Below are 57,671 nucleotides of genomic sequence, written 5' to 3'. Positions count from 1 at the left end.
GCCGTATCTTGCAGCTCATAGATCAGCGTAATACCACCACTCAGATCGGGGCCGTATTTGATCTCTCCTTCATAAATCACCACAGCTGCCGCAAGCAAGGAACCGATGGCCAGCGAAAACTTCCACCCGTAATCTGGCATTCGCAATCGCTTAGCCAGATAACCACCAAGAAACATCGGAACGACAAACAAAGCGATCACAATTGCCAACAGCACAAATCCTGTAAGAGGTGATTGGGAATCAGGCTCTACGGGGGCAGCAGGTGGCACCGCCAAAGTTCCAGTCGTCGTCTCTGCTGTAGCAGACTGCTCAGCGGAAGAACCGTCTTGAGCTGATAAATGGGTAGCCGACAATCCGACCAATAAGGTCGCCGTCAGAAATGCAAGGCAGGGCCGGTGGTATTTTTTCACTTTGCTGTTAGTTTCAGCGATTGTCATCTTTGTTTTATCCGTATTTGCTATTTCAGATCAGGAGGGCGGGAAGTGGCAATTCGTTTGCCAAGCGTACTCTACGAGCCCTCAGACTTATTTTCATCGGTTACGACCCGAGCGATCGCTGAAAGACCGACTTTCAGCTTGGCACCAGTAGATTCGTCAACGCGGATGGTCACTTCTTCTCGATCACGTTGAACATTGGTAACGACCCCGTGGATACCGCCAATCGTGACCACACGATCCTTTTCTTTGAGATTGCTGACCAACTCCTGCATAGCCTTTTCTTTATTCTTTTGCGGACGCAAAATCAAAAAGTAAAAGAACACCATGATGGCGATCAGTCCAGGCAACATGCTCCCGAGACCAGGGGCCTCAGGCTGGGCATCTTGAGCCCATATCAGACCACTTACTGCCAACAAACCAGCATTCTCAATTTCGAAGAAGACCATGAAATCCAACGATTTGTCATCTGACTAAAAAAAACGGCACATTCCTTCGTGAGCTAAGGGTCAGCTACCAATCGAAATGCCGATTGGCCATGCCGCCCAATGCAAACGGGGACAACCCCTATGCCCATATCTGGCAGGGGCTTAGAGCCGGAGAACGAATTATCATAAATCGTAGTGCTATAAGGAACAAGGGCGTCCCAAGATTGCTCGTGGGCTAGGCTTCCAGCCTGTCATGATAGCCAGGATGGCTGCCCATGGGGGGAGACTCAAATGGAACCTTACGCCTCCCACCCGGCGAGTTTGGCCCGGCGAAACTCATCAAATGCATCCGACTCAATTGCAAGACGTGCTTCCGCCATGAGCCTTTGGTAGTAAGTAATGTTGTGAATTGAGGTGAGAATGGGTCCCAACATCTCTTTGGCTTGGAATAAGTGCCTGAGATAACCACGGCTATGTTGGCAAGCAGGGCAAGGGCAGTCAGCCTCCAACGGGCTAGAGTCCCTTTCATGCTGAGCGTTTCTTAGCCTGATTGTGCCTCGATCGGTGAACGCCAAGGCATTGCGCCCATTGCGGGTAGGCATCACACAGTCGAACATGTCGACACCACGAGCCATCGATTCCACCAAATCCTCTGGTCGGCCTACTCCCATCAAATAGCGAGGGCGATCGGCCGGCAGGGCTGGTATTGTCGCCTCAAGCGTGGCATACATCTCCGGAGGTGGCTCGCCCACGCTAAGCCCTCCGATAGCGTAGCCCTGGAAGTCCAATGCAACCAAGGCCTTAGCGCAATCCTGCCGTAATCGTGGATCGAGTCCCCCTTGGACGATTCCTAGCAGCATTTGATCATTACGCTGGGCAGCCTGACGACAGCGCTCGGCCCAACGAACACTCCTCCAAGTGGCGTCGGCTATTACCTCGCGCTTGTTAGGGAGCGCGACGACATGGTCAAAAGCCATCGCAAAATCGCTGCCCAGCAGTTCCTGAATGGCAATCGAACGCTCGGGAGTGATCTCGAGCGGCGAACCGTCGATGTGAGAGCGAAACGAGACGCCAGATTCAGTCACCTTGACACGGTCAGCTAGGCTGAAAACCTGGAATCCCCCGCTATCGGTTAGAATAGGCCCCGACCACCCCATGAATTCATGTAGTCCGCCGAGGGAGGCGACGACATCTGCCCCTGGTCTCAGGGCCAAATGATAGGTGTTGCCCAGTACAATTTGAGATCCGGTACTGCGCAACCTATCTACATCGACTCCCTTGACCGTCCCCAGGGTACCCACCGGCATGAAAGTCGGTAGCTCTACCGAACCCCTCGGAGTATGCAATCGTCCCCGCCGCGCATTGCTGCCGGTGTCGGTATGCATCAATTCGAAGCGGAACCCGGAGGAAGCCATCAATGCTCCCTGCTCAGTCTCCACGCAACTTCAGATTGGCCTGAGTGAGTTTCTCGCGGACTTCATTCAGGCTCGTAACACCGAAGTTTTTGCATTCGAGCAGATCGTCCCCTGTACGGCGGACCAACTCGCCAATCGTAGAGAGCCCCAATCGGACCATACATTTGCGCGCCCGTACTGACAGATTCAAGTCGGCAATCGGCCGATCCAGAAGTGCACGCTCGTCGTCACTGAGGACTTCAGGATCGTAAGTTGGCTCTTCTTCCCGCCAGGTGGTAGCGAATTGACCGAGTTCGAGGCCCTTGGAAGAAAGCATCTCGCGGATTTCTACAAGCGAAGTCTCGCCAAAATTCTTGCTAGCCAACAAATCCTGCTCGGAGGTTTCACACAGGTCGCCCAGTGTCATGATCCCCATTTTTTGCAGGCAATTGCGGCTGCGCACCGAGAGTTCGAAGTCGCTTACCGGCACGCTAAGCATTTGGGCCATGCGATCCTGTCGGCGACGTGCTTCCTCGTCGTAGTACATATCCCGGGAAGCGTCGGCATCTTTAAAATAGAGCCGGGCCCTTGGGTGGTCAGGATAGACATCCAAAATCCGTTGATAACATTGCTTCGAACGTTCGAAGTGTTCGATGTCTTCGTAAAGCAATCCCAGATTGAGCAAAGTTCCAATATGTGTGGGAAACTGGGCCGCTGCTCTTTCATAAAGTTGGCGAGCGTAATCATCGTTCCCGTGACGATCATTCTCCATCGCCAGGCCAAACAGGGCACCCGAGTGGGTATTGTCTGATTCAACGGCACGTTCCAGCAGAGCCACAACCTCGCTAGGATTGCCACCTAACGCAGAGACAGTCGCAGAGCGCTGGTAAAGATACTCAGCCGTTTGCTCAACGGCTCCCGACAGATTGTCCAATATCAAGAGGGCATCTTGGGCCTTGCCGCAATAGCGGAGTGCCTCGGCCTTGGCGAGTGCTACCTCGTCGCGATTGTAGCCAGCTCGTTCTGACGACTCAAACGCAGTGTAGGCTTCCTCATAGTTATCGAGGGCCATTAAAGCCTTGCCCAAGTAGAAGTGAGTCAGAGCACCTCCATCGGCGCTCCGTAGCGTCTGCACAGCATTCGTGTAGCGACCAAGCAAGTGCTGACATACCCCCAGTCGCACCGATGCAGCTGGTGTGCGCGTTTCCTGCTGTTGCATTTCGCCCACGGCATCGCGCAGGAGTCGGAAGTTGTTGTAATCGGAGGAGATCGCTTTTACGATCTCCCTTATTTCGTTGGGTCCGAAGGTACTATTTGAAAGAACGATTTCTTTGAGATCGATATCGAGGGTCTGTGACATGTTTAGGGTCCCGCTCCTGCAAAAAATGACTTCTGAAAATGTATTTGGTGAGCTAGGTGAGTAAGTAAGTAGGTAACGAGGCTATGGAGGGCATCCAAGTTTTTACCAACACTCAATTATTCACTTACTCCCCGTATTCACTAACCTGTCTAACCTTATAGCCGCTTCCCACAGAGCGGCCCATTCTAAAGAGCCAGCGGTGGGAGTCGAACCCACAACCCCCGCATTACGAATGCGGTGCTCTGCCAATTGAAGCTACGCTGGCAAGTTGCCGAAACTCGCCAAAATACAGCATATGACCCCCGTAGGCAATGGGCGACCATGGGTGTGTGTGCCCCTGCTAGACCCTCTCTGCTGCCAATTTGTGATACAGGGCCAGAGTCTGTTCAGCCATGAAAGACACGTGATGCCGACCAGTAATCCCGCTCTTGCCTTGCTGGCCAAGATCCGCTGCTAGGCTGGGATTCGAGAGAATCTCAAATAACTTCTCAGCCAAGTCTGCGGTATCGAGGGGTTCAAAGAGTAGCCCGCCACCGGTCGCTTCTATCATCTCAGGAAAAGATCCGTGCCGAGGGAGCACAACAGGAACTCCGTTCGCTTGGGCTTCTAGTGCGGGAAGGCCTTTGCTTTCTCGATAGACCGTAGGAGTGCTGAAAACATCCAACGATTGGAGAAGCTGGATCTTCTGCTCGCGGTTTAATTCTCCGTGATAGTGGAAGCGTTTGGCCAGTGGGCCGGCAGCTACCCTACGCTCAATTCCGCTTAGGTAATCTCGGTCTCCTTTTCCGAGATATCCGGCGGCATGCAAATCAAACTCGGGACAATCCGGTCGTCCTGCGAGTTGCTCGCAGGCTTCGATCAACAGATGCAATCCCTTGTCTTCACAAATTCGTGCTAAGTAACCAACAAGCTGAGGCTTGCCATCTTGCTGACCAACCCGCTCGCCATGCCCCGTCAGATCGAGGCCATGCGGGATAACGTGGACGCGCTCACGCGGAACGTCCAGGTAATCGCTCATCTCATCGGCGTAATAATTATTGAGTGCCACGAAGGCATCGACGTCGGCAGAGCGTTCGCGTAGCAACTGGCGAGCCTGTGAATAATACGGTTCGACAAGTTTCTCCAGGAAAATATCTTCGCCCGAAAGCGAGCACACGACCGGCGGACCACACCGCTCGGCTATCATGCGTGCCAGCCCCAGCATCATCGAGTTGGACAGATGCACCACTTCAGGCTGCACTTCGTCGAGCAGCCAATCCACGAGTTTTTCCAGCTCCTTGCGTTGGTTGCCCTGCTCCCCATGGAGCATTGAGACGGTCAAGTCACCTAGTTGCGAGGGGTCAACGCTGCCGGAGAGTTGACTGATCGCTCCCAGCAGGGCAGGGTGGTCCAATAGCTTGTCAAACCAGCGCGGCGAACTGCGAAACCACGACCACTTCTGCTGCAAGTAAACATTGATCCCGCCAAAGAAAACTCTGGATTGACTCACATTCACCTCGTCGGTGCGTAGCGGCGTATAGATCGGCACGAGCACCAAATCTTCCCCCATCCGCAACAACTCCGCCGCCAGGGTGTTGTCGTGCAGACAACTCCCGCAATACATTCCCGCAGCACCGGCAGCTAGGTAGGCGATTTTCAAAGAGTGAGTTTCCGGTGCAAAGATTCAGGCCCTAGTTGCCGCCTGTGTCAACTTCCTTTCAAGCCACGGGTCAAGATCATCAAATATCTTACCTGGTCGACCGTCGAAGACGCGACCGATCAACAAATCCACCAACTCTGCCTGGTGTTCTGGATACTCTTGCACGAATTGGCCAACGCGAAATTCGCCTGAATAAAAGGCATGTACCAGTTTGCGGATAAGATTCGTTTGACGGGAAAAGTCTGCGACCCAACGGCCTAGCATAGTCGCCGAGAGGTCGTTCGTGCGTAGTCCGTCAAGGATCGCATCGGCAGCCAGCTCTCCGGATTTAAGCGCAAAATAGACTCCTGAGGAATAAATGGGATCGATGAAACCCCAGGCGTCTCCTACAAGTACCCAGCCGTCTCCCGCCGAGCGATCCGTGGAGTAGGAAAACTCCTTCACGACGCGGAGTTCATCGGCTGGTTCTGCTGATGCGAGCCATTCGCCAAGCGTTGCACAGTTGGCAAGTTCTTCGTCGAAGACCTCTCTAGGTGTGCCACGTCCACGGAGTAGGTAGTCGTTATCACCCACTAGCCCAACGCTGACCAGATTGTCGGCTTGCGGGATGTACCAGAACCAACTCCGATTCTCTGTTGTTTGCAGGATGACGGTTTTAACGCCACCCCCTTCGGTATCGACTTTGCCTCCGCGAAAATGACCCCATATGGACGTCTTTCGCAAATTGGGATTCATTTGCTTCAGGCCTAGCTTGGCGGCCAACAAGCTCTGTTGTCCAGTCGCGTCCACCACGACTCTTGCCTCAACCTGTCGAATTTCACCCTCGGGATTCTGAAGCCGAACGCCAACAGCCCGATCACCCTCCATGATCACATCCAGAGCACGAGTCTGATCTCGACACTCCGCCCCGTGCTGGGCGGCGTTCTCAAACATGAGTTGGTCGAAGTCGGCCCGATTCACGTGCCACGTCTCACTGCAGTCTCGGTCATCATGTGAACGAAAATAGAATGGGGCTGATTCTCTTCCAGTACTGTTGACGAATTGGACCCCGACCTTTCGTGCGTAGACGTCGCGCTGAAGCTGTGGCAAGATACCCAGCCGCTCGAATATCCAATACGTTTCCGGCATCAACGACTCGCCGACATGCGGGCGAGGCATCGCGGCCCGCTCGACAAGCAAGGTTCGATGTCCTGCTGCCGCTACTAAGGTGGCTACGGTAGAGCCCGCAGGACCAGCACCCAATACCACACAATCGTACGAGGATTCAATTTCACGCATATTCTTGCAACGGCCTTCAGAGTATAACGATTTCGAGCAGTTCCACGGCTGGCTTCTTGTCAACGAGTATTCGTGCCGTGCGACCAAAACAGTTGGTCTCACGTTCCAGCTTCAGATACTTGCGAAGCGCCGGCCCTGCAGTGACTCGCCACAATTGATCAAGTTCCACATCGCGCATTAGATGATGGCGAATCATGATTCGTCCCAAAGGAAGTGCCTGGGACTCGATCTCCATGCGGACGATTTTCGGGAGTCCGTTCAGATCGATTCGCATGATCCCGAATTGGACTGGTGCGCCGTCGCGTTGGAGAGAAAGCACGATGTGACGTGAGTAGTAATCCATGTCGTGACGCTCTCCGAGTACACTCAGGGTCACGAGACTATTGTGCCAGGCTTCGACTGTTACCGTCATGTGGTCATCATGGGCCAGCAATGCCTTGAACTGCTCAGGGAGATCACCAGCGGTTACTTCCTCGAACTGACCGACATCAGCAGTCGTTGAGTAAAATAATTCGCAAAGTTCCGCGATCATAGGGAGTGCTTCGTTTCTCATCAAATTGTAAACTTCGAAGGATGAGTGATTGGCGAAAGAGCGAATGAAAGTGCAACCTTAGTCATCACCCGACTCATGCATGGGCTGCATTCTTCAAACCAGTGGAATTCGCTTGGCTCAATCGTCTATTTTACCTCTCGTAAGAATTCTTTGAAACTGAATCTCCGAAGGTAGAAGCCCCAAAAAGTACTGTGTCTACCAAATAATGTAACAGTCGATTAAGACACTCCGGTTCGATCTCGTCGGCAATGGATAGTGCATGCGACTGATGATCGGCAATCAATTTATCCGCCTGCGTGAAGACATGAGCTTGCGTGTACAGCTCGCGAACTCTTGTAACTCTCTCGGCGCTGGGTAGTGACGAATCGACGAGTTGCAGTAGTTCCTGACGCCTAGTTTCTGGGAGTCCTGCGATAGCCAACGCCCACAGTACGGTGGGACGTCCACCGAGGGTATCCAGCCCGGCATGCAACTTGTTGTTTTGATCCCCTTGCCAATCCTTCAAATCATTCAGGATTTGAAAGGCAATGCCCAAATGCCTGCAGAACTCTTTAAGCCGGGATTGAGATTCTCCCAAAGGTCCAGCACATCGAAGACCGCTTAGCAAGGCGGCCTCAAAGGCAGGTGAAGTTTTGAGTGCGTAGATTTCCAGGGCGTCTTGAGTCGAGAGGAGCTTGTTGCGAGCGTCACGCCACAAGAGCTCTGCCCCTTGGCCTTCACTCAACCGTAGATGCGCATCCGCCAAGATATCGACTATGTCTCCAACGACGTCCGCGCCGAGCGTAGACGACTCGCGACTGACCAGACTGTAGCCTAAGCCTATTAGGTAGTCGCCCACATTGATCGCGGTTGGCAATCCATGTGCCCTGTGAAGCGTAGGACGGCCGTAGCGAAACTCATCGGCATCCTCAATGTCGTCATGCACGAGCGAGGCTTTGTGAAAGATTTCGATCGATAAAGCAACTCGGCGAACCGCATCAGGAATTTGTGGTTGACCCCTGAAGGACGACGTCCCTGGTATCGTATCTCCGTTCATAGCCTGAAAGGCAGCAAGTGTGATGAATGGTCGGGCATACTTACCACCCAATGCCAAAAAGTCATGGGCGATGGCCTCCGTCGCAGCAATCGGTTCTAAGGCAGATGCGCCAGCTCCATTTACTTCTGCGAGGCTTGGGCCTTTCCGCAGCCGCGGGACAAGCCGAATCAATTCAGCAGGTTCAAACATGGCGCGTGCAGACCGCAAGAGTGCCGCATACTCTGGTTCGTGCTGGTGGCGATTCGATGGAATCACATTCAAGAGTTCCTCCACCCACTCAGAGTCGAATTGGGTCGCATCGTTTTTGCTCAAAAGTGGTACAGCCAAAGCGGGTATTCCCGCTAGCAAGATCATCTCGAGGGCTTTCTCCAACACATCGAGACTTGCCACTCCAACGATCGCTTCGATTGAATTGTCGAACAAGAGTTGCATCAATTCTGGAGAGGACTCGGCAGCAAGCACCTTCATTCCTAAGGACTCTGCTTGAATTTGAACATCTGCGAACCCACTTTGACGCCCCTGGCCGTTAGTCGACACTTCTGGCAACAATAAGAGTCGACGTGTAAGAGGTATAGAGATTACTCGCTCTCGCCAGAATTCGTTGGACAGCACAACCATTGTCCAGCCGACATAGCATTCGGGTAGCTGGAATTCGACCAAGACTTGACGGGCAGCGGTTTCCAGCTCTCTCCGGGAGAGAGGTTGGGAGAGATCGAAAATCTCGGCATGAAGGCGGCATGCGTGGCGGAGAACATTTCGCAATTCAAGGCTTTCGGGAACCTGCATTCGATGGATTGCCGGAGAAGCCATCCGAGCGGAAGGCTTGGCGATCAGCTCCTCCATCTGGAAATCGGTAGAGTTTCCTGCCACAGTTGTTCCTTTTTCCCTTGAAATTCTATTCGATCCGATTCCAGAAAGCCCTAATTCAAGATTCACCGAAGTACGCCCAAAAAGATGATGCGACTTTAGCCGATCGAGCTTCCCTACTAAGCACTAACCGCATCAACCTCGGTTGACTTAACCCTACTAGCTTGGCATGCAACAGCCAAAGCCCTGACAGCCAAGCATCTATTTAGGAGGGGATCATAATACCATACTTTAGGGGGATAGAAAGCGACAAGGGCGGGGTCCAAAGCAGGCACCGCAGAGATTGCGCCGACTAGCCAATAGAGGCCGTCCTCAACGCTTTTTTGGGCACTAAGACTCCTCGAGGAAAATGGGAGGAGCGCTTCGATTGCCAGGGAAGTTTCTTCGACACTGCCAGTGAGATGTTCTTCGCTGTCTTCGGCTTTACTCTGGGGTGGTCGCTTCCTCTCTGGTACACATACGGCACCCCAGCCACCAGCGGGATACTGCACGTCAGACAGCCACCGGACAGCCAGTTGGGCCGTAGTCGTCTGCCAGACTTGCATCTCGTTGAATACTCGCAGAACTTGAGTGGTACCAACAACAGGATTGGCTCTTTGCGGGTGAAGTTCGTTACCACTCCAGCGGGGCCACCAACATCCATCGGGACGCTGATTAGAATTTAGATAGGCAAGTCCTTTGAGCAATCCTCGCTCGATGGCGCGGATTAGCGGATGGCTGGCGGCTGTCTGGCGAAGAATCTTTTTCCAGGCGTTGAGGGCCAACATCGATTGAGATGTAACATCGGTCGAGCTGCTTTCCCATGCAGACTTACCAGACCCTCGGAAAGCGAGAGCCCATCCGCCATCACGGTTCTGTCTTTTGAGCAACCAGCGAATGCCATCCAGTGCCGCACCCGTAACCTGAGCTGTTCGGCTACGTGGCCAATGTCCGCGCCAGTCTGCCAAGTTCAAGAGTGCCCCTGCTGTGTCGAAAGAATTAGGCATCGCTCCCGGACTATTAGAAGATGGCCAACCCCCTTCACCGCTGAGTGAGGAATGGTTGTCGGACAATTGCGCCGAAAGCAACCAGCTAAGAGTCGCCTCGGAAGCGGGAGTGGGATTACCGTCACGGCTACCGAGGCTTTCGTTAAAATCCCAATCCAGAGCCTGAATAGCCAGCACAGTGTTCGAGACATCCCTATCAGGACACACGGCCCAACTTCCATGGGATCGCATTGAGCCCAACAGGAAATTGATTCCTCGACGTACGATAGGAGTATCCGCTTGTTCCTGGCTTGCAAGGCACGCAATCACAAAACTCGTATAGAGCATAGAGGCCGAGAAACTCCCGTCACACGATTGCACCCGAGCCAGTGCATTGTGGCTTGAGCTCTCAGCTTGGTGGCGAATCCATTTGGCTACAGGATTCCTGGAGGGAGAATTGTGGTGCTTCGCCTGCCCCACCGAGATGATTAAAGGCAGAGAATAACGAAATCCCCTGATCGCTCGTAATCGATAGCAGGAGTTAGGTAGGCAAGCCCATTCAAACGGGAGTGATGGAACTTTCCGCCAAGAGATATTGCCCGCCATCGCACAGACCGACAGGATCGCAGCCACGAATGGTTTGTCGTCCGCAAATTGTTTCTTTAGGCCTGCGATCCCCCCCTGTGCTTCAATGTAGCCGTCTGCGCTGTGCAGTAGGTCTGCATACTTAGCGGGGACCCCTGTTAGATGAAAGGCCGCCTTAACCATGATGGTCGCAGCCAAAGTCGATTGGCCGAAGTCGGCATCACCCCAGCCACCGTCTTCGTTTTGCTTTTGAGCAAGCCAGCGCAGACTATTAGAAAGCAACTCCGACAACTCGCTGCGAACTAGCATTCCAGAGTGCCAGCTATTTTTCAAAAGGGACCCATCCTCAGGCGTGTCATCGACATGGCGTTCTGCCAGAACGAGCGCACTGACAGCCGCAGCCGTACACAAAGGCGAACTGGCAAGTTGACCTGTCCAGTGATCGTAATTGCGCAGAGCCAGAAGTTGCTGACGTGCGGTGGAGTGAGCATCTGCAAGTTGCTCACGTTCGACATGCATGGTCATACGAGCCGATCGGCTCCGGGGGTTGGCGGGATTGCCGGTGCTGCCCACCGGTATGTACTCTATTTTAGGCAAGGCACGCGGACCTGTCGAGCAGGCCCAATTGGCTGTTTTCACGCAGATTTCAGGTGATTCGGTAGGCCTGTATCTATCCAGCCGATTAGTATTTCTCCTATTATGAGAGAGATTCGTCAAGAACTTTCGGTGCTTTGCTCTACTCCTGAAGGAAATTGGAAATGCAACAACTAACTGTAAGTCGATCCTTTTGCCTTGTTATTTTCCTTGCCATCTTTGCAGTACTATCTCCATGTGCGTTTGCTTCGGACTGGCCTCGCTTTCGGGGGCCCAATGGTTCAGGCGTGAATCCTGATTCCGAGCCAACACCCACTACTTGGACCGACTCCGAAAACGTCAAGTGGGACATCGATTTGCCGGGCCCCGGTTCCTCTTGTCCGATTGTTGTTGGAGACAAAGTGTTTGTCACTTGCTGGAGCGGTTACGGACTCGACCGGAATGAGCCGGGCGATCAGGCCGCCCTCAAGCGTCATCTGGTGTGTGTCAATCGTCAGAATGGTGAAGTGTTGTGGGATCAAGCGGTTGATCCTTACCTGCCCGAAGATGAATACGGCGGAATGTTTGCCGAGCACGGCTATGCGTCGCACACACCGGTCTCTGATGGTGAATACGTCTTCGCATTTTTTGGCAAGACGGGTGTGGTAGCTTTTGATATGGATGGCAAGAAACTTTGGCAAACCAGCGTTGGCACAGAATCGGGGATTCAAAACTGGGGCACGGCATCAAGCCCATTGCTCTACAAGGAACTAGTGATTGTTCCTGCCACAGCCGAGAACCACGCTCTTGTTGCGCTCGATAAGCATACCGGTAGCGAAGTGTGGAAGCAGGAAGCCGAAGGCTTTGAAGGAACTTGGGGTTCTCCGATTTTAGTGAACTTGCCTGGCGGTGATCAGGAAATCGTCCTGGGAGTTCCTGGCGAGATATGGGCCTTCCATCCTGACAACGGGAAACTCAAGTGGTACTCGAAGGGACCTGGGGCTAATTCCAACACGTCGAGTGTGGTTGCAGCTGATGCTGTAGTCTATGCCCTCGGGGGACGCGACGGCGATACCGTCGCTGTTAAAGCGGGTGGCAAAGGGGATGTTTCCGAATCAAATATTCTATGGTCCAGCGGCGAACGTGGCGGAATCGGTTCTCCGTTAGTGCATGATGGCTTGATCTATTGGGTCAGCCGCGACATTGCTACCTGCATCAATGTCGAAAAGGGAGAGCAAGTCTACCAAAAGCGACTCGAAGCACCGACTGCAACCGAGCAACCCGCAGAAGATTCCGGTGGTCGTCGCGGCGGCGGTTTCATGAATCAGAGTTACTCTTCCTTGGTCGCCGCTGATGGTAAGTTGTACTTCATGACCCGAGCAGGGGTGTGCTATGTTCTTGCACTCGGTCCAGAGTTCAAGCAAATTGCAGCAAACAGATTCGGCAACGACGAGGGGGATTTTTCGGCATCTCCAGCGATCAGCGACGGAGAATTGTTTTTCCGATCTAGCAAGAAGCTGTACTGTGTGTCAGCGAAAGACTGAAGAGGCCGCTACACATAATTCATTCTCCCAATTGTCCCAGCGATGCAAGAAATTCGCTCATTTCGCCTGCTGCGTGGGAGTCTCCTTGAGTTCGTGCAGCCTCAATGCCATCGCGTAGCACCGTGCGGGCTTCTGCGACCCGATCCAGGCGTACGAGTTGCTGTCCAGCCATGAAAAATGCCGGAACGTACGGAGGTGTCTCGCCATAAAGATCGGCAAGGCGCCCTAGACTCGCAGAATTGTTTCCCTCTTTATCCAACTCCATCGCCAAACTGTACCGCAGAAAAATGTCCTGCGGATCATCTACCAACATGGCCTCAATTTTTTCGCGGCGTGTGCTCATGGTGTGCTCAGAATTCTCCTGTGATCTTGATAATGGTGCCTTGGTTGGGCTTGGCCCCAGAACCAAACGAAGTCACGAGCATGGATCCATCCGAAGCGAAGACCATACTTGTTGGTCGGAAGATGCTAGCGATTTTCACGGCTCGGCAGGCAGGCTGACATTCCCAGCGGGCATCGTCCAGTCGGTACACTCCACCTTCTTTAGTCTTCTGCCAAGCGAAATCAATGGCGTAAATTTGCCCTGACGGGCTGTAAGCCAAACCGACCAAGTCAAACAAGCCAGTCTCCAGTTGCATTAGCTTGGTTCCAGAAATTGGGGACAGAAAGACCAGTCGTGAGTCTCGCGTCTCCTGGAGATCGCCCACGTCAGTAGCTACGAGAAACTGCGATCCTGCAGAGTTCACAGGGCTCAAGCATATCCCCACAGGACTTCGCATTTCTTGATTTTTGAGAAGTGGCCTGAACGAATCTAGGCGATTGGCTTCGAGTGCACAGTAGTATATCTGTCCCGGAACAGTTCCAGTTCCGCTGGAGAAATACGCAACTGTCTCACCCATTGCCAAGTTATGGAAACCAACAGTGTTGCCATCACTGGAATCAGCCAGTGGTCCCACAGTGTGATCCGTCTGTTCGGCTACCAAGGTTTCCCCATTCGCAGGTAGCACATAGACACCAGCATGCTCCTTACTCTCTTCCAGGACTCCACCGACGACAATCAGTTTTGAAGGGGTTAGAAAACCGAGTGACCAAGGACCGATCTCAATCGAATTCTGATTTCCAAATGAATGCGTAGCAAGTCCACTGAGGACTTCACGGGTGTCTGATGGGGAATCGAGAGAAAAACGCAATACGCGTCCCGCAGCACTTTCCGCGAAATAGAATTCATCGGTCGAATCTTTCTCGGCAGCCGGTCGCAGTGCCAACCCACATGGATTGTCCAATCCTTCAAGAATCACTTCTGTCTGATGTCTTGCCGACTCATCGCCACCCGCTGGAGTAAGTGATACTTGTGCACTTGCGGTTGTGTGTTCACCAAAAAATAAGCAAATCGCTGCAGCGAGTGTGACAACCGCCTTCATGGTTTTTTCCCTGGACCAATTTGAGAGCTGAAGGGCAGAGTTATAGCAGCTTCACGAAGCCAAACCGTGGGCCGTCTCGTATTCGGTGATTTTGGCCTCATGCTGTAGCGTTTGGCCGATATCATCCAGGCCCTGGAGCAGGCAGTGACGGCGAAATGGTTCAACATCGATTCTTGCAGAAAAGCCATGTGCGTCGCTCAATTCCTGCGAGTCCAAATCCGCAGTTAGGGCATAGGGTGTGTGCTGAGTGGCACGCTGAAAGAGCTCTTCAACTTCTGCTTCGGACAGTCGAATCGGCAACATGCCATTCTTGAAACAGTTGTTGTAGAAAATATCCGCGAAGCTGGGGGCAATGATTACGCGAAACCCGTAGTCCTCCAGTGCCCAAGGGGCATGTTCGCGGCTTGAGCCACAGCCAAAGTTCCGTCGCGCTAAAAGAATACTAGCCCCTTCTGCCTGGGGTTGGTTGAGTTCGAATTCAGGATTGGGTGACCCATCATCGAGCTGAGACCAATCCCAGAATAAAAACTCGCCAAAACCGGTCCGCTCGATCCGCTTGAGAAACTGCTTAGGGATAATCTGATCGGTATCAACATTGGCCCGATCCATGGCGACGACTTTGCCGGTGTGGGTAGTAAAAGATTTCATAGGTCTATTAAACTGGATGGTTGTTATTACTGCATATGCAGTTTGTATTCGAGAAAAATAATTTGGATCCGCATTCTATTTCCAATCGCGGATGTCTACAAAATGCCCGGCGATCGCGGCAGCTGCAGCCATAGCCGGAGACACAAGATGGGTGCGGCCTCCTTTGCCTTGGCGGCCTTCGAAATTACGGTTTGAGGTCGAAGCACAACGCTCGCCAGGCGCGAGCTTATCGGGATTCATCGCCAGGCACATGCTGCAGCCCGCTTCGCGCCAGTCGAAGCCCGCCTCGCGGAACACCTTGTCGAGTCCTTCCTGCTCAGCTTGTATTTTGACTTGGCCACTGCCAGGAACAACCATTGCGTTGACGTTCTCTGAAACCTGGTGTCCTCTTGCTACGGCGGCGGCGGCCCGCAAATCTTCGATGCGGGCATTGGTACACGAGCCGATGAACACACGGTCAAGTTTCAAATCAGTGATCGCCTCGCCTCCCTTGAGCCCCATATACTCAAGCGCCGCCGCGGCCGTTTTTTGCTCCGTGGTATCGGAGAAGTCGGCGGGCTTGGGGACGTGTGAATTCACTGAGACGACCAGTCCCGGATTGGTACCCCAAGTAACTTGTGGGGCAATATCGGCAGCCTGGAATACGAGCGACTTGTCGTACTCGGCTCCCGGATCGGTCGGCAACTCACGCCACTTGGCCACTGCCGCGTCAAAATCTTTCGGCACAAACTTCCGACCACGCAAATACTCGTAGGTCGTGTCATCAGGGGCGATCATGCCTGCGCGCGCTCCTCCTTCGATCGACATGTTGCACACGGTCATGCGGTTTTCCATCGTGAGCGAACGTATTGCCTCTCCCGTGTACTCAACACAATAACCGGTGCCGCCATCGGTTGTGATCTGGCCGATCAGGTAGAGAATCAAATCTTTGGCCGTCACCCCTGGTTTCAGTTCACCATCGACACGGAGTTCTAAGGTCTTCGGCTTGTCCTGCAACAATGTCTGCGTCGCGAGCACATGTTCGACTTCGCTTGTGCCGATGCCGAACGCCAATGCCCCAAAAGCTCCATGAGTTGAAGTGTGGCTATCACCACACACGATGATCATCCCAGGCTGAGTGTATCCAAGCTCCGGACCGATCACATGTACAATCCCTTGCTGGGCATCATTGAGATCGTAGTAGGTAATGCCGAACTCTTTGCAGTTTGCGCGAAGCGTGTCGATCTGTTGCTTGGAGATCGGATCAGCAATCGGTAGGCTGCGGTCGCTGGTCGGCACATTGTGATCCGCCGTGGCGACAGTCCGCTCTGGCCTGCGTACCAGGCGATTCGCAAGGCGCAATCCCTCAAATGCCTGGGGGCTAGTCACTTCATGGACCAAGTGCAGATCAACGTACAGAATCGCCTGCCGCCCAGCTTCTTGGTGGACGACATGGTTATCCCAAATCTTCTGAAATAGTGTGCGTGGCTTCATGGGGTTTGTTGGTTGAAACTCTGTCAACAGCGGAGCCTAGAGGTGAATCTCAATTCCTTCTGGCTCGCCAAGTGGTTGGGGAATCCCTCATTTTACGCCTTAGGGGCTTTGAGCGAAAGACACCCAGAATACCGTTGAAGTTCAGCCAGCACTGCCTGGTTGATGGTCAGCATTGGGCTAGGTTCAAAATTGCCGGGGGAAGTAGACTTTGTTCAGTGTGGGCCATTCAATTTGCGGAGATAAATTCCATGCAAAAAATCTGTTATCTAATTACTTTCACTTGTGCCATTCTTTTTTTAAATAGTGCCGTTCTCGCCGAATCGCAACAGGATGAAATTAAGAGTATACCCTCCGACAACGATAAAGTTGTTTCCACTTCGAGTCGGCAGATAATGGTCCGCGTCCAACTGGCAGAAGTGTCAGTTAGTAATCTTCGCAAACTAGAACTCGACTTCTCGGAGTTTCAAGAGAACGAAGTTGTCAAACTGTCGGCCTCCGACGCATTTAGGTTAGGCAATCGCCACATGTACTCATCCGGCCAATTTAGTGGATTGCTTGATGCAATGGTCCAAAACGGGATTGCACGCATCTTGGCGGACCCATGCATTGCGACTGTAGATGGCAGAACAGCATCGTTGTCGGTTGGTGGCACAGTTAACATCGCCGACCAAGAGAGAAACATAAAAAAAGATCAACCAACATTCATTCATGTAGGCACAGATTTGACAGTCCTGCCCACCTTTCTGACGAATGATCGAGTATCAATCGATCTAAAACTCAGTTGGTCGGAACTTTGCGGTAACGATAAACCACTCGGTTGTAAGCGAAAATATGAAATCGATACTTCTCTGGAAACCGAAGTGGGGAGTTCTTTTCTCTTGTCATCTATTTCATTAGTAAAACAAGCGGATGCCGCCGACGAGAAAGAAACCGCATTTCTTCTGTTGGTTACACCAGAACTCGCCGAGCAAACCGCCCTCGTGAAGCATTCGCGGACCAAATAGTTGCCCCCCCCCTTTCGCTCCTTGGTGCTTATCAACAACCTCCACGACTGAAAACTTTGTAGGCGCGTTGTTATTCAATTCAGGAATGGCCTCGAATTCGATAGAATCTCGCCTGATTGGTGAAACAGAATCGAACTCAGCTGGGAAGCAACTCGACGAGGCATAGCCGAGTCGAAGGCGAGTCAAAAACGGGGGAGTTGCACTGAGGGCATCTACTGCTAGGTTGGTTTCTTTTTATCCAACTCATTGAACATCTGAGTCGTGCCTCAGAAAATCCAGGCAACACATCGCGTAAAAATGGCGCCACTTACCCACAGATTTTGGCGAATATCCGTGGATTATTCTCAATTCATTTCCAGTTGGAGTTTCGGGCAACCTGGGTCGGTAAGATCACTTCAGAATCCAAGCGAGAAAAAGCCATGGCTGACAATTCTCAACCTTTAGCACGTCTTAAAAGTCTGGATGCCCTGCGGGGATTCGATATGTTCTGGATCATTGGTGGGGGTGCCATCGTTCACGAGGCAGCCCAGTTGACGAAGTGGTCGTGGTTGGAGTGGATGAGTGGTCAGCTTCATCATCCGGAGTGGCACGGATTTACGTTTTATGACCTGATTTTCCCGCTGTTCTTATTCCTGGCGGGTGTGTCCATGCCGTATTCCTTTGAGAAGCGCCTGTACCGGGGAGACAGCAAGAAACTGCTTTATCGACACGTCTTGCTCCGCGGGTTGGCACTGGTGGTATTGGGCTGGGTCTACAATGGCCTGCTCAATTTCGATTGGGAAAACTTGCGTTATCCGAGTGTGTTGGGACGCATTGGATTGGCCTACCTCTTCGCAGCATTGATAGTGCTTAACGCAGACACACGAGGCTGTCTGCTGTGGATCGCTGGACTGCTCGTTGGTTACTGGGCGGCGCTGAAGTTCATTCCCGTCCCCGGCTTCGGAGCCGGCGATCTTACCCCCGGCCACACATTCACTGACTACGTGGACCGCCTGCTGATCCCTGGCAAAATGTTGTATCCTGGGAAACGCGATCCTGAAGGGCTGTTAGGCACAATTCCAGCTATTGCAACTGCCTTGGCGGGGGCCGTCGCGGGCCAGTTTCTCAAAAAGGCCCAATACTCGGGTGCCGTGAAGTCGCTCCTAATGGCGGCGGCAGGTGTGGCCTGCCTGGTGGCTGCCTGGCTATGGAATTTTGAATTCCCCATCAACAAGAATCTCTGGACGAGTTCGTTTGTACTCCATTGTGCGGGCTGGAGCCTGCTGCTGTTGGCCTTGTTTTATCTGGTAATCGACGTGTGGCACATTGGCGGCTGGTCGTTCTTCTTCGTGGTGATTGGCAGCAATTCCATTTTGATTTACCTCTCCCAGCATATGGTCGATTTTAGCCATACGGCGAATTCCCTGTTCGGAGGACTAATCAGCCTTACAGGTCAGTGGGAACCGCTGTGGGGTACCGTCGCCTATCTTGCGGTAGAATGGATTCTGCTCTACGTGCTGTATCGAAATCGGATCTTCCTGCGTGTTTAGAGTGCAGGAACGCTTTTGTTCACGGTAGTGTTGCAGTCGCAGCTAGTGAGAGATTAATCCTAGAGTTCAAGCCTACCGCTTGGCAGCTCAAAATAGCGCTTTCTTGCGAAGCAGAGTTCTCAGTACATTAAGAAGGCAGGTGTCGCAATTGAAAATGAAATGCAGCTCTTTTTAGAACAGAGCTGCTAAGTCCCCTCTATACAGCCAGCACTAAGCCGCTCGCCTGGTGGCGGAAAGAGGGGCATCGATTGGTATAGCAATGGTAGGCCGCAACACGGGGATTATCTCGGCCAGCGCTGAGCGGACTGTGTTATTGGGCTCGTCGAGGATCTCGCTCAAGCTGCGGATATCGTGCAGTACTTCCATCAGATTTCGGGGGCGGCCGATGGCGGTCATAATCTTTTCGTGGCCGGTGGGGAGATGCTGTTCTTCGATGCCGTATAGTTCTTCATAGAGTTTCTCGCCGGGGCGCAAGCCCGTGACGGTAATTTCTATATCTTCGTCGACTCGCAATCCCGAGAGGCGGATCATATCGCGGGCTAGGTCCAAGATGCGAACGGGTTCGCCCATGTCGAGCACAAAGATTTCGCCGCCACGACCCATGGCACCCGCTTGAATGACCAGCTGGGCCGCCTCGGGGATCAGCATGAAGTAGCGGATCATGTCGGGGTGCGTGATCGTGACGGGGCCACCATTCGCGATCTGCTCGCGGAAGATGGGCACCACACTGCCGGCGGAGTCGAGCACGTTGCCAAAGCGGACCGTGACCAACCGACAGGGAGAGGTTCCCGCTTTCGCCTCGACGTATTGTTCGGCCAATCGCTTGCAGGAACCCATCACACTTGTCGGGTTAACTGCCTTGTCGGTGGAGATCATCACAAAGCTTTCGGCCTCGAATTCTTCGGCCAAGTCCACCATATTCTTGGTAGCGAGTACGATGTTTTTGATCGCTTCTCCTGCATGTGCTTCCATCAGGGGGACGTGCTTATAGGCGGCGGCATGAAAAATTATCTGGGGACGGTAGGTTTCAAAGACGGCTTGCAAGCGGGTCGCATCGGTCAAGTCGGCGAGGGCAACTTCGATGGAAATGTGTGGAGCCAGTTGACGGAGTTCACGTTCGAGAAAAAACTGCCCCGTTTCCGAGCGGTCGACAATGACAATCTTGGCCGGAGTAAGTTCGACAAGTTGTCTACAAATCTCGGAGCCAATGCTTCCTGCGCTGCCCGATACGAGCACGACTTTACCAGTTAGCCAGTTGCGAATCTTCGCGTCGTCGAGCTGTACTGAGGGACGCTGCAGAAGATCGGCAATCGCCACAGAGCGCGGATTGACGTCGACCTTCTCGCCGACCAATTGTTCATAGCTGGGGAGTACCTTAACGCGGAAATTCTCGCGGCTGGCAAGCTCGACCAGGCGGCGGACTTCCTTACCAGGGAGAGTGCCGCTGGTGATGAGGACTTCCTCGATCTTGTGTTGAATGACGAGCGTAGGAAGATCTGTTTGGGTTCCCAACACGGGGATTCCGGCGATACGACGGCCCCAGTATTCAGGACGATCGTCGAGAAAGCCAACGACGCGATACGGCATGGTGGGGTTACTGCGCAGAGAACGAAGCAAGGCTTCGCCGGCATCGTTTGCGCCCACGATCAGCACGGGACAGCCTTCTTGACTAGAAACTCGGTGCCAGTAGCCATCCCGAACTAGCCGAGGGGCTATCCTCACAGCAGCAAGCAACAAGACTGTGCAGCCCCAGTCAAGCAGCACTACGCTACGTGGGATGACGACGTTGGTAATCAACATGGCGTCGACTAGCATGATGGCGACCGAGCTAATCGTGACCGCACGCACCAACGAAAGCATATCGTGGAACGTCACATAGCGAGCACAGTGTTGATGAATGCGAGCATGTAGCAGAGTCACAACTTTCACAGTCATAACCCACAACAGACTATAGCCGAACGTAAACCGTGCAAATTCATTAAGTGCCCCGTCAAAGCGAACCAGGAATGCCAGATAATAGGCTGCCAAGCAAGGCACTGCTAGCAGTGTTGTAGCGAGAAGTCGATTCTTAATGCGATCCAATTGCATTCCGAACTTAATGAAGACGAGTTTGAGTTGAACGGGCCAACTGCTGCAGGGTGCCACGAGTCGCCCTCTCCAAATCACGCCGAATTTTGGGATTGTTGGGGAATTGCTGATAACACCACTGCAAGTGTGATTCGGCAGCAGTAAATTCTTCGAGTGCCATGAGGCACTTTCCCAACTCATAGCGAATGGCGAATCGGTCCGGTGACAATAGATAGCCTTGCTGGAGACTCTTGACGGCGACTTGCGGACCGGTGAGTTCGAGCTGCATCTTGGCTAGCGAGAGCCACACTCCGCTGGCAGCGTGCGGAGGCATGTCAGAAGTTGCTTCCACAGCCAAGTTGCTCGCATAAGAAAGAATAACTTCTAATTCGGCTGGGTTACCTGTAAGTCGATAGGTGTTCCAGACGGAGTCTAAAGTATCCCACTCAGGTGCGTAGACTTCCAGGAATCTGGAGGCAGGCATCCCGGAGGCAGAAAGGTGGATGATGTGATTGCGATGCGTACCCGCGCCACGGAACGACTTTGTCCAATGTCGCAGCGCCTCTGTCTCATTACCGGCAATTAGTTCTTTCTTACCAACGGCAAATAAAAGCTCGCTGTCGCAGGGACACACTATTAATCCTTGCTGCGCATAGGTGTCATAGGCAGCCTCGGAACTCCCCTCGAGGAAGCACAGTTCAGCAAGACACAAGTAGGATTCGCCTTGGAGGGGACAAAGCTCTAAAGCACGACGAGCGTGGTAGTGAGCCTGATAGAGTAATCGGCAGTGTTCACCAAATGCCTTACGCAACCAGCCGCGAAGTTGATCTGCCGATTGGAATTGACTCGCTTGGGCGGCCTCGCGGATTTGACTGACCGGCATAGCGTTATCGGAAGCGAGTTGCAGTTTTTCGAATGTCCCCAAGAGTAGCGCAGCCAGCCTCGCTTGAGCCCGCGCCGACTGCGGATAGTCTCGCACGATTGAGGTCAGATGCTTGAGCATTGAAGAGCTATTCAAGTTTTCTGATTCATTGAGCGTTTCTTGTTGTCGAGCCGAGGCAAAGGTTTGTTGCGCAGCGGAGCTTTTGCTAGCCAGGCTGGCTCGCAGATAGGTATCCCACTCCAGTGCAGTTTGGCCAGGAGCCAGCAAGGTAGCCACCGCCCAAACACCAGAGAGTGTCACTCCCAGCGATATGTTGAAGCGAGTGATGGGGGCCAAATGCGAGTTGGTAGTGCTACGACAAGGAACTGAACGCGAAAGCTCATACATTCTCAGAAGCGCTGCGACTAGCAAGAGTGTCGTGCAGGTACAAGCCGGTATGAACCACACAAAGTCCACGATCGAGTGGACCACGCTGGCAGCCAAAGCAGCTGCTATGCTTCCGGTCAGGATCTGCAGCTGAGCATTCCTGTCGGCATTGCGCAGAGTCGCAATGCACCAATAGCAACACGTGAAAATCGTGACGGCGAGCAGTATGACCCCAGGTAGGCCGTTCTCGGTGGCGATTTGCAGGTACCCATTCTCGGCGTGCGTGTATTCCATATCAGCTGGCTCAGAGAGATAGGCAGGGTAGATAAAGCGATGCGTCCCCGCACCGGAACCGGTGAGCCAACCGGCGCGAATCGACTCCAGATTCGCGTTCCAGATCGTTTGTCGAGTGGCAATCGAATCGATCTCATGGATCTCTTGCGAGACGAGGCCATCCAGCCGGTTGGTGACATCTCCGTACTTTCCGCTTATTGACAAGGCCGCCATAGCCAAGACCACCATCAGTCCACCTGCCATCAAGTGATTGCTGGTGAAAAGTTTCGCACGGGTATAGATCACGGTCGCGACAAGAATGGCGGCAGCCATCGCCAGGATTCCTCCCCGCGAGAGTGAGGCAAGAATCGTGCAAGCGACTAACAACAAGAGGGCAGCAATTGACCAAGAATTCACCGGACTGGTGGAGTGATTGGTACTCCAGCGCTGACTGGAATTACTCGCTTGCGACCGTCTCGATTTTGGGTTCGCAGAATGGCGCTCCAGCATCACCCAGCCCAATAGCATCGCTAGACCGAGAACCAGGAAATGAGCAAAGTGGTTGCGGTTGGTAAAACCGGCCTTCAATACACTATCGGTGTTCGTGAAGGGATAATCATAGAACCAGAAGAACTTGCCATTCGAAGTGAAGTATTGAATGATCCCAAAACCTGCAACAACGACGGCAGACAGCCCAATCATCTTCATGAGCCGAGCGATGTCATCGGTGGTTTCAAGTCGCTCTGAGAGGGTCACGAACAAGAGGGCATAAGCGATCAAGGTAGCCAGTGCGAGACGAGTCTCCTCGGGAGCAAGGGACAGGGTTTGCCAGGTACCAATGTGGGGGGCCGTAGAACTTGCGTCTGACCACAGCGGCAACAATTCAGCCAAACGGGGAGAAAGTATCGGCATCCACTCGGCAGGGATGGGTACCAATTGAAACACCACCACCAGCGAGGCCAACACGGGTACAATCCAAGCAACAACTCGGGTCGCTTTCGCCTGTGGTAGTACGAATTGCCGCGCGAACCACGCGATGGCCGTCGCCACGCAGAGGGCAACAATCACGAATCGCCCCAAGGGATGTCTCCCGCCAAACAAATGCGGGGCGACAAAGATGATGGCACCAATGCCGAGGTCGACCGTTTTCAACAGCGCAGCGGAGAGCAGCGTTTTCTGGTCTCCGGCTTTCTGGGTGGCAGACCGTTTGCGAGTTCGAGAAGACTTCCCTGTCGACATGGCTTCATGGTCTCAGTGCGACGTTGTTCATGCTGCCCTACGAGGACGAATCGGATCGGTGGAGGTTTCCTTGCGACGAAGTGACACGCCGACCTGAGTCGCTGGATGGGGAACGATCAGTTCCTCAGAGTCGGCATCCACGTCCTCGAAGTCTTGCTCGTCGTGACCATAGCCGTAGCCATATCCATAGCCATACCCGTAGCCTCCGTAGCCATAGGTTTGCGATTCATCAGACAAGGCATTGGCGACTACGCCCAGCACGTTGCAGCCCACAGATTGGAAACTCTCAACGGCCCGGATGACAGAGCGGCGATGATTCTTTTCTGGGCGTACCACCAAAATGGCCCCATCCACCAATTGGCCTACGACCTGGGCATCGCTGACCGCCAACACAGGCGGGCAATCAACAATCACCCGATCGTATTGCGAATCGGCCCAGGCCAGCAGTTCCACAAACTCGTTGCTGCTCAAGAGTTCTGCCGGATTTGGACGTCTTAGGCCAACTGGCAGGACATCGAGTCCCGGTACCTCGGTATGTACTACCAAGTCGGGTGCTGATTCCGCTGGAGAACGTTCGCTGGTCAGCACGTCCGACACACCCGGTCGACCCTTGAGTTTCAACAGCGTAGTAAATCCAGGTTTACGCAGATCGGCGTCGATCACCAGAGTTCGCTTACCCGCCTGTGCCATAGCCACGGAGAGATTTACTGAAATTGTTGTCTTTCCGTCACCTGGTTCCGAGCTAGAAATTAGCAACCGGTCGCAGGAGGAACCCGAGAGCGAAATCGCGGTCCGTAAAGTGCGGAAGGCCTCAGTTTCCACGGAATGCGGCAGCTTGTGCGTGTGTACTGTTTCCATCCCTTCTCCAGGTAGAGGAGAAAGATTGCGGACCATTGCCAACACGGGCACACCCAATTGAGCGGTCAATTCCTCCGGAGAAGAAAAGCGGTCGTCCAAGACGTCTTGCACGTAGACTATTACTGTGCCGACTGCAGTCCCGCTGGCCAGGCAGATAAACACCAGGAACCGAATCTGAGGTGAGACGGGCACGCGGTCGGGAACCGGCTCGCGGACGACAGTCGCCTGAATTGGGGCCTGCATTTGCCGCATGTCGACAGTCGAGATTTTTTCAAACAAGAGATCGTATTGAGCTTCGAGCCTGGTCACTTCGCGTTCCAACATGCGAAGCTGCACCAAGTCTCCGCTATGTTTGGCGGCTTCCTGGCGGGCTTCTTCAAATGAATCGGACATTTGCTGTTCTTTTTGCCAGGTTTGTTGGACCGATTGTTCCAGCATCCGCTTAACCACGGGTCCGATATGCTGCTGAACCATACCGTTCTGTTGTTTGCCCAAATTGGCGCGATACTCTCGCACGTAACGTTCCGAGTTGGCAATACTTTTTTGCAGATCAAGAATGCGCGGATGATTCGGTCCATAAAAATTCGAGAGCGAACTCAATTCGGCTTGCGCCGCGAGCACCTGCTTTTGTTGCTCTTCGATCACACTCAAATCTTCCGAGCTCAACCCCAGTGAAGAGAGCATCATTTGTCGACCAACGGACTCTTCCATCGCGACGAGATACTGATTGATATCTTCGCCTCGTTCCAATGCTCCTTCAACAGATACCAGCGTTGCCTGCAATTCAAGTCGCCGCTGCTGCACGTCCATCAGAGCGTCGTTGAGCCTGAGGGCACGCTGTATGATCGGCTCGACCGCGCTGTCGTCCTGGCCGACGGCCAGATGCCCCACTTGTTGGCTGAAGTCTTGAAGCTCGTTTTGTTTTTCAGTGAGCTTGGCCTCCAACTCAGCTCCTTTTTGAAGAAGGCTGTGGAGCGCGTCGCCAGCAGTTCCTTGATGTTTGTCTTGTACGAATTGCAAGTAGGAATTGATAATTGCCCGCACGACTGCTGCCGCTGCCTCGGGGTGTTTTGAGCGATATGTTACGTCGATAAAATTTGTCTTGCGCGTGACCCGAGCGCTGAGATTCTTTGAAAGCGTCTCGACCCATTTATGCGTCGGTTCTCCCACTAGATCGATAAGATATTGCGGGGAGAGTTGTTTGATGGCGTTTTGCAATACGATGGGAGAAGCAATCAGTTTCTGATTCGTGGCCATCGTATCTTCGGAACTCTCGTGATCGCCAACCGTGGCTAAGTGATCTTGCTTCTGTTGGATGATCAAGAGTTCTGCCGTCGAGGCATACTTCCTGGTCGCCAGCATGTAGTAGGTCGTACCCAACAGAACATGAATGATGATGGCTGTGATGACCACTTGTTTCCGACGGCGAACGATTCCAACGAAACGTGCAATTGCCGAAACCGCGTCGACCGACGGCATGAACTCGGCATCGTTCTGATTCTGATTGAAATCTGTACTGGTCATAGATCGTTGCGGGGCAAGTTAGGTAGGGAGGAAGTGCATTTCTCAGAAGAAGGAACTGCTGGAGAAGCCAATCGTAAAGCGAAGGAAGCTGCTAAATGCGTCATACACTGCCGTCGCAGGAGTTTGCTCAATGCTCACCATATCCCCTTCAGCCAACAGCAGGTTTTCTTTTCCATTCTGCTTTGCCTTCTGCATACTGGCCAAAATCACTACAGGCTCTGGCTCACCGGCAACGGGGCGGATTACGTACACTTTGTCGGCTACCGTGGAACTCGATCCACCTGCCAGGGCAATCGCGTCGAGCAGGCGTAGGTCTTCTGTCGGAGGCAACTCAAATTGCCCCGGCTGCTTCACGAGGCCACCGACGTGGATGCTCCGTTTCTTGCGTGGCTTGACCATCACTACGTCTCGGTCATCCAGGTGGAAATCATCGCGAGCGGAATTTGTGGGCAAGCTAGCCAGGTCGATCCGCTGGGCCACTTGTTCCGAAACAGGAACCACAGGAGATTTCGCTTGGGCCGATGGTGGCCCACTAGGGAAAAGATCTGAATAAGCTGCAAGTTTGACTTCAGCCTCTTCTTCACTTGTAGGAGGCTGAGCAGTAGAACCATCTGCGAATCGGGTATAGCTGTTTGTCCGGGCGACGTGCTGCCGAATGATCTCCACCTCCGTGCCTGCTGCATCCGTCAAGCCGCCTGCCATAGCCAATGCGCTCACGACGTCGCTAGAATTGCGGGGGACCTCATGCAGTCCCGGCTTCTCAACAGCACCGAGAACTGTAATATGGTTGACGGCCTTCTTCTTGATTTCAACAGTGATATTCGGCTGGAGAAAGATTCCCCGCTCAATGGCAGCCTTTGCAATCCGTTCGCTGGCAACTGCAGGATCTAGATTGGCCACTGCCACCGGACCAATCGGAGACACATCGACGAGGCCTTCCTTGGAAACGCGGGCTACTGCTGGCACGGACGCCTCGCCATTGCGACCACTCATGACCGTGACTTCCAACATGTCGTCGGTGCCGATGAGCGAGTTGTCGGATCCTGCACCCGTCAGCCGAGCCATGTTAACCGTCACATCGCCAGGGCTGTGCTTCGCCCGGTATTGATTCGGCAGCTTGGAAGCCCGATACTGCGCCGTCTGGCAACCCGCCAGCCAGCTCCCAATGAGCAGTACGATTGCACCCCATGCCCAGCGACGCGCAGCACTTTCGTCAATTAGCAACGGTCCTCTAGGCGGAAGTTGAGCAGGGAGCATCGAGTTGCTCTCGGGGGTCATGCGGATCAGTTTCTCGAACGAAGCACGAATAGTGGCGGTAGGAATATAGTTTCGTCTCTCCGAGTCGGACATTTTGGCCATGTCTCTAACCAAGCGGAGCGCGCGGGTAGCCACTACCTGGGGAGTCTTTTCACACCCCTACCAATGGGTGGAATACAGATTATGCCGCCCCTTCGCAAGATCGCTTGGCCTTTGCAGGTTACTCAACGAGCCTAAATAGAGAGGCTGCTAGCTAGGCTTATCTGCCTGATGCTGGTACGTTTGCAGTCAATTCCACTTTCACATCGATGTGTACCAGCTTCATCCCGTCTGTGCTCTCAGTAATCCTCTACGTCTGCATAAAACAGAGGGCAGGGACGGCATTTTCTTCACAAAATAGGCCTCCGGGTGGGCCCTTGATGGGCCAGACCGACGGTGGTATCTTATGGAATTCGTTCGGGCAACTCAAAGCACACAGTACCAAGCCGACGCTGGCTTATGTCAGCCGGGAGCAATCGCTATGCAAGCAGACATTCATCCTAAATATTACGAAACCAAGGTCACCTGTGGTTGTGGCAACTCGTTTGTCACGGGCAGTGTTCGCCAGGAGCTGAAGGTCGACATCTGCAGTGCTTGCCATCCCTTTTACACGGGCAAATTGAAGTTTGTCGACACGGCTGGCCGCATTGAGAAGTTCAAGAACAAATTCGCCGCGGCTGGCTATGCCAGCCTCACCAAGGGGAAGAAGGCCAAGGCCGACAAGAAGTAGCTGGGGTTTAGGATGCATTCGAGTCTTTCCTAACCTCTAGCCTCTTACCTCCAGCCCCTTTCCATGCGCGACCTCTTAGAAGAAAAGCTCGCTCGCTTCGTTCATCTTGAGCAGCAGATGTCCGAACCCGAGGTCATGGCAAGCTCCCATTTGATGGCGGCTGTGGCTCGTGAACATGGTTCGCTGGCACGCTTGGCGACCAAGTATCGCCGCTTTAAGGAACTGAACACCGAGATCGCAGAGACCCGGGAGATGATCGACGGACAAGACCCCGACATGCGGGAATTGGCCGAGCAAGAACTTCCCACACTCATCGAAGATCGCGAAAAACTCTGGAACGAACTCCTGGAATTGACACTAGGAGGAGCCGACGCAAACCGTACTCGATGCGTGATGGAAATCCGTGCCGGAACGGGAGGCGACGAGGCAGCCCTCTTTGCCCGCGATCTCTACGAAATGTACAAGCACCACTCCGAGGCGAAGCGGTGGAAGGTTGAGGTACTCGATCATAGCCCCACTGAACTAGGTGGATTCAAGGACATTACCTTGGCGCTCGAAGGGGAGGGGATCTATCGCGAGTTACAGTACGAAAGCGGTGGACATCGTGTGCAACGCGTCCCCCAGACGGAAACGCAGGGGCGCATTCATACCTCCGCGGCGACTGTGGCTGTGATGCCTGAGCCTGAAGACGTAGAAATCACCATCACGCCTGAAGACTATCGGCTCGATAAGTTCTGCGCGAGTGGCCCTGGTGGCCAGCATGTGAACAAGACCGAGTCGGCCGTCCGTCTCACCCACCATGAGACGGGGATCGTAGTCCAGTGTCAGGATGAGAAAAGCCAACACAAGAATTTGGCCAAGGCGCTGCGAGTGCTCAAGACGCGGGTCTACGAAGCCAAGCGGGAAGAAGAAGATAAAAAACGGGCCGATGAAAGGAAGACCTTGGTTGGCTCAGGGGACCGCAGCCAGCGGATCCGCACCTATAACTATCCTGACAATCGCATCACCGACCACCGCATCGGGCTCACACTCTATAAACTGGATCAAGTTCTTGCTGGAAACATGCAACCGGTGACTGATGCACTGATCGATTACGATCGCCAGCAACTCCGCGATGCGTTTGGTGCGGATGAATAGTCCCACGAGAAGTTTGCAAACTCATTTCTGAGGAGATTCCAAGCAATTGGCCGACGAGCAAACCACTGCAGAGCCGTGGACCATCGGGCGACTCTTGACCTGGACGACCGATTTCCTGCGCGGCAAGGGTGCCGACAGCCCTCGGCTAGATGCGGAGGTGCTCTTGGCCCATGCCCGGGGCTGCCAGCGGATCGAGCTCTACACGGCTTTTGCGGAGGAACCTGCTGAGGCCGTTCGCACGGCATTTCGGGAGTTAGTGAGCCGCCGTGCCATGGGAACGCCAGTGGCGTATCTGGTCGGGCAAAGGGAATTTTTTTCGCTCAGTTTTGAGGTGACTCCCGACGTATTGATTCCCCGACCCGAGACCGAGCAACTGGTAGTTCGCGCACTCGACTTGGCAAAAGAAATGAAATCGGCCGAGCCACTAAAGATTGCGGACGTAGGTACGGGGAGCGGCGCCATTGCTGTGTGCATCGCAAAGCATTTTGAGAATTGTAGTGTGACCGCAATCGATATCAGTCCCGCGGCACTAGATGTGGCTCGTCGCAACGCTGAGAAGCACGGCGTTGCCGAGCGTATCAAATTCGTCGCAGGTGACTTATTCTCCACATTATCATCGACCGAAAAGTACTCCCTCGTGTTGAGCAATCCTCCCTATGTCTCTTCGGAAGAAATGGCTGATTTGGCTCCGGATGTCCGCGACTACGAGCCTCATCTGGCACTCGACGGTGGAGAGCATGGCACAGAAGTGATCGAGCGATTGATTGCTCAGTCGCCGGGATACCTGTTGTCGGGCGCATGGCTCCTCTTAGAAGTAGGGGCTACCAATGCTGAGCGCGTGGAGGCGTTAATCTCGCAAGACTCTGAACTGGAGCTTCAAGAAACCTTGAAAGACATTGCCGGCCTGCCGCGGGTCGTGCAGGCGAAAAGAAAGTAGGTGACCGCCGTGGAACAGGCCCTGAAAGATCCCCTTCGCTGGCTGGCACTGGTGATGCTCCGCGAGCCGGAATTACCCGAGTTCGACCAAGTCGCCCGCTTCATCGGCGAGAACTTTGCAAATGCCCCGACGATGGAGGTAGCTGGTTCAACCGAGAATCTATTTACTTGCACCATCGGCGAATACACCGCCGCAGTAACACTGGTCCCTCGACCCGTGCCACCGTCACAGCTGGAAGGCCCTTGTGCGACGGCCTGGTACTGGCCCACGGCATCCGAGGCCCTTCGCGATCACCAAGCTCATCTACTGGTAGCCTTGGTTGACGAAGGAAGCAAGTCGATTGACAAGAGCATTGCTCTCACTCAATTAGTTAGCGGACTCGTTGGATCGGCGGCATCCGAAGGGGTATTCTGGGGACCAGGCCGATTGGTACATCCTCCCCAGGCATTTCTCGAACAGGCCACGCAGCTCACGCCACAGGATCTGCCACTATTCCTCTGGATCGACTTTCGTATTGAGCGAGAGAACGATGGTAATAGCCGGCTCTACACAACAGGGCTAGAAGCACTCGGCAAGACCGAGTTAGAGGTGGCCCATTTCGCGGGCGAGCCGCAGGTGTTGTTGGAATATGCGTACAACTTGGCCCACTACCAACTCTGCAAACAGAAACAGATCAACGAAGGAGACACCATCGGCCTGACCGAAGAAGTCCAGGCGGTGGTTCATCTGGGTAAGTCGATGTTTGATCCGCAGTTAGAAGTGATTCAGTTGGAGTTCCAGTCGGCGGCGGGGTAAGGCAATCTGTCACGCGAGCCAGAAGCGTCAGCGCCTGGAGATACCGCCACAGACTCCAGACGCTAATGCTTCTGGCTCTCCTGGAATAGATTCTTGACGAGGCTTTTTACGCCTGTTTGCCCCTCCGACTACCAGCAAATCCTGCTCGAATCACTCAAGCTCCGCTTGCCAGTGCGAATAACCTGAAATCGAATTTAGTGAGAACCAAGTGCGCAGAACGCGAGTAAGGCCCGCTTCTTAGCCCCTTGGTGGGGAAGTTGGGCTACGATCATGGATTTATTCATCAGTCACGCATCCTACGCTCGCGCTTTTTACGTTTTTGATGTACTTGTAGAGTGTGCCGCGCTCGGCCTTGTAGGCTGGAGCCTGCCAGGCGGCACGGCGGCGCGTCCATTCTTCCTCCGTAAGGTCTACGTCGATGGTGTTGCGCTCGGCGTCGATGATGATCTTGTCGCCGCTTTGCACGAGAGCGATGGGACCACCGACTTGGGCCTCGGGGGTGACGTGGCCGACGATGAAGCCGTGCGAGCCGCCGCTGAAACGGCCGTCAGTCATTAGGGCGACGTCGCTTCCCAGGCCGGCACCCATGATTGCGCTGGTGGGGGTGAGCATCTCGGGCATTCCGGGGCCTCCTTGGGGACCTTCGTAGCGAATGATGACCACATCTCCTTTTTCGATCTGCTTTTGCTCTAAAGCGGCAAGCATATCTTCCTCGGAGTCGAACACCTTGGCGGGGCCGGTGAATTGCAGACCCTCCTTGCCGGTGATTTTGGCCACAGCACCGTCGGGGCAGAAATTGCCCCGCATGATACGGATATGGCCAGTTGCTTTGATGGGGTCAGAGAGGGGCCGCACGACCTCTTGCCCCTTTTTCAAGCCAGGCAGGTCGGCGAGATTCTCGGCAATTGTTTTGCCAGTGACTGTCATACACGTGCCGTCGATCAGGCCTTCGGCCAGCATCAATTTCATTACCGCAGGAGTCCCACCGACGGCGTGCAGTTCTTCCTGGACGAAGCGGCCACTCGGTTTCAGATCAGCCAAGAGGGGAATACGATCGCTCACCGACTGGAAATCATTAATGGTGAGATCTACTCCCACGCTGCGGGCCATCGCCAACAGATGTAGCACGGCATTTGTCGAGCCGCCAACTACCATCGTGATCACCATGGCGTTCTCGAAGGCCGCACGAGTCATGATGTCGCTGGGCTTAATGTCTCGTTCCAGACAAATGCGAATCGCCTCGCCGGCACGCATACACTCATCGAGCTTGTCGGGGTCCTCGGCGGGAATCGAGGAGCTATAGGGGAGGGACATACCCAATGCTTCGATAGCCGATGCCATCGTGTTTGCCGTATACATGCCGCCACAGGCACCAGCGCCAGGGCAACTGGTTCGCACGATCTGTTTGCGCTCGTCTTCGGTTATCGTGCCGGCGAGGAATTCGCCATAACATTGAAATGCGCTGACAATATCACGTTTTTGGTCGTCGCCGTCAAAGTGGGTGAAGCCTGGCTTGATGGTGCCGCCGTAGACCATGATGCTTGGCCGATTAAGGCGACCCATGGCCATGATGCAGCCGGGCATGTTTTTGTCGCAGCCGGGCAGGGCAATGCAGGCGTCGTACCATTGGGCACACATCACCGTCTCGATCGAGTCGGCAATGAGGTCCCGCGACTGGAGCGAGAAGCTCATACCGGAAGTTCCCATCGAGATCCCGTCTGAGACACCTATGGTGTTGAATCGCATTCCGACGAGTCCCGCCGCTTGAACTCCCTCCTTAACCTTTGCAGCCAGATCCGCTAGGTGCATGTTGCAGGTGTTTCCCTCGTACCACATGCTGGCAATGCCGACCTGTGGCTTTTGCATGTCGTCATCGGTCATGCCGGTGCCGTAGAGCATGGCCTGTGAGGCACCTTGCGATTTGGGCTGGGTGATGTGGCGGCTATACTTATTGAGAGGTGTAGACAAGGTACTTTCCCTTTACTTCGCAATGGCAGAAATCTAGATAGCAAGCGGCTCATTGTAGCCTGAAATGAGCCAGAAATCAGGGGCTAGACGGATTGAAAACTTGCCTGGCGCACACCTTCAAGCCATCGGGGTTCGGACGTAAACTTCAAGGAATTTGCACTTATTTTCGTGATCATGTGTAAGATTTCTGCATATCCCACGACCAATTCCCGGAGCAAGTTGTGTAGAGACGCAAGAAACGAGGCAGATGGTGGCAGTTGAACATGCAAAACCCTGTTTTACCGAAGTGGACCCAACCGAATGGGTTGACCTCTATGGCGACATGCTGATGAGCTATGCCATGGCCCGACTCCGGAGACAAGACCTGGCCGAAGACATGGTGCAAGAAACCTTCTTAGCTGCTTGGAAGCGACGCAATGAATTCGAAGAACGGAGCAAGTTTTCGACTTGGTTAATCGCTATTCTTCGAAATAAAATCGCTGATCACTTCCGTGCATCGGGTCGCGAGGCGCAAATCAGTGAAGAATCGGAAATGATTCCGAAAGACTTGTTTACCAAGTCCGGGAAGTGGTCGCGGCTGTTGACACCTTGGAACGCTGCGCCCGATCAGATAGCTCTCAACCGCGAGTTTTGGTCGGTATTTGCTTCCTGCCTGGCGCAGATGCCAGCTCACCTGAGCCATGTTTATCGCCTCCGTGAATTGAAGTCGGCTGCGGTCCAAGAGATCAGCGAGCAAGTTGAGATTAGTGTAGCCAATGTTTCGGTTCGACTCCATCGCGCACGACTTTCGCTAAGACAATGTCTCGAAGAAAAGTGGTTTCAGGAATGATACTTGGCATGGATCAAAAAAGTAAACGGCAGAGTGGTATTGGCAAGACACTCGCTACTCTGAATATGAATTGCCGCGAAGCGAGCATTTTGCTGGCTAATGCTGGGGAGCTAAAGTTGACTCGCCCAGAGCGCTGGGGCTTGTGGATTCACTTACTCATCTGCGGTACATGCCGACAATTTCGCGCACAAATTCGATTTCTAAGTCAACTCATGGCTGCCGCCCCCAAAGAGTTCATGGAAATCGGTTTTGCCCAATGCACTCGCCTCTCGACTCAGCGCGTTACTCAAATCAAGGATCTGCTTCGTCAAGCTACTGAAGAAGAGTAATTCTTCACACTTTCTTTGGCGCCGTTGTAATATCTCCATCGCAACTGCGACTAATCCTCCAAATACCATAAGCTCGCTGGCTAGGAACTTAGGAACAGAGAGGAGGGTTTTCACACAGCGCTAGTGTGTTTTTGGCGACCTCAATGCGATTCCACGTCAAAAGGGATCGTGCTTTGGCAAATAGCCAAATCAATTCTTGCCAGCTTTCTTGCTGGCACAACCTTACTTTGTTTTTAAATTGGAGGAGATACTGATGATCTTTAGAACTATGAGAATCTATTCGTGGGCGTTTTCGCATGTTGGGGTTCTTTTCGCCATGCTGTTCGCTATCGTTAATTTTGCGTCAGCTGAAATTGTGCAACTAAGAGTAACTGCCGAGAATTTGTCACCGACAAATAGCGTGAGTGTTGCACCGCTGCGCGTCGGATTCAACAACGGTACTTTTGACGCTTTTGACGAAGGTGCCGCTCCATTTCTATTGGGCTTTTCTGCCATCGCCGACGCACCGATAGTCACGATTGCTGAGGGTGGATCAGGTTCGAATTGGTTCCCGGCATTCACCGCTGCTGACCCGACCGCGACGCTGGGCACCGTGGCTCCTGGTGGCCCGTTTGTCCCCGGTGCGATCGCTTCGGAGATATTTACAATTGACACCGACTTGAACCCGTTTTTCACATTCGGTGCGATGGTTGTGCCAAGCAACGACTTTTTCATCGGAAACGATTCTCCCAGCGAATTTCGTTTATTTGACAATGACGGCAACCTATTGATCAACACGATCAACCAAACTGCGAGTCAGATCTGGGATGCAGGTTCGGAACAAGAGATTGCCGAAAACGCAGCTTTCCTTGAGATTGGAACGAACTCCCAGCGTGTATCGCAAGATGGTACCGTCGAGTTTGATTTTGCTACGTTGGGAACGGTTTTCAACGGTCTCACTACTGGCGCTGGTTACGTATTCGATAGCCAACTAACCGCAAGCACACCGATTTTTCGAATCTCGTTCGAAACGATACCTGAACCTGCTAGCTTGGCGTTGGCCACGAGTGGTGTTCTTGGATTGCTGCTCCGGCGGAGAACACGCTAGTCGATTCAGCTCTCAAAGGATTTCCCGAGAAGCAAGAGGGATCATCCCCCAGGGTGGTGGTCCCTCTTCGCTTTGTTGGCGATCCGCCTTGAGTTTCTGCTTGCAATGTCTGGGCCACATCACTTTCCCCGTTTCTTGGGGGCTGCCTTTGTGCAGCCCCCTTTACTGGGCTTGTCTAGCAGCAAACATTCGCTGCAAACATCATAACCGCAACCTGGTGCCAAGCGATTCAAAACGTTGCAGTGAGCTACACTTGTATTGCCTACCACAGCCTTGCAGGTCTACCACCATGTTCACTGCCGAACAAATTCTCCCCCAATCGCCCGAACAATCTCCATCGAAAGTCATGTTGGCTGACGGAAGTTGGGTGTCGCTCGCTGGGTTGAGCACGTCTCAATTGCAGGATTTGCAATGGGTGCAAGAACAGCAATTTGCTCGCGCGATGCAGTCTCTTCCGCCGGGTAGTCGAGACCGCTCCCTCGTCATCGGCCAGGCCTACGATACAGTCTGTACGATCCTTGCGGCACAACAGTCGGGTGACGAGCCGTTTGTGATGGGATTTGATCAGCGTTACGGACGCCTGGTGCTCGATCTCTTGTATCGGCAAGTAGATCGGGGCATCGGGCGTCCTCGTTTGTTTGAAATCGGATACGGTAGCGGGGCACTACTCAAGACCGTCAGCGAATATGGCTTTCCCGTGGGGGGAGTGGAAATCTCTGCCGCGATGCGGGAGCAGGCGCTGGCTATGCTGGGATCAATTCATGCCGACGAGGTGCTGCTTGGCGACCTGCGTTCGGTCGACCCTGCATCGTTTGAGGATAAGCCGAGCCTCGTATATTGGAACGACGTGTTTGAACACGTTTGTCCCGATGAAATCTCCGCCTACTTGAAGCACATCCATGATCTGCTGCTTCCGGGAGGATCTCTGGTGACCATTACTCCCAACTGGTTGCTGCGTCCTTCGGATGTCACGCGGATCTTTTGCCCTCTGCGGACCGAAGCTCGAGGACTGCATCTCAAGGAGTACCGGCTGGCAGAGGTCACTCGATTGCTTCAGGGGGCCGGTTTCAAGAAAATAGCGACGCCGTTGGTGGTCAGTCGCCAGCGAGTTTATCTGGCCGGCAGCGGATTGCGGCGAATCAAGCAAATCTGCGAACCGTTGATTGACCGGCTGCCGATCAAGACGGCCCACCTTCTGTGCCGTGGGCTTGGGCTTTCTTACACGATTGCTACGAAATAACTGCGGCACATCCTCGAGATCTTCGAAAACAGGGGGAAATCTGCCCGCTGCCCCTGCCAGATCGGTGGGCAGTGTTCTAGACTAGGAGTTTGCACGTAGTCAACAATTGAGTGTTCATAGTTGAGTGCCAAAGGTCGTTTTTCTCACATGTACGGGGTCAAGACGACCCGGCTCGCCTAGCAATTTCCAATGACACGCATTTTCCCCACGCTTGCTTCGTTGTCGCTAGGTTTATATCTGGCTTCGATCATCGTTGGCCTGACAATCGGCGATCTCTACAACCAGCCCGATCAGGCCACACTTGGCTGGCGGGGAGTTCATATGCTTACCGGGACCGCTACAGCGCTCGCCGTGGTGTTTGTGTTGAGTATCGCTGTGACTTACTTTGTCGGCACAAGCCGTTGGTGTAAGGAGGTAACCGAAACCTATAAGCTCGAGCCAGGGCCTCTTCGGCGGAGCGCGCAGCTCAAGCGGCAAACTTTCCCCTGGTGCGTACTGGGAATGCTATCTGTTGTGGTGGTGGGGGCATTGGGAGCTGCCTCTGATCCCGGGACGGGTCGACAAAATACGGCTGACATGGCCGATGTGCATCTTGGCGGGGCTTTGGCGGGGATGGCGATTGTCTGCTGGGTCTACTATCGTGTCTGGCTCAACATCTCTGCCAATCAGGGAGTCATACAAGAGATCGTCACACGAGTGGGCCAGATTCGCCGTGAACGGGGCCTCGACGAGCCTGTGGCACCCGTTGTTGCAGGTGAAAGTGCCCCAGGTCGGGAGGAAACGACTGCATTTTCTTGATCAGTTCCGCCCTCATGAAAGCCGCATAGCCGTTTCAATTAGTCCTCAGAATCTGACGAAAGTGGCGGTTTTTTTGCGTTTTGGGCAAGGACGCCATGACAAGCCGTGACCGGGAATTATACTAGAAGGTTCCGATTGGACCGATCCACTCCAACCATTTTTATTCCCCCTAAGAAGGCTTGAAAGCATATGGCCAAAGGTATGACGATCGCCGGCATGGTCGTCGCGGCCCTAGTCTTTCTCCTGTTCACGATCGATTTCGTGGCTGGGATACCCTTCGGTGCGGAAGGTAAGACTATGCACATCGGCGCACTACTGGCGTCGGCCATTCTGGGATATATCAGTTTCTCGACGTTTCGAGAGCAGAAGTAACAGGCGGTTGCGGAGCTGCTTCAGTCAAAGAATTACAATTCATTCAGCGTGTTCGCGCTTTTCCATTACGCGTTGCTTGAGGAACTTCCGTAAGTCTTTGGCAAGAGCCCCCGCGGTTTGATAGCGTAACACAGGTTGGTCAGCCAGCGCTTTCATGATGATTTCTTCGAGTTGCTTGTCAAAATTGGGCTTCACTTCACTCGGCGGGCGTGCTTGTCCCGTGGCGATCTGGCGGATGGTATCCCAACGATCCTGGTGGTTGACCTTATGCGGATGTCTACGGACAAGCATGACATACAAGATGATGCCGACGGCATAGATATCGGCCCGGCCATCGAGCTTGTCGTTTTCGCCACGGGCTTGCTCGGGAGACATGAACATTGGTGTGCCGATCACGCTGCCATCCATCGATTGTATTGCGGAGTCCTCAACATTGGCCATGAACATTGATCTCGCGAGTCCAAAATCGACGAGCTTTGGCTCATCATACTCGGTCATCATAATATTCGAGGGTTTCAAGTCGCGATGGATTACCCCTTGTTTATGGGCGTGATCGAGGGCATCTCATACCTTTGCGATCATGAAGATCAAGACGGCCCCTTTCGGTTTCTTATCTTGAACATATTTCTCCAGCGTGCCTCCTTTCATAAGTTCCATCGCGTAATAGCCGAGCTTCTTGTTAATTTGGCTGTCGTAGATCTTGGCAATGTTCGGGTGGTCGAGTTTTTCCATCAATTCGATCTCTCTGGCAAAACGCCCGAATACATCATCGGTAGCCAAGTCGACCCGGATGACCTTCAACGCCACCGTTTCCCCAGTGTCTATGCGCACCGCCTCCCAGACAGTGGCAAAGACTCCTTTTCCTAGCAATTGTTTGACGTCGTATCCCTCAATGCGGGGTACGGTCCATTCCTTGGGGGGGACAAGCTTCACGATTCGTTCGGCGGCTGCCATGCGACTTCGCAAGACACTGGGATCGATCGGCTTCGTGAGATAGTCGTCCGCCCCGGCGTCGAGTCCTGCGACCATGTCCTCTTGGGCATCACGGCTGGTGAGCATTACGACGTAGGTAAACGGATGATTTGGATTACGCTTCACTTGGCGGCAGACATCGATCCCGTCCATGCCAGGCATCTGCCAATCGAGTATCACCAGTCGCGGGGCGTCTTCCTGCTGGAGAATGTCCCACGCCTGGGTGCCGTCTTCGGCCATCACCGGCTCATGACCCCAAGACTCGACATTTTGCTTGAGCATGCCACGCCAGAGTGGGTTGTCTTCGGCAATGAGTACTTTCATCAGTGGAGCTCCTGTTTGAGTCCGGCGACTAGTTCTCCCGCTCGTTGTTGTAATTCATTCCAAGCCTGATCATAGTCCGTCAAGTCACCAGCGCGACTCATTTCTTCGATACGTTTGGCTGCCTCGGAGGCATTATCCGCGGCAAATATGCTCACCGAGCCTTTGAAAGTGTGTGCTGCACGGGTGAGTGCAACCTGTTCGCCTGAGGCGCGAGCCTGCTCGATCTCGGTCAACTGTTTGGGGCATTCCGCTAGGAAAAGTTCTACCATCTCTCTCAGAAAAGCATCACTCCCCCCCACATTCGCCAGGGCCGCATCACGATCGTAGGGAGGGGAGAGAGTCTCTAAACTAACGACAAGTGGCTCATCTTTCTCGTTTAACTTGGCTACTACCCCATCGATGGCGTCTTTATTTTCAGGGCACAATTTTTCTATTGCCGCGAAGAGTTCCATTGGTCGAAAAGGTTTGGAAACGTAATTGTCCATCCCCGCTTCAAGACAACTTTCGCGGTCACCCTTCATCGCGTGGGCAGTGATTGCAATGATCGGAATGTGGCCACCATTCTGTTCTTCCTGCTTGCGAATTGCCGCGGTTGCTTCAAAGCCATCCATTTCTGGCATCTGTACGTCCATCAAAATGATATCGAATTCAGCAGCACCCCAGGCCTCTACCGCTTCTTTGCCATTCACGACTGCGGTTACGTGGTGTCCACGTTTTTCGAGCAATCCAACTGCCACCTTTCGATTCACTAAACCGTCGTCGGCCAATAAGATGCGGCGAGGAATAAAACTCTTGGGACGATTTGCAGAAAGCGTGTCATGCGGCTCGCTATCGGCGCGGGCAGTACCGAGCGCGGAGGCGATGCCGTTGAGCAGGTTGGACTGGGTAATGGGTTTATTGAGGCAGCGAGCGACATTGAGTGTCTTGGCCTTGGAGGAATCTTCGGGACGTTGGGCCGACGAGAGCATTAAGATGGTCAGTCGATTCTGTTCCGCTTGTTGGCGAATGCGACGTACCAACTCGAAGCCATCCATTTGGGGCATCATCACGTCGAGCAAAGCAAGTCTATAGGGCTGACCCTCAAGGCGAGCACGATTGAGTTCTTCGAGGGCTAGCTCGCCACTTTCGACGGTAGTCGGTTTCATCCCCCAATTGGCAAGCATTTCTTGACAAATAATGCGATTGGTGCGATTGTCATCGACCACCAAGACGGGCAGGTTGTAAAGCGTTTCTAGCCCAGCAGGATTCTCTTCGACCGATTTCTCCCTACGGGCGAATTCAGCGGTGAACTGGAAGGTGCTTCCCTTGCCCACTTCACTCTCGACCCAGATGCGACCCCCCATCAATTGCACTAACTGCGCTGAGATGGCCAACCCTAATCCCGTGCCACCATATTGACGGGTAGTTGTGGCATCGGCCTGGGTGAATGCATCAAAAATCTTGACGCGCTGCTCTGGAGGGATGCCGATGCCGGTGTCCCGCACGGCGAAAGTCAACGTTGCCTGTTCATCAGTCACTTCCTTGCAGGTTACCGTCACGACAACCTCGCCCTTTTCCGTGAACTTGAGAGCGTTACCAATTAGATTGACAATCACTTGCCGTAGCCGTCCTGGATCACCAGCAAGATTGTCTGGAACTTCAGGAACGATTCGTGCAGCCAGTTCGATCCCCTTGGTTGCCGCTCGGGCCGCGAGAGAGTGGACCGTCGCTCCCAATGTGTCGCGCAAACCGAAGGGAAGCGATTCCAGTTGCAGCTTTCCCGCCTCGATCTTCGAGAAGTCGAGAATGTCATTCAGCAGCATCAGTAGTGCGTCAGCCGAGCTTTGGACCATTTCTTGGTATTCCCGCTGCTCAGGAGTGAGTTTCGTATTGAGCAGGAGTTCTGTCATCCCGATGATGCCATTCATGGGCGTACGGATTTCGTGGCTCATGTTTGCCAGGAATTCGCTTTTTGATCGATTGGCCGCCTCGGCATCTTTTTGAGACGCTAGCAATTCGGCCTCTCTTAGCTTGCGATCAGTGATGTCATGTAAGAATCCCATGAAAAGGAATCTATCGCCCTCTGGGATCGCAGTAATCGTCACCTCCACCGGGAACTGTTCTCCACTGCGCCGCAGGGCCGGGAGTTCGATCCGTTGATTCAGCACGGGACCTTCTTGCGTGGCCAAAAAGTGTTCCAAACCCTGAGTATGCTTGGTTCGGAACTCTTCTGGGACGAGAATGTCTGCGACCAGCTGGCCCATTACTTCCTCGCGTGACCAGCCAAACTCTTTCTCGGCTTGGGGGTTCCAATCGACGATCTGGCCAGCAGCGTCCATAGCCACAAAGGCATCATGGGCGGTGTCAACGATCCGCCGGGTCCGCTCGACGTTTTGCGTGATTTGTTGTTCAGCCTGGATCCGCTTTGCTTCGGTGTGATTGAGGGAAGCAGAATTCCACCAGATCAGAAAGCTAAAAATGATAATATTCGTGAGGACGAATAACGATAGACCCATCACTTGATCGAAGTACCCTCGTTGCTGGGCGTACCATCTAACCCAACCGATGGTTGCAGGGATGAGAACCGCTGCCGGCAGGAGCCGCCGCGCCATTACGCCGCCGGCTCCTGGACTGCTGACAATTGCCATGAGCCCTTCGGAAGGTCGCGCGCAGTGGATTCCCGTACTCAAGATCGCGAAGCCCACAGCCGTATTAAGTGCCATGGGTATAAACGACTCGACGCCAATCAGGCTAACTGCACTGTAGGAGTAGCCGACTATGGCCAATAGCGCAATCAGGGCTGCTGCGAGAGCAAGGTATTCAGACGGTCGAACATTTTGGTGAATCTTTACGTCGAGCAATACCAGAGCCAGACCGCATAACAGAAAACAGGCCGCTGTGTTGGGGGCCATTCGGTTGGGTGTGTCATAGGCTTCGAGGCCTTGAGAAAAGAGCCAACGGTCGGGCCCATCGTCCCAATCAAGCCAGTACCCCCCAAACCGCATAACGGCGAGAAATACAACTCCGACGGCGAGTACCTGGCCCACGCGGCGTTGTCGAGTGCTGCTTTCATTGAGCAGCCATAGTGATGCCCCACCAAGTAGAAACGCGATTGCCGTCCCTCCCGGATTCATCGCCACCAACCCGGGGAAAACCGTTTTAAGGATCTCAATGTCCAGAGCCCAGCCCACGAGCACAGTACAGCCAAGGGCAATGACCGCAATACTTGCCACCTTCGCTAGGAAGTGAAAGCGTCCGACCAGCCGCGCATCGTGAAGAGTATCCACGGAGCCACCTCGCAAGATAAGAAATCGCTGACGAGGTGGCGATTATAGCACGAAATGGTGAGGAGGAGATACGTGCAATTGGCATTTATCGTGCCACGAACTCGACAACTGTTCACGAAGGCGGCCAATAAAGTTGGTTCGGCTTCTCCGCAGCGTGCCACTAAGCAATCCTACGCCGCGCGAAGAATCGACTGCTGAGGACGTGACACACGGCCGGCACTCAACTCGACTACGATCTCACCTACAGTGACCACATTCACCTGCTGTCGACTTGCGCAGAGCGAGATCGACTGTAAGAGCTTGTCGAGCTGTTGCAGGCTCCGCGCACTTGTGTGTGCCACCGCAGAGGCATCAATTGATACTAAGAGAGGTTGGTCCAAAGCTGAGAGTTTTGTCACCTGTCGCAACACGCTCTGATTGCCAGCTACGAACCTGGCTAACCAGGAGCGTCTGGGGATCATGGCACCGAAATTCATTTGCCAGAGCCCGCAGGGCAGGGGAGAGTGGCTGCTCGAAAGAGACTGCTGCTCAGAGCTTGAAAGCACGGCACGGATTCCTTGCTCTGCAAGGATAGCCGCATGGGATCGGAGAGTAGTTGGGTCACCAGCTACCAAGTGTATCTCTGCGCCACTACAGGCTCGCATCGCAGCGAGCCGTTTTCGCAGAGTGTCTCTGAACAGGCCGGAGGAAGACTGAGCTGTACTGTTTTCGTGGCCGAACGTAAGTGCTAGATTGTCCGTCGATTGCAGAATTCCTTTATGTTGAATCGACTCCAGGCTGCAACAGCCTGCGACGCTCCATGTGCAGGGGATCCGATGTCCGCGGAACAGGTGCACGACATGCTGGATTCGGGCAACGTCGGTAGCAGTTCCTTGAGTTTGCAACTGGATGACAAAGGCAACGCGAGGGGCGGTGTGAGCTAGCTTCATCTGGTGAGTTTCCGAAGTGCAAGGGACGAACGACAGCCTCTAACCATTAGAATTCGGGTGAAGTCGCTATCGGACTCGATGAAAAGCTAGTTTCCAAGGATTGCTGAAGTCTGGCAAGAAAGTCGGGCAATAGGGATAAAACTGGAGGATGGTGAGAAGATAGTACGGTTAGAGAAATTTTACTGACCAATCGTGACATTTTTTGATACATTGCGGTTCCCAGAGAGTTGCCTTCGATTTACTTTATTTCTCATGAGTCGAGTCATCGAAACTTGGAAATTCCGCCCGCATCCGTTGCTGGCCAATGCGCACATGCAAACAGTTTTCGGGTTGCGCTGGCCTCAGCGAGCTGCCCCCTATGCTGCTCGGGTGCACCATGTGCCGCTGGAGGATGGCGATCAACTTGCTTTGCATGAAGATGTGCCATTCGAAAACTCTGAGAATGCCCCCAGCATCTTGTTGTTGCATGGACTTTCGGGGGGGCACGACAGTTCTTACATGTGCCGCTTGGTCGAAAGACTTACACCGCGTGGTTACCGAGTGTTTCGCCTCGACATGCGTGGATGCGGGGCAGGGGAGGGGATCGCTCGCAAACCAAACCACTGTGGTCGTTCTGAAGATGTCGCGTCAGTGCTGAACTTCATCGCCGAGTTGCACACGGATTCGCCGACTACTCTAATCGCCTTCTCAATGGGTGGCACGCTTGCCCTGAACATGCTCGCCGAAGCAGGTGAAATGCGCATCGGCAATTTTGAGCGGGCCTTGATGATCTGCCCGCCGATTGACCTTTTTTCGATCGAACGCCATTTTCGCAGTTTCCTCGGTCGCCCCTACGACAAGTTCTTTGTGAAGAACATCTGGGCTCAAGTATTACGGCGTTGGCAGGCATTCCCAGAAACGGCACCCAAAACGATTCCCCAGCGTCCTAAACGATTGCGGGATATAGACCATTTAGTCGTAGCGCCTAGCGGAGGGTTCGCATCTGCTGAGGAGTACTACGCCAAGACGCAACCCGGGCCTAAACTCGAAGCGATCCGTCAACCTGTGACGATCCTCTTTAGCCAAGATGACCCCGTCGTCCCTTTCGCCCCACTATTCGACTTCCCCCACAGTTCGTCCGTCGAAACGATTGTCACCTCTCACGGTGGGCACTTGGGTTTTTTAGGGCAACCGGGACTCGATGCCGATATCCGTTGGATCGACTGGAGGATTCTGGAGTGGCTGGAGCACCTTCCCCTGTCGCTCGAAAAATGCAAACAGCGTGTTTGTTCGCGATAAGCAAATCAATGCGCGAATCCTTGGCAAGGTCAATTGGAATGACCGCCAAAAGCGGTACAAACCGTTTGGTGCTTCAACTCTAAGTTGATAAACCGTCTCTTTAAGAACTTCTGACGACCTATTCTAGTGTAGATGCCAGCAGCGCAGTATCGCTGACTTATCAAAACATTTGCTTGAACTCAGTAGAGGTCAGTTGCATGAGCCATGACGAATTGCCCAGCGAAGAAGATTCTCTCATCGATGTCATTTCTGAAGAAGTAACAAGTGACAACCCTTCGCTGCCTACCTGCGAAAAATGTGATTCTTTAATCAATTCGAATGACTCGCTGGTCTGCCGCAAGTGTGGTTGGTATGCCAGTATCGGTTCGTTTGTGGAAATCGATCAATCCTGGGAGGCAAGTAGTGACCCAGACGCAGATCAAATACTCGCAAGCGAAGAGAGCGAGTCTTTCCGGATGCCCGAGTGGGCTTGGGTGATGATTGGTTGTGTCACGGTGGTGATCGCCGAGAGCATTGCTGCTCGCTATTTGACTGAGGCAGGAAGTATTGCGAGAACTCGTTGGTCATTAGTGCAACTTTTGATTGGGGGAATTGCGGCCGCAATCTGTCACTTTGTCGCGTTTATTCTGCTTATTCGCGATGACAGTGAAGTTGCGTTACTCGACGTCCTGCTTAGACCACTCCGACCCTGGGCATTGCGAGTCCATGAACTGCCAGATCGACAGTGGATTTGTCATACGGCAATAAGCGGCATTGTAGCAGTGCTGATGTCAGTCCTAGTGATCGGAGGAATTCCCTACGAGAGACTTTGGGACTGGGGATTCGGCAAGCCAGTGAACCAAGACCTGATGGGAGCGATTGCCGAGCAAGCTCAAAAAGGGAACGGAAAAGATCAATCGCTCGAAGAAGCAGTTGAGGAGCTGGGTGGCAGCCAGAATTTGAGCGACGACGAAGGAAAAAATAAAAAGGCAGCAAAGAAACCCACCGAGCGGAAGGAAGACGACTGTGTGATCATCGGCTACCGGGCGAACGAAGCGGGAATCGTCTATTTACTGGTCCTCGCTGGGGAGAATTTTGGTCATCTGCAACATGTCGGCCAGGTAGTCCCTCAATTGCCAATTCGAGAACTGAAGGCACTGGGCGATCAACTGTCGACTTACAAGACCTTTGACCCCTTCGTCCGTCTCCAGATGGACAATGTTATTTGGGTGGAACCCAAAATTGCCTGTCGCGTGAGTTATGCAAGGAAAGGAAAAAAGGGGGGATTGTTTGACACCAAGCTAGTGGCGATTCTGGGTGAGATCGATATCGCCACTGGAGACGATGCCCCTGCGGAAGAAATCTTAATGACCAATGACCGATGAGAAATCTTTCGGGTTTTGCTGGCTCATGTTTTGGTCATTAGACATTGGACCTTGGGCTTTTCCTAACTTTGCTATCCAGACTTTTCACTTCACTGTGGTTCTGCAATCGGTCGGCCAACGCTAGACTATTGCAGAAATCCACCTTGTGAGGAAAATGATGAAACTCTGGGGACTCTGGCTCGGACCAGTCGTGGCAATCTTGCTTGGAGGCGTGCTCAATCTTCAAGGCTCGCCCCCTGCGGCCGTTTGGACGGCCAGCATTACTGCGCTGACGGCCCTCTGGTGGATTTTTGAGCCGATCCCCATTCCCGCGACTTCGCTGATTCCTCTGGCGATGTTCCCACTGGTTGGGGTTCTTACGCCCAATGAGGTTGGTTCTGCCTATGGCAATGAGATGATCCTCCTCTTAACTGGTGGGTTTATGTTGTCGTCGGCAATGGAGCGGAGCGGAACCCATCGCCGCATCGCTTTAGGAATGGTCGCCCTCTTCGGTGGGAACAATGGGCGTCGCCTGGTACTCGGATTCATGGTGGCGTCTGCAGTGCTAAGTATGTGGATTTCCAACGCGGCGACCTCACTGATGCTGTTGCCGATCGTAGTGGCGGTGATAGAAAAGGTGCAAGATGAGAAGCTGTCTTTGGCATTGCTACTGGGATATGCCTATGCAGCGAGTGTCGGTGGCATAGGTACTCCGATCGGCACGCCCCCTAACTTGATCTTCATGCAAAACTATGAGTCACTGGTTGGCGAAGAAATAAGCTTCCTCGAGTGGATGAGTTGGACGCTGCCCGTAGTGCTGGTGATGATTCCCATTATCTGGTTGTGGCTAACACGTCGCATCGAATCGACGACCAGGATTGAACTGCCTCCAGTCGGAGATTGGCGTAGTGAGGAGAAACGTACTCTCACTGTTTTTGCCGCTACGGCCCTTTTTTGGATCACACGATCTGATCCCTTCGGCGGCTGGCAAGAACTCTTAAATCTTCCCGGGGCCAACGATGCCAGTGTCGCCTTGCTCGCAGTCGTAGCATTATTCCTGATTCCCAACGGCAAAGGGGAGCAGCTTCTGGATTGGCCGACTGCCGTGAAGATCCCCTGGGGAGTTTTGTTGCTTTTTAGCAGCGGCATCGTGATCGCAAAGGCATTTACCAAGTCGGGATTGAGCCAAGAGATTGGCGATCAACTTGCTTCATTGTCTACTCTGCCAATTCCCTTGCTTATTGGGCTACTCTGCCTGGTGATTACTTTTATGACCGAGGTGACCAGTAATACCGCCATCGCGAGCCTGATGATGCCGATTTTGGCTGCGACGGCATCCTCTACGGGCATTGACCCCAAGCTGCTCATGGTCCCGGCGGCGCTGACCGCCAGCTTTGCGTTTATGCTACCGGTGGCAACCGCTCCGAATGCAGTGGTTTTTAGCTCGGGGCGTGTTACGGTCCGCCAGATGGCGAGCGAGGGTTTTGTCTTGAATCTTGTTGGGGTGATTGTGGTAACGACTTACTTTTCGCTCGTGTTTGGCTAATCCAGACTGGGAGCTAAAACGAAGGAATCAATCCCGTCACAAAAACACAACCTAATCATGTCTAATCAAGTTCCTATCGAAGAACTTCAAGGTTGGTATCACGCTCAATGTGACGGGTCTCGGGAGCATTCTCTCGGTGTCGAAATCACCACTATAGATAATCCTGGCTGGTGCCTGAAAGTAAACCTGGAATGAACAATACTTGAAGACGAGTCTTTTTCAGCAGTTTCTTGTATAGATGAGGAGTCACAGGACTGGTTTGAATGCAAGGTTGAGGGGAAGAAATTCGTTGGATATGGCGGTCCTCGAAAACTGAATGAGATGATCAAGACGTTTCTCATTTGGGCAAAGAACCGAGAAAACTGGCTTTCTATTCCTCCTCAAGCCACACACGAGCAATTGAATCTCATTTGGTATCAAACCTTGGAGGAGGAAACTGGCCCCGAGGCATGCAGAAAGGCTGGCTGCGATGCCCTCAGAACTCGGCATAGCATCTTTTGTCGTAAGCACCACTTTGAACAACTAAAAGGATATTTGCCAGAGGAGTAATGCCTATAGCGAACTATTATGGTCCATTTGCCTCCAAAGCAATCCGTTAGCTTACGTCGGTCATGTCGATCCTATAAGTAAATGTTTGATACCTGTAATCCAGGATTATTGTGATCACGAACATTCATTTATAAAGCATCCTTAGCTGGAATGTGCAGCTGTTCAGCTTCGCCCTTCTAACAGCTCTCAGATTTGCAAAACAACTTGCTGAGTTTCTTTCGGCAGGGCAGGGGGGTGCGAATGAGTTGTACTTTCCAATTGACTGATCCCCCAGGCAAGTGCCAATCCCAGCAAAAGTGCTGCCGAGAGTTTACCGCGATCGTGGTCGTGGAATTGTAGTTCCGGCAAGAGGTCGCTGAGCGCGATGCAGAGGAAGGTTCCGGCAGCGAAGGCCAACGCGTGGGACAGAGTTTCACCACCGTCTCCTTCGCCCATTAGCCCAAAGCGGAAGATGAGAATTCCCAGGGGAATCGCCAGCGAGAACAGTCCGTTAACAACATGTCGCCAGGTGAGTGACCAGCCGCCATGGGCCATCAGGGTTGCAATCGTCATCGAATCGAACGGCTTGTGCAAAACGATGACCAGGAATGTGCCGAGCCCGGCAAGTCTTACCGTCTCATGCCCGTGGGCCACGCCAGCGGCCAAGGCGATTCCTTCGATCACGCTGTGGAGCGTGAGCCCCAGTGCCGCGCCACTCCAGGAGAGATTGTGTCCGTGATCATGGTCGCCATCGGGACCGTGATGACAACTCACTTCGCCGTCTTCGACTTCGTGGTGGTGAAAACAGAAAAAGCGTTCAATGAAAAACATCACCAGCAACCCGGCCAAAAGCCACAGCATCACTTGCATGTTGGAAGTCGAAAGGGGGACGGTTGAGTTGGCCGCCTGATCGAGCGCGTGGGGCAGCATATGCAACAGCCCAATCCCCAGCATCACTCCCGCTACAAAGCTCACAGCACATTCCATCCAGCGATGCGTTAGCCGCACCCAGATAGGAATCATGCCACCGGCAATAGACACCAACAGAATTATCAGGCAATAATAGGTGAGCAACACATTCGAATTCATGCGGTGAAGTATGGCACCGGTAACTCTGCGCGACAAGCGACCGGCGAGTCAGAAAGTCAAAGATGAGAGCCTGTATTCAACGAGTTTCCCGTGCCCGTGTGGTTGTCGAATCTGAAACAGTGGGCGAAATCGGCAGGGGGGGGCTCGTGTTGTTGGGGATCGCAGGCACGGATACCGATGCAGAACTCAACTGGTTAGCCGACAAGATTGTGGGCTTGCGGATTTTCGAGGACTCTGCCGGCAAGATGAACTGCTCTCTCTCAGATATTGAAGGGCAAATTCTGGTGGTGAGTCAATTCACCCTCTACGGCGATTGTCGCAAGGGAAGGCGGCCAAGTTTTATTTCGGCGGCACCTCCGGAAATGGCCGAGGCGATGTATGAGAAATTTATCGCTCGGTTAGTTGAGCAGGGGATCACAACCGCGATGGGTCGCTTCCGAACTCACATGCAGGTGGAACTTGTGAATGATGGACCTGTGACAATTTGGATCGACACGGACCAGACCTGAGGGTTGAATCTGTTGGTTTATTGAGCCAGATCCCTCTGGTCATGGAAATCCAATCCGATTGAAGAACCCTTCTCGGAGAGACAGGCAACAGTTGATGACGTGCTTATTTTGCCCCGCCGATATTTCGCCACAGCCGACGTGCCGTGTCGTAGATGGTCTGGTCTACCTCGGGTGTTTGTGGCTGATCACCATTGGGGGGAAGCACCGCGTATCCTTGCGGCATAATCCCTGTAGTCGGCAGAGGGACTGGATTGTTTGTCCCGGCCAACTCGCTTTCCGATCTTAGTCGCCATCTGTCGAGGTCTACCGCGATCGAGTAGTTCGTGCCATAGTGATCCATGACCATCGGTTCCCCGAGAATCATTGTGTACACGAGAATTAACTTGGCGTAGGTCGAGATATTTCCCCATGTGCTGTGTCCCCATAGTTTCATTGCTGTACCGAAGGATTTCTTGAATCGCCATCTTCCACCGGTCCACTCAACGGAATAAATCTCATCGAGCACCAGGTGGGACATGACACCTAGCAATACGCCGGCGGCCTTGAAGTAGCGTAGTTGGAGATTATCAGAACCACAAAACAAAAATGCCAACCCGGCAAAGGTTAAAGCAGCCGGGAGACTATGAAACATTCCCCGATGGACGGTGTATTTCTTGATCAGTTTTCCGACGCCAAAGCGAATGAAGACATAGGAACTCATCACCGCAAGGACGTATTGTTCGTGGTTTAAACCTAGCTCAGCTAGTCGCGTTGATAGCAGCACAGGGATGATGGCCGCGGCGAAACACATGGACTCGCGGAAAGGGACTCCGGTGTCGCTATCGATATCGGGGAGCATCCCACCAACTCCACATAACCCGCCAGCAATGATGGCGGACTCCCAGGGCAGTCCATAGTAGGCACCCACCGCGCCGTAGCCGACGCCCAGCATTGTGCTGGTAGTAATATGTGTCTTGAATCCAGCCATAGAATGATATGGGGTTCGAGGAGGAAACTTTCGAGGGCGAGAGAATAGGAGAAGTCTCAGGTCGTTGCCAGAGAAACCGCGAGTGCTAGCATTGCTATCAGTCACCTGTGGCTTAGCGAGCATGGACTCTCTGTTAACTGCCCTTCGTTAGACCGCCAACCCTCGATATACTTCCGCAGCCAAAAGACTCGTTACCCCCCTATGCAGAGCCAAACTCATGCAGATATATGACGTATTGATGCTGGTCGTGTTGATTGCCGCCACGATCTTTGGAATGTGGAAAGGCATGGCATGGCAGATTGCCTCGCTAGCATCTTTGGTGCTGAGTTATTTCATCGCGCTGCGGTTTGCCGATCAGCTTGCCCCCACATTTGAGGGAATCGCTCCGCCGCCACTCAATAAATTCGTGGCAATGCTCGTGATCTACATGGCCACTTCCTTTGTCATCTGGAGCCTGTTCCGCTTCATTTCTGGAGTGATCGACAGGGTGAAGCTAGAATCCTTTGACCGCCAGATGGGTGCGATCTTTGGATTTGCAAAGGGTGTGCTGCTATGTACAGCAATTACCTTTTTCGCAGTTTCACTGTTGCCTCAACCGCAAAAAGAGCAAATTCTCGCGTCACAAACTGGCCGCTATATCGTTGTGATGCTGGATAAAACGGACGCGGTGGTCCCCCCCGAGATCCACGACGTAATCGGCCCTTATTTGCATCGGATTAACGAGCAACTCGACCCCAGCCGGCAAAACCACCAAGAACATGGTGTGCAGGCGAATTGGCCCTCGGCGGCATTCCCCGAGTGGCCCGGTTCGGCACCCAAAAGTGAATCCAGTCCGATCGGGCAACCCGTTTCTACGCCCTTGCCCAAGTGGCCGCCAGACTCACAGGCCGCGGGCAGCAATGGCAAGCAATACTGATGTACGTCAGAATTCTTGCTAGGAAGTCCATCGATCCTAGCGAAACCTGAGCACCTATCTTCTCTTGAAGGATACTTGTTCGTAGTATGTCTTGATGCAGTTCAATGTCTTCTTGATCAGAATTTGTTCTTTTCGCCTGCTATCGTGGATGCTTCCCGGCGAGGTAATCCATTTAGTGCTTGTTGTTGCTTGTATTTCTTGGTTGCAAACTCAAGAAATCTCTGCGCAATCTTCGACTTACTCCGATTCCAATATCACACTCAACGTAAAGGCTGATGGATATCGAGGTATATGGTACATGAACCAACCTTCTGGTGATCAATATATCTACAAATACAGCGGTGGCATGGGAACCTACTGCGCAAAGCACCAACCATTTGCAGTTTACTGTGCAGAAGCTGAGAAAACTTTTTTCTGCTACGGAGGATCAAAGGAAGATGACAGTCGACAGCTGTTACATATGGTTTCGTATTTTGATCACAAGACGATGGCTGTGCCCCGACCAACGATCCTGTTAGACAAGCGGACGAGTGACGCGCATGATAACCCTGTAATATCGATCGATGAAGACGGTTATATTTGGATTTTCTCAACGTCGCACGGGACTAGCCGACCTTCCTATATTCACTGCAGTAAGCGCCCCTTCGAAGTTGATGAATTTGAACGTGTGCGGGCTACTCGTGCGGACGCTAATGAAGAGCTTGAAATCACCAACTTCTCGTACATGCAAGCTTGGCACACTCCAAATCAAGGTTTCGCTTGTTTCTTTACTGAATACCAGGCACCTGGCGCTCGAACAATTTGTTTCATGAGCAGCAAGGACGGCTCTTCGTGGAATCCGGTGCAACGCCTTGCAGCGGTCGAGGAAGGGCACTATCAAATCAGTGCCGTTGGTAAAGCGAAAGCTGGTTCTGCGTTCAATTATCATCCTCGTGGTAAAGGGCTCAATTGGCGTACCAACCTTTATTATCTTGAGACGCCTGATTTCGGGAAAACTTGGCAATCGGTCTCCGCAGATCATGTGCAGTTGCCGTTGAGCGAGTCGGGCAACGCTGCACTTGTCCATGACTATGAGTCCGAGGGCCTGAACGTTTATTTGAAGGACATTCAGTACGACGCGCAGGACAGGCCGGTAATTCTGTATCTAACCAGTGGAGGGTACCAGTCGGGGCCCGAGAACGATCCTCGGACCTGGAAAACTGCTCGCTGGACCGGCACTGAATGGGAAATTCGATCCGCCATGAATTCAGACAACAATTACGACATGGGCTCTATTTGGGTGAGCAAAGATGACATCTGGCAGATCATTGCACCAACGAGTACGGGTCCACAGCCTTTCAATCCAGGTGGGGAGATCATCAAGTGGGAATCTAACGATCATGGCCAGACTTGGGAAAAACTAAGAACCTTCACGAAGAACAGTGTCTTCAATCACAACTACGTTCGTCGTCCCGTGGATGCTCACCCTGATTTTTATGCTATTTGGACGGATGGACATGGAAGGAAACCTTCTGTCTCGACCCTGTATTTTGCCAATCGGGATGGATCTGTCTTCGAGTTGCCGCGCAAGATGGAATCTGCCTTCGCCAAGCCTAAAAAGATAATGTTGGATGAGTGGTCAACCCAGTTGCCCCTAGGTGAGAAGGGCAAATAAGAATTGCAAACCTACGTTTTCCCCGGGGAAAACAACTCCAGAAACGAACATAACAGTGATTATCGGACGTTGGCCGTAGGTGACTTCAGACAAGAATATTGACTTTCTCCCCCACTGCCTCGACTCAAATAAGGCAAGCTTACGCATCTAAAAAGCACGGCTAGCCCGTGGGCTGAGTTTCCAGATACGGGCCGATGCGGCGGAACTTTTCGTACCGTTGGGCGAGCAATTCGTCAGTCGGTTTCCGGAGGAGTTCTCGGAGCGTCTTGAGGAGATAAACTTTCATCCGGCCCGCCATCTGGTGGTGGTCGCGATGGGCTCCGCCCAACGGTTCCTCAATCACGTCGTCGACAACACCCATCTCGCTCAGGTGTTTGGAGGTGATTCGCAGAGCCTGGGCCGCCTGTTCGGCGTAGTTGTGGCTTTTCCACAAGATTCCAGCGCATCCCTCGGGGCTGATGACCGAATAATAGGCGTGTTGCAAAATGGAAACCCGGTCTCCCACGCCGATCCCGAGAGCCCCGCCGGAACCCCCTTCTCCGATGACAACGCAAATGATGGGCGTTTTGAACCGCGACATCTCCATCATGCTTTGGGCGATCACCATCGCCTGGCCGCGTTCCTCTGCACCGATTCCTGGATAGGCCCCCGGTGTGTCGATCATGGCAATAATTGGCAAGCCATATTTCGCGGCCAAGGCCATCTTCTGCATCGCCTTGCGATATCCCTCAGGATGGGCACAGCCAAAATAGCACTCGTTTCGCTCTTTGAGCGTTTTTCCCTTTTCGTGGCCGACGACCAAGACCTTGTATTCGTCCAATTTGGCAAACCCCGCGCGGAGTGCGCGATCGTCACCAAAAAACCGGTCGCCGTGGAGTTCGACAAACTCGTCAAAGACAAGATCAAGGTAATCCGTGAACTTGGGACGTTCCTTGTGACGGGCAACCTGCACGGTTTCCCAAGGGTCGAGATGGTTGTAGATCGCCTTGGTAGTTTCGGTGAGTTGTTTGCGCAGCTCACGAATCCGCTCACGCAGTTCAGGCGAGGTGGTTTCGTTTGCTTCGAGCGTTTCGATCTGCTCTTGCAGCTCGAAAATGGGTTGCTCAAACGGTAGTCGGAAGTCGTAACCTGGCATGGCTGGATTATACCGCGATCAGACGTTGTCGTCGTGATCTTCCGGTGGCTTTTCTTCAGGCTTTTTTGGCTTTATGTGGAAACAACGTCCCGCCTTCAGTTCGCGATAAAATTCCATCAGGGTATCGGGACGATCATTGGGGTCTTTTTCGAGCATGCGATGTACCAAATTGGCAAACTCGGGCTGAACGTTTTTTTGCAACATTGAGATCGGTTGGGGGCGTGCCTTAAGATGCTTATTCAATAGTTCTGAAGAACTGCTGGCAGTATAAGGAAGCTTGCCACACATCAGTTCGTACACCATGCAGCCAAAACTATAAATGTCGGCCCGCTCATCGACTTCCTTACCCCGAATCTGCTCGGGGGCCATGTAGCTATAGGTCCCCTGCACCGGTGCTTTGTTGCCGAACAGCTTGGAAATTCCTTTTTTAATCTTACGAGCGAGTGTGAAGTCGATTAGTCGCACCTCGTTCTCATCGTTTACCAGAAAGTTGTCGGGCTTGATATCGCGATGGGTCCAGCCCTGCTTGTGCATGTATTCAACAGAGAGTGCTGCCGCCGCAAGTATCTCTTCCAATCTCCAATGGAGCTGCTCGACTCCATCGTGAATTTGCTGCTTGAGGTTGGGAGTCTTAAACAATTCCATGATGAGAAACGTGCCGTCTTTTCCCGTGCCAAAATCGAGTGTCTTGATCACGGAGGGATGATCTAGAGTTTTGCCAACCATATACTCGTGCTTCAACTCGCCAGATGATTGGCGTGTATGTTTCGGCCCTGGTGGCAACCACTTCATAGCAAAAGGCTCGTCTTTGCCTATCGGCTTCACCGCCCAGATCTCGAACATCGCTCCGGCTCGAATCAGATAGAAAAGCCTATAGGGACCAACAAATTCTTTACCAGCAGACGCCATGCGATCAATATGGGGTGTTGAAGGTTGTGGACGAAATACTTGCTTGAAAGTGCCAGTCTAGTCATATCAGAGTGTCGGCGAAAGAGTGTTTCCCGCGTTCAATAATCCACTCGCATTAGGCAAAGCCCCTGGGGAGGTGCCGTTCTTCCGGCTTGCCGACGATCGCAAGCCTTGAGTGCTGCAGCGAGCCAAGCTTTGTCGCGTCGGCTCATTCCTATCTCGACCAGAGATCCGACAATAATACGAACCATATTGTAAAGAAAACCGTTTCCCTCGACGTCGACTTCTACCAGTGCTCCCTGTTCTCCCGAGCCACGCTGCACCTCGATTGCCGAGATCGTGCGAACGGTGCTCTCTCGCTCGGAACCCGCCGATTGGAAGCTGGCGAAATCATGCGTACCAACTAGCACATGTGCGGCTTGATGCATGGCTTCGGTGTCGAGCATTTGCGGCACATGCCAAACCATGTCGCGCTCGAAGAGTGGACGACATCGTGAGTTGTAAATCCGATAGCGATAGCGCTTTCCGATGGCATTGTAGGTGGCATGGAAGTCATTTGTTACCATTTCGACCCCTTTGACGATCACGTCCACAGGCAATAAAGCGTTCAATGCTCTATGGAGTTGCTCGGCGTCAAGGTGAGTCGCAGATGAGACTCCCACCACCTGTCCGAGCGCATGAACCCCGGCATCGGTACGACTGCTGGCAGTTACATGCACCGCTTCGCCGGTGATCTTCTGCCACGTATCCTGTATGGCACCTTGAACCGTGCGACGATCGGGTTGCACCTGCCAGCCGGAAAACTTTGTACCGTCGAATCCGATGGTGAGTTTGAACGTCGGCATCATGCTATTGTCAGATCAGACAGCGGCGTGCGAACGCACGAGCAATTCAGCGATCTGCACCGCATTAGTCGCAGCCCCTTTTCGCAGGTTGTCGCTAACACACCAGAAAGCAAGGCCATTCTCACTAGACAAATCTTCGCGAATGCGACCAATAAACACTGCGTCATCGCCGCTGCAATCGGCGGGCATGGGATACTCGCCGGCTGCCAGATTATCGATCACTTTAATGCCTGGGGTGGCTGCGAACAATTCGCGGGCTTCTTCCGCGGTGATCTTCTTCTCGGTTTCGACGAGGATGCTCTCACTATGGCAGTTCTCGACTGGTACACGCACACAGGTTGGGCAGACTTGGATCGAGTCATCTCCGAAGATCTTCTGCGTCTCGTACACCATCTTCATCTCTTCGCTGGTGTAGCCGGCATGCTTGGCCGAGCCAATCTGAGGAATGAGATTGAAAGCAATTGGATGGGCAAATATCTGGTATTTGTGTTCCTTATTATCCAGGAAGGCTCGACTTCCTTCAACGAGATCTGCTTGACCTTGCACGCCAGCTCCGCTGGTGGCTTGGTAGGTACTCACGATCACACGACGAATTGTCCCCGCATCGTGCAGTGGTTTCATGGCCAGCACCATTTGCGTGGTCGAACAATTTGGGCTGGCGATAATTCCTTCGTGATTAAACGCCGCATCGGGATTGATCTCAGGGACCACCAACGGCACCTTAGGATCCATCCGCCAATAGCCACTCTCATCGACGACTATACAGTTCCTCTCAATAGCCCAGGGGCAGAACTCGGCAGCCACTGGATCGGGGGTACTACCAATGGCTAGATCGATGTCATCAAAAGCCTCTGGACGCAGAAGTTTGACTGTATGCTCTTCACCTTTGAAATGGATTGTTGTGCCCGCAGATCGCTCGGATGCCAGGAAAGTGATTTTCTCATAGGGAAAATTCCGCTCTTCCAACATTTGTCGTATCAAAGTGCCTACGGCACCAGTGGCACCAACGATGGCGATCGAATCAAACACGTTCTAGCTCCAAAATGTAAAGGGATAGACCGAGGGTCAAATTTAATGGCGGACCCAAAACCGCACTGCCCGGTTCAGACTCCGGGCCTTAACCCAGTATTATAAGCAGTCCTGCAGGCCTCCGACAACTTCTGTGAGAGGACAAAAAGCCCAAATTCAGGGCTCGGCCGTGAGCTAGAATTTAAGGTATCGATACTTGGTCCCCTGCCTTGCAACTTTAGGTACCGAACTAGTGGCGTCTGCCAAATTACTTGAAACTGTTCGTTGCCTGGAGCATGAAACCAGGATGACCCGTCAGGAGATTCCGGCTCTGGCGCGACTATTAGCGGCAGAGTTGGCCAATGACCCTCTGCAACGCTGGTTGTTCCCCAGCGATCGAACGCGGCTCAAGGCAAGTGAGCGACTTTTTCGTCGGCTGGTAACTCCACGTGTACCGCAGGGTTCGGTCTCAGTGAGCCGAAATGTGGGCGGCCAATTAGCATGCGTGGCTGTTTGGACTCCACCCCACCCCCCTGCCCTATCGCGCTGGGAGCGACTAGCCGAATCGCTTGCGATGCGAATGGCACACGGCAAACGCATCCACGAGATACGTGCAGGATTGACTGCGCTCGCGGCGCGACATCCTCAGCAGCCCTATTGGTATTTGTTGGCACTCGCGACGGCCGAAGAGCAGCGTAGCCAAGGACATGCTACTCGCCTGTTGGAATCCAAGTTCGAAGACTGCGACGCGGCCGGTAAATTGATGGCTCTGGAGACCTCCTTGCCCGAGAATCTCTCGTATTACAAGAGATTCGATTTTCAGGTGGAGCACGAATTGCAGTTGGAAAATGGGCCCAATGTCTGGCTCATGTGCCGCAAGCCTCACTAGAGGTCCTGCAAACAGGCACCGCATTTATTGGTTGTGTTGCCTCTGGCATATTCTTCCCCACATCAATCCCTTGTGATTACGTGAGTCTGACGTTATCACTTTAGA

At 53.2% G+C, this 57,671-nt stretch carries 46 protein-coding genes, 1 tRNA gene and 2 pseudogenes (1 of these 49 only partly in view); 21 read left to right on the top strand and 28 right to left on the bottom strand.

What is annotated here, in order from left to right:
* The 10 genes from secD to Pla144_RS18990 form a co-directional block, all read right to left on the bottom strand.
* Positions 1-437, bottom strand: partial view of a protein translocase subunit SecD gene (gene secD, locus Pla144_RS19035; protein WP_146452288.1) — the start only. Its footprint begins 2,785 nt before the window's first position; the window shows 437 of its 3,222 coding nt (coding positions 1-437); it begins with the start codon at positions 435-437; its stop codon lies beyond the left edge, outside the window.
* Positions 438-508: 71 nt separating this feature from the next.
* A complete protein-coding gene (yajC, locus tag Pla144_RS19030) occupies positions 509-883 on the bottom strand; it encodes a preprotein translocase subunit YajC (protein ID WP_146452287.1) in 375 nt (124 codons plus the stop codon).
* Positions 884-1,161: 278 nt separating this feature from the next.
* Positions 1,162-2,277 carry a tRNA guanosine(34) transglycosylase Tgt gene (gene tgt / locus Pla144_RS19025; RefSeq protein WP_146452286.1) on the bottom strand — a complete coding sequence of 372 codons (1,116 nt, stop codon included), beginning with the start codon at positions 2,275-2,277 and terminating at the stop codon, positions 1,162-1,164.
* A gap of 13 nt (positions 2,278-2,290) precedes the next feature.
* Positions 2,291-3,616 carry a DNA-directed RNA polymerase subunit alpha C-terminal domain-containing protein gene (locus Pla144_RS19020; RefSeq protein WP_146452285.1) on the bottom strand — a complete coding sequence of 442 codons (1,326 nt, stop codon included), beginning with the start codon at positions 3,614-3,616 and terminating at the stop codon, positions 2,291-2,293.
* 191 nt (positions 3,617-3,807) lie between these two features.
* Positions 3,808-3,881: transfer RNA gene (locus Pla144_RS19015), tRNA-Thr, on the bottom strand.
* Positions 3,882-3,956: 75 nt separating this feature from the next.
* Positions 3,957-5,255, bottom strand: a complete 1,299-nt coding sequence (locus Pla144_RS19010; protein WP_146452284.1) for a glycosyltransferase family 4 protein — start codon at positions 5,253-5,255, stop codon at positions 3,957-3,959.
* A gap of 24 nt (positions 5,256-5,279) precedes the next feature.
* Positions 5,280-6,533: an NAD(P)/FAD-dependent oxidoreductase gene (locus tag Pla144_RS19005; RefSeq protein ID WP_146452283.1), complete on the bottom strand. Its 1,254-nt coding sequence runs from the start codon at positions 6,531-6,533 to the stop codon at positions 5,280-5,282.
* Positions 6,534-6,549: 16 nt separating this feature from the next.
* Positions 6,550-7,065 carry a hypothetical protein gene (locus Pla144_RS19000; protein ID WP_146452282.1) on the bottom strand — a complete coding sequence of 172 codons (516 nt, stop codon included), beginning with the start codon at positions 7,063-7,065 and terminating at the stop codon, positions 6,550-6,552.
* A gap of 151 nt (positions 7,066-7,216) precedes the next feature.
* The gene (locus Pla144_RS18995; protein ID WP_146452281.1) at positions 7,217-8,992 is read right to left on the bottom strand and encodes a polyprenyl synthetase family protein; all 1,776 of its coding nucleotides are present in this window, start codon (positions 8,990-8,992) and stop codon (positions 7,217-7,219) included.
* Between the two features lie 116 nt (positions 8,993-9,108).
* The gene (locus Pla144_RS18990; protein WP_146452280.1) at positions 9,109-11,178 is read right to left on the bottom strand and encodes a prenyltransferase/squalene oxidase repeat-containing protein; all 2,070 of its coding nucleotides are present in this window, start codon (positions 11,176-11,178) and stop codon (positions 9,109-9,111) included.
* A 119-nt stretch (positions 11,179-11,297) separates the two neighbouring features.
* Between Pla144_RS18990 and Pla144_RS18985 the strand changes: the two genes are divergently transcribed.
* Positions 11,298-12,656 (top strand): outer membrane protein assembly factor BamB family protein, encoded by a 1,359-nt coding sequence (locus tag Pla144_RS18985; RefSeq protein WP_146452279.1) that lies wholly within the window; start codon positions 11,298-11,300, stop codon positions 12,654-12,656.
* 19 nt (positions 12,657-12,675) lie between these two features.
* On the opposite strand, the gene Pla144_RS18980 is transcribed toward Pla144_RS18985, so the two are convergent.
* From Pla144_RS18980 to leuC, 4 genes are all read right to left on the bottom strand, one after another.
* The gene (locus tag Pla144_RS18980; RefSeq protein WP_146452278.1) at positions 12,676-12,999 is read right to left on the bottom strand and encodes a hypothetical protein; all 324 of its coding nucleotides are present in this window, start codon (positions 12,997-12,999) and stop codon (positions 12,676-12,678) included.
* Between the two features lie 7 nt (positions 13,000-13,006).
* Positions 13,007-14,077, bottom strand: coding sequence for a hypothetical protein (locus tag Pla144_RS18975; protein WP_146452277.1), 1,071 nt, complete (start codon positions 14,075-14,077; stop codon positions 13,007-13,009).
* A 51-nt stretch (positions 14,078-14,128) separates the two neighbouring features.
* The gene (gene leuD, locus Pla144_RS18970; protein ID WP_146452276.1) at positions 14,129-14,725 is read right to left on the bottom strand and encodes a 3-isopropylmalate dehydratase small subunit; all 597 of its coding nucleotides are present in this window, start codon (positions 14,723-14,725) and stop codon (positions 14,129-14,131) included.
* Between the two features lie 75 nt (positions 14,726-14,800).
* Complete coding sequence (gene leuC, locus Pla144_RS18965) at positions 14,801-16,198, bottom strand: 3-isopropylmalate dehydratase large subunit (protein ID WP_146452275.1); 1,398 nt, start codon at positions 16,196-16,198, stop codon at positions 14,801-14,803.
* On the opposite strand from leuC, the gene Pla144_RS18960 reads away from it, so the two are divergent.
* Positions 16,189-17,202, top strand: a complete 1,014-nt coding sequence (locus tag Pla144_RS18960; protein ID WP_146452274.1) for a hypothetical protein — start codon at positions 16,189-16,191, stop codon at positions 17,200-17,202. The two genes, leuC and Pla144_RS18960, sit on opposite strands and share 10 nt — an antisense overlap.
* 419 nt (positions 17,203-17,621) lie before the next feature.
* On the top strand, positions 17,622-18,731 hold the full coding sequence (locus Pla144_RS18955; RefSeq protein WP_146452273.1) for an acyltransferase family protein: 1,110 nt from the start codon (positions 17,622-17,624) through the stop codon (positions 18,729-18,731).
* A 210-nt stretch (positions 18,732-18,941) separates the two neighbouring features.
* Here the strand turns inward: Pla144_RS18955 and Pla144_RS18950 are convergent, their stop codons facing one another.
* The 4 genes from Pla144_RS18950 to Pla144_RS18935 are packed head-to-tail and all read right to left on the bottom strand — an operon-like array spanning position 18,942 to position 27,300.
* Positions 18,942-20,876 (bottom strand): polysaccharide biosynthesis protein, encoded by a 1,935-nt coding sequence (locus tag Pla144_RS18950; RefSeq protein ID WP_197530824.1) that lies wholly within the window; start codon positions 20,874-20,876, stop codon positions 18,942-18,944.
* Complete coding sequence (locus Pla144_RS18945) at positions 20,827-23,559, bottom strand: O-antigen ligase family protein (RefSeq protein WP_146452271.1); 2,733 nt, start codon at positions 23,557-23,559, stop codon at positions 20,827-20,829. The genes Pla144_RS18950 and Pla144_RS18945 overlap by 50 nt, the downstream gene beginning before the upstream one ends.
* Before the next feature lie 27 nt (positions 23,560-23,586).
* Positions 23,587-25,941 carry a polysaccharide biosynthesis tyrosine autokinase gene (locus Pla144_RS18940; protein ID WP_146452270.1) on the bottom strand — a complete coding sequence of 785 codons (2,355 nt, stop codon included), beginning with the start codon at positions 25,939-25,941 and terminating at the stop codon, positions 23,587-23,589.
* Positions 25,942-25,983: 42 nt separating this feature from the next.
* Positions 25,984-27,300 carry a polysaccharide biosynthesis/export family protein gene (locus tag Pla144_RS18935; protein ID WP_146452269.1) on the bottom strand — a complete coding sequence of 439 codons (1,317 nt, stop codon included), beginning with the start codon at positions 27,298-27,300 and terminating at the stop codon, positions 25,984-25,986.
* 418 nt (positions 27,301-27,718) lie between these two features.
* On the opposite strand from Pla144_RS18935, the gene rpmE reads away from it, so the two are divergent.
* The 4 genes from rpmE (at position 27,719) to Pla144_RS18915 (ending at position 30,836) form a co-directional block, all read left to right on the top strand.
* Entirely contained in the window at positions 27,719-27,967 is a 249-nt protein-coding gene (gene rpmE / locus Pla144_RS18930; protein WP_146452332.1) for a 50S ribosomal protein L31, read from the top strand.
* A 63-nt stretch (positions 27,968-28,030) separates the two neighbouring features.
* Positions 28,031-29,104 carry a peptide chain release factor 1 gene (prfA, locus tag Pla144_RS18925; protein ID WP_146452268.1) on the top strand — a complete coding sequence of 358 codons (1,074 nt, stop codon included), beginning with the start codon at positions 28,031-28,033 and terminating at the stop codon, positions 29,102-29,104.
* A gap of 46 nt (positions 29,105-29,150) precedes the next feature.
* Entirely contained in the window at positions 29,151-30,041 is an 891-nt protein-coding gene (prmC, locus tag Pla144_RS18920; RefSeq protein WP_146452267.1) for a peptide chain release factor N(5)-glutamine methyltransferase, read from the top strand.
* A gap of 9 nt (positions 30,042-30,050) precedes the next feature.
* Positions 30,051-30,836 (top strand): DUF4261 domain-containing protein, encoded by a 786-nt coding sequence (locus Pla144_RS18915; protein WP_197530823.1) that lies wholly within the window; start codon positions 30,051-30,053, stop codon positions 30,834-30,836.
* 276 nt (positions 30,837-31,112) lie between these two features.
* Here Pla144_RS18915 and ilvD read toward each other — a convergent pair whose 3' ends face one another.
* The gene (gene ilvD, locus Pla144_RS18910; RefSeq protein WP_146452265.1) at positions 31,113-32,804 is read right to left on the bottom strand and encodes a dihydroxy-acid dehydratase; all 1,692 of its coding nucleotides are present in this window, start codon (positions 32,802-32,804) and stop codon (positions 31,113-31,115) included.
* A 247-nt stretch (positions 32,805-33,051) separates the two neighbouring features.
* Here ilvD and Pla144_RS18905 point away from each other — a divergent pair, with 247 nt between their 5' ends.
* The 6 genes from Pla144_RS18905 (at position 33,052) to Pla144_RS18880 (ending at position 37,459) form a co-directional block, all read left to right on the top strand.
* Complete coding sequence (locus Pla144_RS18905; protein ID WP_146452264.1) at positions 33,052-33,633, top strand: sigma-70 family RNA polymerase sigma factor; 582 nt, start codon at positions 33,052-33,054, stop codon at positions 33,631-33,633.
* Between the two features lie 8 nt (positions 33,634-33,641).
* Positions 33,642-33,962: an anti-sigma factor family protein gene (locus Pla144_RS18900; protein ID WP_146452263.1), complete on the top strand. Its 321-nt coding sequence runs from the start codon at positions 33,642-33,644 to the stop codon at positions 33,960-33,962.
* A 253-nt stretch (positions 33,963-34,215) separates the two neighbouring features.
* Entirely contained in the window at positions 34,216-35,049 is an 834-nt protein-coding gene (locus tag Pla144_RS18895) for a spondin domain-containing protein (protein WP_197530822.1), read from the top strand.
* Between the two features lie 289 nt (positions 35,050-35,338).
* Entirely contained in the window at positions 35,339-36,289 is a 951-nt protein-coding gene (locus Pla144_RS18890; protein ID WP_146452262.1) for a class I SAM-dependent methyltransferase, read from the top strand.
* 189 nt (positions 36,290-36,478) lie between these two features.
* A complete protein-coding gene (locus tag Pla144_RS18885; RefSeq protein WP_146452261.1) occupies positions 36,479-37,087 on the top strand; it encodes a hypothetical protein in 609 nt (202 codons plus the stop codon).
* Between the two features lie 189 nt (positions 37,088-37,276).
* Positions 37,277-37,459 carry a hypothetical protein gene (locus Pla144_RS18880; protein ID WP_146452260.1) on the top strand — a complete coding sequence of 61 codons (183 nt, stop codon included), beginning with the start codon at positions 37,277-37,279 and terminating at the stop codon, positions 37,457-37,459.
* Between the two features lie 39 nt (positions 37,460-37,498).
* Here the strand turns inward: Pla144_RS18880 and Pla144_RS18875 are convergent.
* The 3 genes and pseudogenes from Pla144_RS18875 to Pla144_RS18865 all read right to left on the bottom strand — a co-directional run bounded on the left by Pla144_RS18875 (position 37,499) and on the right by Pla144_RS18865 (position 42,950).
* Positions 37,499-38,755: pseudogene (locus Pla144_RS18875) on the bottom strand (protein kinase domain-containing protein).
* Complete coding sequence (locus Pla144_RS18870) at positions 38,755-42,021, bottom strand: response regulator (RefSeq protein ID WP_146452259.1); 3,267 nt, start codon at positions 42,019-42,021, stop codon at positions 38,755-38,757. The pseudogene Pla144_RS18875 and the gene Pla144_RS18870 overlap by 1 nt, the downstream one beginning before the upstream one ends.
* Positions 42,022-42,191: 170 nt before the next feature.
* Positions 42,192-42,950, bottom strand: a complete 759-nt coding sequence (locus tag Pla144_RS18865; protein ID WP_146452258.1) for a hypothetical protein — start codon at positions 42,948-42,950, stop codon at positions 42,192-42,194.
* Positions 42,951-43,202: 252 nt separating this feature from the next.
* On the opposite strand from Pla144_RS18865, the gene Pla144_RS18860 reads away from it, so the two are divergent.
* From Pla144_RS18860 to Pla144_RS25610, 4 genes and pseudogenes are all read left to right on the top strand, one after another.
* On the top strand, positions 43,203-44,228 hold the full coding sequence (locus Pla144_RS18860) for a YheT family hydrolase (RefSeq protein WP_146452257.1): 1,026 nt from the start codon (positions 43,203-43,205) through the stop codon (positions 44,226-44,228).
* 197 nt (positions 44,229-44,425) lie between these two features.
* Complete coding sequence (locus tag Pla144_RS18855; protein WP_146452256.1) at positions 44,426-45,592, top strand: hypothetical protein; 1,167 nt, start codon at positions 44,426-44,428, stop codon at positions 45,590-45,592.
* 154 nt (positions 45,593-45,746) lie between these two features.
* A complete protein-coding gene (locus tag Pla144_RS18850) occupies positions 45,747-47,117 on the top strand; it encodes an SLC13 family permease (protein WP_146452255.1) in 1,371 nt (456 codons plus the stop codon).
* Between the two features lie 57 nt (positions 47,118-47,174).
* Positions 47,175-47,666 (top strand): annotated as a pseudogene (locus Pla144_RS25610) (immunity 53 family protein).
* Positions 47,667-47,852: 186 nt separating this feature from the next.
* On the opposite strand, the gene Pla144_RS18835 reads toward Pla144_RS25610, so the two are convergent.
* The gene (locus Pla144_RS18835; RefSeq protein WP_146452253.1) at positions 47,853-48,734 is read right to left on the bottom strand and encodes a ZIP family metal transporter; all 882 of its coding nucleotides are present in this window, start codon (positions 48,732-48,734) and stop codon (positions 47,853-47,855) included.
* A 62-nt stretch (positions 48,735-48,796) separates the two neighbouring features.
* On the opposite strand from Pla144_RS18835, the gene dtd reads away from it, so the two are divergent.
* Positions 48,797-49,243: a D-aminoacyl-tRNA deacylase gene (gene dtd, locus Pla144_RS18830; protein WP_146452252.1), complete on the top strand. Its 447-nt coding sequence runs from the start codon at positions 48,797-48,799 to the stop codon at positions 49,241-49,243.
* Positions 49,244-49,346: 103 nt separating this feature from the next.
* Here dtd and Pla144_RS18825 read toward each other — a convergent pair whose 3' ends face one another.
* Positions 49,347-50,210, bottom strand: a complete 864-nt coding sequence (locus Pla144_RS18825) for a metal-dependent hydrolase (protein WP_197530821.1) — start codon at positions 50,208-50,210, stop codon at positions 49,347-49,349.
* A gap of 217 nt (positions 50,211-50,427) precedes the next feature.
* Here Pla144_RS18825 and Pla144_RS18820 point away from each other — a divergent pair, with 217 nt between their 5' ends.
* On the top strand, positions 50,428-51,126 hold the full coding sequence (locus tag Pla144_RS18820) for a CvpA family protein (RefSeq protein WP_146452250.1): 699 nt from the start codon (positions 50,428-50,430) through the stop codon (positions 51,124-51,126).
* A 298-nt stretch (positions 51,127-51,424) separates the two neighbouring features.
* Positions 51,425-52,780 carry a BNR-4 repeat-containing protein gene (locus tag Pla144_RS18815; protein WP_231936441.1) on the top strand — a complete coding sequence of 452 codons (1,356 nt, stop codon included), beginning with the start codon at positions 51,425-51,427 and terminating at the stop codon, positions 52,778-52,780.
* A gap of 160 nt (positions 52,781-52,940) precedes the next feature.
* On the opposite strand, the gene Pla144_RS18810 is transcribed toward Pla144_RS18815, so the two are convergent.
* The 4 genes from Pla144_RS18810 to Pla144_RS18795 all read right to left on the bottom strand — a co-directional run bounded on the left by Pla144_RS18810 (position 52,941) and on the right by Pla144_RS18795 (position 56,698).
* Positions 52,941-53,915 carry an acetyl-CoA carboxylase carboxyltransferase subunit alpha gene (locus Pla144_RS18810; RefSeq protein WP_146452249.1) on the bottom strand — a complete coding sequence of 325 codons (975 nt, stop codon included), beginning with the start codon at positions 53,913-53,915 and terminating at the stop codon, positions 52,941-52,943.
* Between the two features lie 18 nt (positions 53,916-53,933).
* Entirely contained in the window at positions 53,934-54,758 is an 825-nt protein-coding gene (locus tag Pla144_RS18805) for a serine/threonine protein kinase (protein WP_197530820.1), read from the bottom strand.
* Between the two features lie 164 nt (positions 54,759-54,922).
* Entirely contained in the window at positions 54,923-55,672 is a 750-nt protein-coding gene (gene truA, locus Pla144_RS18800; RefSeq protein WP_146452247.1) for a tRNA pseudouridine(38-40) synthase TruA, read from the bottom strand.
* Between the two features lie 12 nt (positions 55,673-55,684).
* Entirely contained in the window at positions 55,685-56,698 is a 1,014-nt protein-coding gene (locus Pla144_RS18795) for an aspartate-semialdehyde dehydrogenase (protein WP_146452246.1), read from the bottom strand.
* Positions 56,699-56,930: 232 nt separating this feature from the next.
* Here Pla144_RS18795 and Pla144_RS18790 point away from each other — a divergent pair, with 232 nt between their 5' ends.
* Positions 56,931-57,566, top strand: a complete 636-nt coding sequence (locus tag Pla144_RS18790) for a GNAT family N-acetyltransferase (protein WP_146452245.1) — start codon at positions 56,931-56,933, stop codon at positions 57,564-57,566.
* The last annotated feature ends 105 nt before the right edge of the window (positions 57,567-57,671 follow it).

The sequence above is a fragment of the Bythopirellula polymerisocia genome (assembly GCF_007860015.1).
GTDB lineage: Bacteria > Planctomycetota > Planctomycetia > Pirellulales > Lacipirellulaceae > Bythopirellula > Bythopirellula polymerisocia.
The sequence above is the reverse complement of the archived record's forward strand: the minus strand, read 5'-3'. Positions and strand labels throughout refer to the sequence as shown.

Excerpts from the sequence above, each read along its gene's own strand:
- yajC (WP_146452287.1), bottom strand. The coding sequence starts at position 883 with ATGGTCTTCTTCGAAATTGAGAATGCTGGTTTGTTGGCAGTAAGTGGT.
- tgt (WP_146452286.1), bottom strand. The coding sequence starts at position 2,277 with ATGGCTTCCTCCGGGTTCCGCTTCGAATTGATGCATACCGACACCGGC.
- Pla144_RS19020 (WP_146452285.1), bottom strand. The coding sequence starts at position 3,616 with ATGTCACAGACCCTCGATATCGATCTCAAAGAAATCGTTCTTTCAAAT.
- Pla144_RS19005 (WP_146452283.1), bottom strand. The coding sequence starts at position 6,533 with ATGCGTGAAATTGAATCCTCGTACGATTGTGTGGTATTGGGTGCTGGT.
- Pla144_RS19000 (WP_146452282.1), bottom strand. The coding sequence starts at position 7,065 with ATGATCGCGGAACTTTGCGAATTATTTTACTCAACGACTGCTGATGTC.
- Pla144_RS18985 (WP_146452279.1), top strand. The coding sequence starts at position 11,298 with ATGCAACAACTAACTGTAAGTCGATCCTTTTGCCTTGTTATTTTCCTT.
- Pla144_RS18980 (WP_146452278.1), bottom strand. The coding sequence starts at position 12,999 with ATGAGCACACGCCGCGAAAAAATTGAGGCCATGTTGGTAGATGATCCG.
- Pla144_RS18975 (WP_146452277.1), bottom strand. The coding sequence starts at position 14,077 with ATGAAGGCGGTTGTCACACTCGCTGCAGCGATTTGCTTATTTTTTGGT.
- leuD (WP_146452276.1), bottom strand. The coding sequence starts at position 14,725 with ATGAAATCTTTTACTACCCACACCGGCAAAGTCGTCGCCATGGATCGG.
- leuC (WP_146452275.1), bottom strand. The coding sequence starts at position 16,198 with ATGAAGCCACGCACACTATTTCAGAAGATTTGGGATAACCATGTCGTC.
- Pla144_RS18955 (WP_146452273.1), top strand. The coding sequence starts at position 17,622 with ATGGCTGACAATTCTCAACCTTTAGCACGTCTTAAAAGTCTGGATGCC.
- Pla144_RS18945 (WP_146452271.1), bottom strand. The coding sequence starts at position 23,559 with ATGTCGACAGGGAAGTCTTCTCGAACTCGCAAACGGTCTGCCACCCAG.
- Pla144_RS18940 (WP_146452270.1), bottom strand. The coding sequence starts at position 25,941 with ATGACCAGTACAGATTTCAATCAGAATCAGAACGATGCCGAGTTCATG.
- Pla144_RS18935 (WP_146452269.1), bottom strand. The coding sequence starts at position 27,300 with ATGGCCAAAATGTCCGACTCGGAGAGACGAAACTATATTCCTACCGCC.
- rpmE (WP_146452332.1), top strand. The coding sequence starts at position 27,719 with ATGCAAGCAGACATTCATCCTAAATATTACGAAACCAAGGTCACCTGT.
- prfA (WP_146452268.1), top strand. The coding sequence starts at position 28,031 with ATGCGCGACCTCTTAGAAGAAAAGCTCGCTCGCTTCGTTCATCTTGAG.
- Pla144_RS18905 (WP_146452264.1), top strand. The coding sequence starts at position 33,052 with ATGGTGGCAGTTGAACATGCAAAACCCTGTTTTACCGAAGTGGACCCA.
- Pla144_RS18900 (WP_146452263.1), top strand. The coding sequence starts at position 33,642 with ATGGATCAAAAAAGTAAACGGCAGAGTGGTATTGGCAAGACACTCGCT.
- Pla144_RS18895 (WP_197530822.1), top strand. The coding sequence starts at position 34,216 with ATGATCTTTAGAACTATGAGAATCTATTCGTGGGCGTTTTCGCATGTT.
- Pla144_RS18890 (WP_146452262.1), top strand. The coding sequence starts at position 35,339 with ATGTTCACTGCCGAACAAATTCTCCCCCAATCGCCCGAACAATCTCCA.
- Pla144_RS18885 (WP_146452261.1), top strand. The coding sequence starts at position 36,479 with ATGACACGCATTTTCCCCACGCTTGCTTCGTTGTCGCTAGGTTTATAT.
- Pla144_RS18880 (WP_146452260.1), top strand. The coding sequence starts at position 37,277 with ATGGCCAAAGGTATGACGATCGCCGGCATGGTCGTCGCGGCCCTAGTC.
- Pla144_RS18865 (WP_146452258.1), bottom strand. The coding sequence starts at position 42,950 with ATGAAGCTAGCTCACACCGCCCCTCGCGTTGCCTTTGTCATCCAGTTG.
- Pla144_RS18860 (WP_146452257.1), top strand. The coding sequence starts at position 43,203 with ATGAGTCGAGTCATCGAAACTTGGAAATTCCGCCCGCATCCGTTGCTG.
- Pla144_RS18855 (WP_146452256.1), top strand. The coding sequence starts at position 44,426 with ATGAGCCATGACGAATTGCCCAGCGAAGAAGATTCTCTCATCGATGTC.
- Pla144_RS18850 (WP_146452255.1), top strand. The coding sequence starts at position 45,747 with ATGATGAAACTCTGGGGACTCTGGCTCGGACCAGTCGTGGCAATCTTG.
- Pla144_RS18835 (WP_146452253.1), bottom strand. The coding sequence starts at position 48,734 with ATGAATTCGAATGTGTTGCTCACCTATTATTGCCTGATAATTCTGTTG.
- dtd (WP_146452252.1), top strand. The coding sequence starts at position 48,797 with ATGAGAGCCTGTATTCAACGAGTTTCCCGTGCCCGTGTGGTTGTCGAA.
- Pla144_RS18825 (WP_197530821.1), bottom strand. The coding sequence starts at position 50,210 with ATGGCTGGATTCAAGACACATATTACTACCAGCACAATGCTGGGCGTC.
- Pla144_RS18820 (WP_146452250.1), top strand. The coding sequence starts at position 50,428 with ATGCAGATATATGACGTATTGATGCTGGTCGTGTTGATTGCCGCCACG.
- Pla144_RS18815 (WP_231936441.1), top strand. The coding sequence starts at position 51,425 with ATGAACCAACCTTCTGGTGATCAATATATCTACAAATACAGCGGTGGC.
- Pla144_RS18810 (WP_146452249.1), bottom strand. The coding sequence starts at position 53,915 with ATGCCAGGTTACGACTTCCGACTACCGTTTGAGCAACCCATTTTCGAG.
- Pla144_RS18805 (WP_197530820.1), bottom strand. The coding sequence starts at position 54,758 with ATGTTCGAGATCTGGGCGGTGAAGCCGATAGGCAAAGACGAGCCTTTT.
- truA (WP_146452247.1), bottom strand. The coding sequence starts at position 55,672 with ATGATGCCGACGTTCAAACTCACCATCGGATTCGACGGTACAAAGTTT.